Raw genomic sequence first — 57,671 nt, 5'->3', positions numbered from 1 at the left:
CATCCGCGCCGTCTGGGCGAAGCGGCTGGCTCTGTCGTCCGGAGGCGCCGAATGGCTGGATCGCCATTTCAGGCTTCACGCCGGCCTGCTTGGGCAGGTGGTGCCTGATGGATTACGGCAGGATCGGGCAATTCTCGACTACGTACTCGGCCGCCTGACGGCGGTCTTCGGCGGGCAGCCATTCGTCCCGGGCAGGGCGCGGATGGAGCGCCTCCTCTCATTTGCCGCCGGCGGAGCGCTGGGGCGGGTGACTACCGGCCGGGCGGTTTTCGATCTCAGGCGTGACGGGCTTTTTCTTACGCGCGAGAGCCGGGGGATCATGCCGCTGGTATTGCTGCCGGGGGAGGCGGGGGTGTGGGATGGGAGGTTCAAGGCTGTAAACGACTCGGGAACGACCGTGAAGGTGGAGGCGCAGGCGGCTCATTCCTCCCGCAGTCCTGTGCTCGTCACAGGAATCCAGTGCGCTCAAGTCCTTGGGCGCGGAAAAGTCCCCCGCGACCAGGTCATTCGCGGCGCGGACGTGCCGTGTCTGGATTCCTGTGACGAGCACGGGAATGAGGGAGGGTGGGCCCGGCATCTTCCCAAAGCCGCATGGAAACGTGCCGTAGCCTCCTCGCCCGCCATATCTTCGGAAGGAACCTTTTTATCTCCAGAATCGGCCGGAGCGATCGAACTGACGCCCTATTTCGCACCCTTCGACCGCTTTTTGACACGATTTGATTTCATCTTTGCCAACAGGCTTTCGGCGGTTTTCGCGATGGTGCCCTATGCGGGGCTGCCTTTAAGAAGTATTGACGGAAAAACCATCTGACATGGGGGATTGCCTTGGCAACAGCGCGGCGCAACCCTATGTAAGAATGAATAAGACGGTCGCCATGAGGCGGCTGTTCCAGTGCTGGGGAGTTCAATGAACCCTAACTTACGTAATTTCGCATTGTGGGCGATCATCGCGCTTCTGCTGATCGCCCTTTTCAGCATGTTTCAGACGGCGCCGGCGCAGACGGGCTCCCGCGATATCCCTTATTCGCAGTTCCTGCGTGAGGTTGATGCGGGCCGGGTGAAGGAGGTCGTGGTCACGGGCAATCGTGTCTCCGGCAGCTATGTTGAAAATGGCACCACCTTCCAGACCTATTCGCCTGTCATCGACGACAGCCTGCTTGATCGCCTGCAGCAGAAGAATGTGCTGGTTTCCGCCCGTCCCGAAACGGATGGTTCTTCGGGTTTTTTGAGCTATCTCGGCACGCTGTTGCCGATGCTTCTCATCCTCGGCGTCTGGCTGTTTTTCATGCGGCAGATGCAGGGCGGCTCCCGCGGCGCGATGGGTTTCGGCAAGTCCAAGGCCAAGCTCCTGACGGAAGCGCATGGCCGGGTGACCTTTGAAGATGTCGCCGGCGTCGACGAGGCCAAGCAGGATCTCGAGGAAATCGTCGAATTCCTGCGCGATCCGCAGAAGTTCCAGCGTCTCGGCGGCAAGATCCCGCGCGGCGTGCTGCTGGTCGGCCCTCCGGGCACCGGTAAGACGCTGCTTGCCCGCTCGGTTGCCGGCGAAGCCAACGTGCCCTTCTTCACCATTTCCGGTTCCGACTTCGTCGAAATGTTCGTCGGCGTCGGCGCCAGCCGCGTGCGCGACATGTTCGAGCAGGCGAAGAAGAATGCGCCCTGCATCATCTTCATCGACGAAATCGACGCCGTCGGCCGCCATCGCGGCGCCGGTCTGGGCGGCGGCAATGACGAACGCGAGCAGACGCTGAACCAACTGCTCGTGGAAATGGACGGCTTCGAAGCGAACGAAGGCGTAATCCTGATCGCCGCCACCAACCGCCCTGACGTTCTCGATCCGGCGCTGCTGCGTCCCGGCCGTTTCGACCGCCAGGTCGTGGTGCCGAACCCGGATATCGTCGGCCGTGAGCGCATCCTCAAGGTGCATGCCCGCAACGTTCCGCTGGCGCCGAATGTCGATCTCAAGGTTCTCGCCCGCGGCACGCCCGGTTTCTCCGGCGCCGATCTGATGAACCTCGTCAACGAAGCCGCCCTCATGGCCGCCCGCCGCAACAAGCGCGTCGTCACCATGCAGGAATTCGAGGACGCCAAGGACAAGATCATGATGGGCGCGGAGCGCCGTTCCTCGGCGATGACCGAGGCGGAGAAGAAGCTGACCGCCTATCACGAAGCCGGGCATGCCATCACCGCGCTTAACGTCGCTGTCGCCGACCCGCTGCACAAGGCGACGATCATCCCGCGCGGCCGTGCGCTCGGCATGGTCATGCAGCTCCCCGAAGGCGACCGCTACTCGATGAGCTACAAGTGGATGGTCTCGCGCCTCTGCATCATGATGGGCGGCCGCGTCGCCGAAGAACTCACCTTCGGCAAGGAGAACATCACATCGGGCGCGTCCTCAGACATCGAGCAGGCGACCAAGCTTGCCCGTGCCATGGTCACGCAATGGGGCTTCTCCGATCAACTCGGTCAGGTCGCCTACGGCGAAAACCAGCAGGAAGTCTTCCTCGGTCACTCAGTTTCGCAGTCGAAGAATGTTTCGGAAGCGACCGCGCAGAAGATCGACAATGAAGTGCGCCGCCTGATCGACGAAGCCTATACGCAGGCCCGCACGATCCTGACGGAAAAGCATGACGAATTCGTCGCCCTTGCCGAGGGCCTGCTCGAATACGAGACCTTGACCGGCGAGGAGATCAAGGCGCTGATCCGCGGCGAGAAGCCGTCCCGTGATCTCGGCGACGATTCGCCGCCAAGCCGTGGATCGGCCGTTCCGAAGGCCGGCGTGCGGCCTGCCACCAAGGGCGACGAGCCCGAAGGCGGCCTCGAACCGCAGCCGCATTGAACCGCGATACGATCTCGAAAAAGGCCGGATTTCCAATATCGGAGATCCGGCCTTTTTTATTGGTAACGGGATATAATCATTTTTCTCGCTAATTTACGTGCCGATTGCCGCATTTTGTGGCATTCCGCTGAAGAGAAGCAAGCATGAATCACGCTCCTGGACTGACGACAATCCACTGAAGCCGGATTTGCTTGGAACGATGCGCTGCCTTGAATGGCGCGCCAAAGCGCAGGAGTGCAGATGAAAAGACGCTATTTCGGTACGGACGGTATTCGCGGTCAATCCAACGTCTTCCCGATGACGCCCGATCTCGCCATGCGGGTCGGCATCGCTGCCGGCACCATCTTCCGCCGTGGCAACCACCGTCATCGCGTCGTGATCGGCAAGGATACCCGCCTTTCCGGCTATATGCTTGAGAATGCAATGGTGGCAGGTTTCACCGCTGCGGGTCTCGACGCCTTCATTCTCGGTCCGATCCCGACGCCTGCCGTCGCCATGCTGACGCGCTCGCTGCGCTGCGATATCGGCGTGATGATCTCCGCCTCGCACAATCCCTACGAAGACAACGGTATCAAGCTTTTCGGTCCCGACGGCTACAAGCTTTCGGATGACATCGAAGCCGAGATCGAGGATCTGCTCGAGAAGGACCTGAATGCGCAGCTCGCAAAATCCGACGACATCGGCCGGGCCAAGCGCGTCGACGGCGTGCATGACCGCTATATCGAACATGCCAAGCGCACGCTGCCGCGCGATGTGACGCTGCAGGGACTGAGGGTCGCGATCGATTGCGCCAATGGCGCTGCCTACAAGGTGGCGCCTGCCGTGCTCTGGGAGCTGGGCGCTGATGTCGTTACCATCGGCAACGAACCGAACGGCACCAACATCAATCTCAATTGCGGCTCAACCAGCCCCGTCGCATTGCAGAAGAAAGTCGATGAGGTGCGCGCCGACATCGGCATCGCGCTGGACGGCGACGCGGACCGCGTCATCATCGTCGACGAGAACGGTTCGATCGTCGACGGCGACCAGCTGATGGCCGTCATTGCCGAAAGCTGGGCAGAGAGCCAGCAACTGCGCGGCAACGGCATCGTTGCCACGGTGATGTCTAATCTCGGCCTCGAGCGCTTCCTCGACGGGCGCGGCATGGCGCTTGCCCGCACCAAGGTCGGCGACCGCTATGTCGTCGAGCATATGCGTCAGCACAATTACAATGTCGGCGGCGAACAATCGGGCCACATCGTGCTTTCGGATTACGGCACAACCGGCGACGGTCTCGTCGCAGCGCTGCAGATTCTCGCCGCGGTCAAGCGCACGGGTCGTACGGTCAGCGAGGTCTGCCGTCGTTTCGAGCCGGTCCCGCAGCTCCTTCGCAATGTCCGCATCAGCGGCGGCAAGCCGTTGGAGGATATCCAGGTGCAGAAGGCAATCGCCGACGCCGAGGCCGAACTCGCCAAGAACGGCCGCCTCGTTATCCGCCCCTCGGGCACGGAACCGTTGATCCGCGTCATGGCCGAGGGCGATGACCGCGCCCAGATCGAGCGCATCGTCAATGAGCTGATCGGCACGATCTCGAATGTCCGGACCGCTGCCTGACGCTGTGAAATCAGACAATCTAAAAAGCCGGCGCGGAAGCGCCGGCTTTTCGTTGCGCACTTGTGTGGCTATGTATCTCGCGCCCGAGTCATCTCCAGGCCGCGGTCGACCTTTCTGTTTCAAGCCATCGAGATGCTTGAAATCAAAGTAAATAAGCGTGGTTAAGCAGCTTTTAACGTTTCCATTTCATTATCCATGCAAAGCGTATCAGATTGGCAGCGACTGAGCTTGCCGCCGCAACGGGATTTTGGAGTGAAATCCATGAAAAGAAGCTTGTCCGGCATCTTTGCCGCATTGTTGATGGCGACAAATGCCTATTCCGCGGATTTCGCCCCAGCCGAACCTATCCCCGAGCAGCCGCCTGAGGTGACGGTGAGCGAAGCCACCGGCTGGTACCTGCGCGGCGACGTCGGCTATGCCTTCACCGATCTGCGCGGCGCGCGCTATTTCCAGGGCAGCAACGCGACCGAGGTTGATTTCGACGACGCCGACCTCGACGACGCGTGGACGATCGGTGGTGGTGTCGGTTATCAGATCAACAGCTATCTGCGCACCGATCTGACCTTCGACTATCTGACCCAGGCGGATTTCAGGGGCTCGACATCTGGACAGTGCGGCTTCCCGCTGGTGGATTGCACCTCGCGCGACCGCTCTTCGATGACCGCCTATACGCTGCTTGCCAACGCATATGTCGATCTCGGCACCTACGGCTATGTGACGCCGTATGTCGGCGCCGGTATCGGCGGTTCCTACGTGAAGTGGAGAAACCTGCGCAACGTCGCCTGCGCCGATGACGGCAGCTTCTGCGACGACCAAGTTACCCACGGCGGCAAGGGCAATTGGCGCTTCACCTACGCCCTCATGGCCGGCGCTTCGATCGACGTGACCTGCAACATCAAGGCCGATGTCGGCTACCGTTACCTGCATATCGACGGCGGCAACATGTTCGGCTACGCGGAAAACGGCGGCCCGGGTCGGGACAGGGGGCTCAGCGCCCACGAAGCTCGCGTCGGCGCCCGCTACCTCTTCGGCGGTTGCGCCCAGGCTAGCTACGAGCCGCCGCCGGAAATCCCGCTGCAACAACCGGTCTACAAGTAAGGCCGACAATCATTGCACCAAAAGTCGCCCTCGCTCCGGGCGGCTTTTTCATTTTCGCCGCCCCGCCTGCGTCAAAATATCTTCAGCTTGCGACACTTCGATCTTGACTATGACGCGCCCGATCCATACAGACGGCGGCGGGACACCCTTCCCCAACGAAGGGCTTTCTATCTGAGAGGATAGCATCATGGCGAAGACCGCAAAGCCGGACATCCGTCCGCACAATACCCATTTCTCTTCCGGCCCCTGCTCGAAGCGCCCCGGTTGGTCGCTCGAAGCTCTTTCCGACGCGGCTCTCGGCCGTTCGCACCGCGCGAAGGTCGGCAAGGCCAAGCTCAAGCAGGCCATCGACCTTACCCGTGAAATTCTCGAGGTGCCGGCGGATTACCGCATCGGCATCGTTCCAGCCTCCGACACCGGCGCCGTCGAAATGGCGCTCTGGTCGCTGCTCGGCGAACGCGGGGTCGACATGCTCGCCTGGGAAAGCTTCGGCGCCGGCTGGGTCACGGATGTCGTCAAGCAGCTGAAGCTCAAGGACGTGCGCAAGCTCGAAGCCGGTTACGGTGAGCTTCCCGATCTCTCCGCCGTCGATTTCGACCGGGACGTCGTCTTTACCTGGAACGGGACCACTTCGGGCGTGCGCGTGCCGAACGGCGACTTCATTCCCGCCGACCGCAAGGGCCTGACGATCTGCGACGCCACCTCGGCCGCTTTTGCGCAGGAACTCGATTTCGCCAAGCTCGATGTCGTCACCTTCTCATGGCAGAAGGTTTTGGGCGGCGAGGGCGCGCATGGGGTCATCATCCTCTCGCCGCGCGCCGTCGAGCGTCTCACCACCTACACGCCGGCCTGGCCGCTGCCGAAGATCTTCCGCATGACCTCGGGCGGCAAGCTGACCGAAGGCATCTTCCAGGGCGAGACGATCAACACGCCGTCTATGCTCTGCGTCGAAGACTATATCGACGCGCTTGTCTGGGCCAAGGAGCTCGGCGGTCTCAAGGCGCTGATCGCCCGCGCCGATGCCAATGCCAAGGTTATCCACGATTTCGTTGCGGCAAACGACTGGATCGCCAATCTCGCCGTCAAGGCGGACACGGCCTCCAACACCTCCGTCTGCCTGAAGATCGTCGACAAGGATATCGCGGCGCTTGACGGCAATGGCCAAGCGAATTTCGCCAAGGGCCTGGTCGGCCTCCTGGAAAAGGAAGGTGTCGCCTATGACATCGGCCATTACCGCGACGCCCCGTCGGGTCTGCGTATCTGGGCCGGCGCCACGATCGAGGCGTCCGACATGCAGAAGCTGATGCCTTGGCTTTCCTGGGCCTTCGAAACGCAGAAGGCGCAGCTCGCTTCGGCCGCCGCCTAACGTGATCGCATTCGGCTCCGCCTGACGGAGGAGCCGAATCAAAGAATTTGAGCATGATGTTGTCCGAAAACCGCTGATACTTTTCGGCATCATGCTCTGACATCTCTGATTCAATCATCGCTGAACACTTTTCAAGGAGGCCCTCATGGCACCTCGCGTTCTCGTATCCGACGAATTGTCGGAAACCGCTGTCCAGATCTTCCGCGACCGCGGCGTCGAAGTCGATTTCGAACCGCAGCTCGGTAAAGACAAGGACCGTCTGCTCGAAGTCATCGGCAAGTATGATGGTCTCGCCATCCGCTCTGCCACCAAGGTGACGGAAAAGATCATCGAAGGGGCGAAGAACCTCAAGGTTGTCGGCCGCGCCGGCATCGGTGTCGACAATGTCGATATTCCGGCCGCCTCGCGCCGCGGTATCATCGTGATGAACACGCCCTTCGGCAATTCCATCACCACAGCCGAACATGCGATCGCGCTGATGTTCGCCGTCGCCCGCCAGCTTCCGGCAGCCGATACCTCGACACAGGCCGGCAAGTGGGAGAAGTCCAAATTCATGGGCGTCGAGATCACCGGCAAGACGCTTGGCGTCATCGGCGCCGGCAATATCGGCTCGATCGTCTGCGCCCGCGCCATCGGCCTAAAGATGCATGTGGTCGCCTATGACCCGTTCCTTTCCAAGGAGCGCGCCGAGGAGATGGGCGTCACCAAGGTTGAGCTGGACGAGCTTTTCGCCCGCGCCGATTTCATCACGCTGCACGTGCCGATGACTGACAAGACACGCGGCATCCTCAACAAGGAAGCGCTCGCGAAGACCAAGCCCGGCGTGCGCATCATCAATTGCGCCCGAGGCGGCCTCGTCGATGAGGCGGCCCTTGCCGAAGCGATCAAGTCCGGTCATGTCGCCGGTGCCGCCTTCGACGTCTTCGAAGTCGAGCCCGCCAAGGAAAGCCCGCTCTTCGGTCTGCCGAACGTCGTCTGCACGCCGCATCTCGGCGCTTCGACGACCGAGGCGCAGGAAAACGTCGCGCTGCAGGTGGCCGAACAGATGTCGGACTATCTCGTCAAGGGCGCGGTCTCCAACGCCATCAACATGCCGTCGATCACAGCGGAAGAGGCGCCGATCCTGAAGCCGTTCATCCGTCTTGCCGACGTTCTCGGTGCCTTCGTCGGCCAGGTCACCGAGGAGCCGATCAAGGAAATCGAGATCCTCTATGACGGCATCACCGCCAACATGAATACGCGGGCGCTGACGAGCGCGGTTCTCGCCGGCCTGATCCGCCCGCAGGTCGCCGACGTCAACATGGTTTCGGCGCCAATCATGATCAAGGAAAAGGGCATCGTGCTCTCCGAGGTCAAGCGCGACAAGACTGGTGTCTTCGATGGGTATATCAAGCTGACGGTGAAGACCGAGAGCATGACGCGGTCGATTGCCGGCACGGTGTTCTCGGACGGCAAGCCACGCTTCATCCAGATCAAGGGCATCAACCTTGACGCCGATGTCGGTTCGCACATGATCTACATCACCAATACCGACGTTCCTGGCATGATTGGCTTCATCGGCACGACGCTCGGCACCGCCGGCGTCAACATCGCCAACTTCCAGCTCGGCCGCGACAAGCAAGGTGGCGACGCCATTGCGCTGCTCTACGTCGACGGCGAGGTGGATGATGGCGTCCTCACGCAGCTGACGGCGCACCAGGCGATCCGCCAGGCGAAGCTGCTGACCTTCAACATCGACTGAGTTTCCCTCCCAAGGAAATATCGAAGCCCGGCGCGGGGAACTGCGCCGGGTTTTATGCGTCGGGGACAGATTTTCAGTGAGGCAAGTGTTTCCGGCGGATGATCTTGCCGAAGCGGGCTTTATCGTCCTCGGCCTCCGTGCGGTGAAGGAAGGCGAGCCTGCTGCTGTCGAGGCCCTGGAAGAATTCGTCCCAGGAAATGTCCTCCTGTGTTTCCGGAGAGAAATCGACGCGGACAGTTTCGCCGTCGCTCGCGTTCTTGATGCGCGCGGGATGGCCGCCGCGCTCTTCGATCCAATGTTTGATTCTGCTGTACTCTGTCGTCGTGCCGAACCTGCCCATGAAACCCTCCTCAGCCATTCGATTGCGACATTGCTGCCGCTGCAACGCATGATCGAAGAAATCGTTCCACGGCGCGCCGATTATCTTAGTAAGATCGGATTAATCCCAGGGCGCAGAGGGACCTGATTGATGAACGAGCCTCGGCGGCCGACGGCAGGCAACAAAATAAGACCTATCGCGCGGGTGCTTGCGCATCGCCTTCGGCCGGCGTCGTGGCAAGCGGCGATTGCGAGTCGCCGGAGGCGACGGCTGCGGGCAGGGGTACGTGGCGCTTGCGCTCGCGGATTAGGGTCAGCAGGCCGGAGCAGATGATGAGCACAATGCCGAGGGCCATGGGCAGATCTACGTGATCGTTGAAGAAGAGATAGCCGAAGGCGATGGCCCAGATCATCTGGCTGTATTGCGGTGTCGCCACGAGCGTCGCCGGGGCGAGCCGCGCCGCTGTCATCAGCATCACATTTCCCACTGCACCCAGCAATCCGTAACCTGCGAGAAAGACCCATTGCTGCGGCGTCGGCACAACGACCTCGGAGAGCGTCAGAACGCCGCTGACGGTAAGCGTGCCGAGCAGGGAGGCGCCATAGAGCGACAGCCGTTTTTCGGCCGGGCCGAGCGCCCGCAGAATGACGATGGCGACGCCAGCAGCGATCGCGCCGATAGTTGCGGCCACATGTCCGACGGACAGCTCGCGGAAGCCGGGCCGGAGAACGACCAGCACACCGAGGAAGCCGACGATGACTGCCGCCCAGCGCTGCCAGCGGACATCCTCCCTCAGAAAAATGACAGAGAGAATGGTGACGACGGACGGCAGCAGGAACAGCAGGCAGAAGGCTTCGGCCATCGGCAGCTTTGTGAAGGCGATGATGGAGGCGATCGACCCGGCCGCGCCGGCGGCAAAGCGCGCCATCCAGAGCGGCCGATTGGTCGTCGCGAAGATGTCGAGCCATGAATCGCCCGGCCCCTTGATGAAGGGAAGGGCAGACATGCTGAGCACCGCGCCGATGAAGGCGACCTGGAAGGAAGGAATAGTGCCGTGCAAGGCTTTGATGGATGCATCGCTGAAAGCAAAGACGGCATAGCCGGCGAATGCGACAAGGACGCCGCGAAGCGTGGTTGAGGCGGCTGTCATGTATCCGAATCTTCTAAAGGTGGGCTATTTCATCTACGCGATGAAATGCGGGCGGACAAAGGCCGATTGCGAATAGCTGCAATGCGCATGCGCATATGGCCGCTGCAAATCGGCCGAAAGGCCGGTACTTGCGCGCGGGCGCAATAGTTTCTATATCCGTCGCCCATGAAAGCTGGCGGCCGATCCCGCCGAAATGCAGGAAATCCGCCACAATCCGAAGTCAGAACGGCGGATCGAAACAGCAGAATTGGCACCATCGTTGAACACACTGGATTTTGACAAGAAGCCGGAAGAGACCCGTGTCGTCGTCGCCATGTCGGGCGGCGTCGATTCATCCGTCGTTGCCGGCCTTCTCAAACAGCAGGGTTACGATGTGCTCGGCATCACGCTGCAGCTTTACGACCACGGGGCGGCCGTTCACCGCGCCGGTTCCTGCTGCGCGGGCCAGGATATCGACGATGCGCGCCGCGTCTGCGAGACGCTCGGCATTCCGCATTATGTGCTCGATTACGAAAAGCGCTTCCGCGAGACGGTGATCAATCCCTTCGCCGAAAGCTATGTGGCGGGTGAAACGCCGATCCCCTGCGTTTCCTGCAACCAGACCGTCAAGTTCGCCGATCTTCTGGCGACGGCCAAGGAGCTCGGCGCCGATGCGCTGGCGACCGGCCATTATATCCGCTCGCGGCCGAACCCGTCGGCTGAGAAGCCCGGCCGCCGCGCGCTTTTCCGCCCGGCCGACGCCGACCGCGACCAGAGTTATTTCCTCTTCGCCACGACGCAGGAGCAGATCGACTATCTCCGCTTTCCCTTGGGCGGCCTGCCAAAGGCCGAGACCCGCCGGCTGGCCGAGGAGATGGGCCTCGTCGTCGCCAAGAAGGCCGATAGCCAGGACATCTGCTTCGTGCCGCAGGGCAAATATTCCGACATCATCACCAAGCTGAAGCCGAATGCGGCGCTTGCCGGCGAGATCGTCCATCTCGACGGCCGCATATTGGGAAGCCATGAAGGCATCCTGCATTTCACCATCGGCCAGCGCCGCGGCATTGGCATCGCTACCGGCGAGCCGCTCTACGTCGTCTATCTCGACGCCCGCTCGCGCCGCGTTATCGTCGGCCCGAAGGAAGCGCTGGAAACGCACCGCGTTTATCTGCGCGACGTCAACTGGCTGGGCGATGTCACGCTCGCGGAGGCCGCTTCCGGCGAAGGCTTTGCCTGCTACGCCAAGGTCCGTTCGACGCGGGCACCGGCGCCTGCCGTGCTGCATGCCGACGCGACGGGCACCTATGTCGATCTGACGGTCGGTGAGGCTGGCATTGCGCCCGGCCAGGCCTGCGCGCTTTATTCCGCGCCCGGCGACGACGCCCGCGTCTTCGGCGGCGGTTTCATCGAACGCTCCGAACGCGAACCCTCGGCCGAAGCCTCGCTCAAGGCCTTGCTGACCGGCCCCGTCGCCGCTTGAACCCATCGGAAACGACGGGCGGCAAAGCTCAGCGTTTTTCTCCATCATGTGCTTGACACAAAGCCGAAGCGCACCTTATAAGCCGCTCATCCCACGAGCCCGCAGCGCTTCGCGAGCAGGTATCGTTTGACCAGTGGCGGAGTAGCTCAGTAGGTCAGAGCAGAGGAATCATAATCCTTGTGTCGGGGGTTCAAATCCCTCCTCCGCTACCATTCCCTCGTTGCAGAATATGCGATTGTGATGGCCCGATTTTTGGGCCGGTCCGGCGGCCGCGGCAGTAGTCGCTCGCAGCGCCAGACGTGGCGACGGGCGTAGAAAAAGCAGTTCAGCTCTCCGAATTTCCGCTGAAGCCAGGGCAGTCCTATCTGTACAGCGTCAGAAGCAATACAGGCATCTTCGTCGCCCAAAGATGGGAGGCGGCAGCGATAATAATAGCCCATACGGCCAGTGAGAACATGACCGCCGCTATCCTGATCCCGACTGATTGCATCATTTCCTCCATCCCAGCATGACCGTGCCCCTCCGCACGATTGAACGCTAGCAGGGCGCAGGTCGGTCAGCTATCGCAAGAAATTGCTACCACAGCCGCTGCGGTCCGCGCTCGGAAAGATGCAAAGTTTTCCGGTAGACGCTCTTCCCCATCCCTCAAACGATGAAATGGAAATTGTCGTATTGCGCGCCGAAGTAATCGGGTCCGCTGGTATCCGTGACGATCGGTTCGCTATCGAGCAGGAGGTAATCGATCTCACCATAGGCGCTGAGATCGATCAGCTGGGGATCGTCGATGCTGTCGGCGGTCACGGTCACGGTGGTGGAGAAGACGATGTTGTCGTTCAGCCGGCCTTCGATCGTCAGGACGTTGTCGTAATTCGACGTTCCGTTGGCGACTTCAAATTGCTCGATCTGGAAGGGGCCGCCATCGGCCGAGTAGATCGGTGTCCAGAAGACGCCGCCCGACAGGTAATGATTGCCATCGGCCTCCTCGTGCACGGTTGCGTCGTCGCCGTCTCGCCAGGCACCCCAATCGAAGCCCTTGTAGCCCGTCGGGAAGTCATGCTGACCGACATCCTCGAAACCAACGAAGACGTCGCCGCGCTCCGGAAGGTCGACGGCGATATCGAGCAAGCCGAAGTCGGTGGCGCCTTTGCCGTCTGAGATCTTGAAGTTGAACTGATCGACGAGTCGATCTCCCGGCCCGAGCGCCGCCACCTCAGGCTTGGAATGGTCCAGCGCATAGATGTAGGTGCCGTCGGAGCGGATGGTCAGCGTGCCGTATTTGCCTTCGATGATCGTCGTCGTCGCGGGATCATCCGCATCCGCCGGCTGCTTGATCCGCTGTCCATTGACGAAATTCAGTCGCAGCTGATCTCCGTCCGTATCGTAGGAATTCTCAAGAATGTCGCCGCTGATCGGATCGTTGATATCAAAAACAGGCAAGTATACGTCGCCTGCGAACGGCTTGTGATTTGCCATTTCTACCTCCCGCCTCATGTGTTGTCGGACTATGCAACTCTATCGAGTGCCTGGCAATGGAAAACGACCAATCTGCCGATCAACTCTACCCTCTGATTGCACAGATCCAGATGGGAGAAACTGAACTGTTCAAATGCGGAGATCGATTCCGACTATTTGCAAGCACAAGCGACAGATGGGATAATAATGGCGGGCTGCCGATGACACCCTCATGACGATATATTGCATTTATTGTTTCAGAGAGCGTCGCGAATTTGCAGCTGAACCGGACTTGATCGGCGGCGCCGATCGTTCTGCCGCTCATGTCAATGGAGGCCGCCGACGCCAAGCAGGCGCTCCACGGCCTCGTGATCTCGGGACAGAGTTTCCGGCGTTCCCGTCCAGGCCAGTCGCCCTCGTTCGAGAATGATGACGTGATCGGCGAAATCGAGCGCGCTCTGGATGCGCTGTTCGACAAGGAGGATGGTCATATCGCCTTTGTTGGCAAGATCGGCGAAGGCGGCCATCAGTTCCTCGCAAATGACAGGGGCGAGGCCCTCGAGCGGTTCGTCGAGCAACAGAACGGACGGGCGGCCGAGAATGGTTCGGGCCGTTGAAAGCATCTGCTGCTCGCCGCCGGAGAGCTGGTTGCCGAGGTTTCGGCGGCGTTCCTTCAGCCGCGGGAACATGCCATAGGCTTCCTCCAGCGCCGTCTTCGGCCGCGCCTTCAGGCCGACGAAAAGGTTTTCTTCCACCGTCAACGTCGGGAAGACGCAGCGCGTCTGCGGCACGTAGCCAAGCCCCTTATGAGCGCGCGTTGCGCTCGGTGCTGCGGTGATATCCGAGCCACCGAGGTGGATGCGGCCTTCATAGCGCCTGGTCTGCCCGGCCAGCGTTGCCAGAAGCGTGGTCTTGCCCATGCCGTTGCGGCCGAGCACGGCAAGCCGGGCGCCTGCCGGCACGGAGAAGGAAATACCTTCGAGCACCCGCGTCGGCCCGTATCCGGCCGATAGGTTTTCGACTTCAAGCGGCAGGGCTGGCATTGGCATAACTCCCGAGATAGGCCTCACGGACGCGCGCATCCCTGGTGACGTCTTCAGGTGGGCCATCGAAGATGATTGCTCCAGATGCAAGCACGATGACGCGTCTGGCAAATCGAAAGACGAGGTCCATGTCGTGCTCGATCATCAGGACGGCGAGATCGGCAGGCAGCTCGGCCAGCGCCTGCTCGATGCGGCCGGTATCACTCTGCGGCACGCCGGCTGCCGGCTCGTCGAGCAACAGAACTTTCGGCTTCAGTGCAAGCGCCACAGCGAGTTCCAGAAGCCGCTGCTGTCCATAGGCGATTTCGCTGACCTTGCGATTCATCAGCAAGCCCAATCCGAGTTTTCCGAGGAGATCATCGACTTCCGCCATGACATCTGGCATGCGAAGAAAGTTGCCAAACATGTTCCCAGTCTTTCCGTCCCGCTGAAGCACGGCAAGTCCCACATGTTCGGCCGGCGTCATATCCTGGAAAAGGCGGGTCACCTGAAAGGATCGCACAAGGCCGCGTTTGACCCTGCCCACCGCAGCGACCGCCGTTACCGTCTCGCCGGCGAGACGAACCTCGCCGGAATCGGGAGAGAGATTGCCGGTGACGAGGTTGACGAAGGTGGTCTTGCCGGCGCCGTTCGGGCCGATCAGCGCGACGCGGTCGCCGGGCGCCATCGCCAGCGAGACATCATTGGTGACGGCAAGCCCGCCGAAGGCTTTCCGGAGATTGAGGACTTCGAAGACAGGGGTCATGGGCGCTCTTCCCTGCGGCGGGCAATGAAGCTTGCGGCTGTTCCGTAAAGACCCTTGGGCGCAAAGAGCACGACGGCGATCAGCAACACGCCGACTATGGTGAGCCAGTGGAAGGGATTGGCGGCCGAGACGGTATCCTCGAAGAGCATGAAGACAGCGGTGCCGGAGAGCGCCCCGAAGAGGGAGCCGGCGCCGCCGAGCACGAGCATGACGAGGGCCTCGGCCGACTGGGTGAAGGACAGGCTGTCCAGGCCGACGACCTGCGTCGAGATCGCATTCAAAGCGCCGCCGACGCCCGCCACCGCGCCCGAGATCACGTACATTCTGATGAGAGCTGCCGTCGGCGAAGCGCCCATGGCGCGGATGCGCAGCGGGTCCTGCTTGATGGCGCGGCAGAGCATGCCGAAGGGCGAGCGCACCAGCAAGCGCAGCAGCACGAAGACAACAAGCAGCAGCGCCATTCCAAAGAAGAAGGCGGTATGACCATAGAGATCGAATTCGAATAGGCCGAAAACCGGGTCCGGCGCGATACCGGAAAGTCCATCGCTGCCGCCTGTCCATGAGGAGGCCTTGTTGGCGAATTCATGAAAGAGGTGGATCAAGGCAATCGAGAGCACGAGCTGCGGCAGGCCATGCGCGCGCAGGATGATCGCACCGCTGAGCAACCCGGCAAGCGCGCCTGCCACAATGCCTGCAAGCATCATCAGCAGCGGGTCGTTGATGCCGTAATGCGCCGACAGGATGCCGGCGGCATAGGCTCCGGAGCCGAACAGGGCGGCATGGCCGAGTGTCGCGACGCCGCAATAACCCGTCACCAGATCGAGCGACAGGACGAGCAGCGCGATCGTGATCAACCGCGTCAGAAGCGCGAGATTATCGGGGAAGGCGAAATAACCGACGGCGGCAATGGCGGCAATCACCGTTATGCCCGCGAGATCGTGGCTGAGGAAAGCGCGCCGGTGCTGGAGACGTTCGTTTTCGTTGTTGATCACAAGCGCCATCCTATTTTGCCCTTCCGGCGAGGCCGCGCGGGAAAATGCAGATGACGGCGATCACGGCGAGATAAAAGAAGAATTCACCGAATTCCGGCATCAGGTAGCGTCCCGTAGTATCGATTGCGCCGAGCAGCAGGCAGGCGATCAGCGCGCCGGGAATGGAACCGGCGCCGCCGACGGAGACGACGACCAGGAAGGTCACCATGTAGCGCAGCGCGTAATAGGGTTCGACCGGCAGGAGTTCGGCGCCGACGACGCCGCCGAAGGCGGCAAGCCCAACGGCAACGGCGAAACTCACCGCATAGATGATCTCGGTGCGCACGCCGAGGGCCGCAGCCATCGCCGAATCGTCGACAGAAGCGCGCAGCTTGACCCCGAAGCTAGTTCGCTCGATCGCGAACCAGAGGGCGAGCGCAACGGCGAGACCGCAGAAGATGACGAAAAGCCGGTGAACGGGAATGGTACGGAAGCCGAGATCGGCCGATCCCTGCAGGGCGCCGGCAAGCGGTATGGTCTTCAGTGTCGGTCCCATCACGTAGTTCGCGATGCCGATGACGCAGAAGGTGATGCCGATCGTCATCAGCACCTGGGTCAGCTCCGGGGCGCCGTAGATCCGGCGGTAGAGAAAGCGCTCGAGCGGGACTGCGATGATGATTGTGGCGACCACGGCGGCGATGATTGCCACCGCATAACCGAGGCCGAGGTCGCGGGCGGCATAGGAGGCGATATAACCTCCGATCATGGCGAACGCGCCATGCGCCAAGTTGACGACACGCATCAGCCCCATGGTGACGGAAAGGCCGATCGAGATCACAAAGAGCACCATGCCATAGGCAAGCGCGTCGACGGCTATGCTGAAGACTGTCTGCATGGAACTACCTGCTTGAATGCGACGGACCTGGGATATCAAGCCCCCCGCACGTTCTGACGCTCGATGTTACTTGGTCGCTGCAAGGCCCGGGTCGCCCTGCTTCTCGAACGTCTGGATCTCCTTGTTGATGTAGGTCCCGTCATCGGCTTTGGCGACTTCGCGCAGATAGATGTTCTGGGTGATGTGCCGGCTTTCCGGATCGATCGAAACCGGGCCGCGCGGGCTCGTCCAGGCAAGGCCCTTGACCGCGTCGACAGCCTTCTCGGCATCCTGCTTGCCGCCCGTCGCCTCGATCATTTTGTAGATGACATACATGCCGTCATAGGCGCTGACTGAGGGGAAGGAGAGTTCGGTCTTGTTGCCGATCGCCTTGGCTGCAGCTTCGACAAAAGCCTTATTCTCGGGAGAGTCATGCGACACCGCATAGTGGAAGGTCGTCTGGATGCCGAGGGCAGCATCACCGAGGGCCGGCAGGTCGGATTCCTGCGTCAGATCACCCGGCGCGAAGAACTTGATGCCGGCGGCTTTCAAGCCGTTCTCATTATAGGCCTTGACGAAGCCAAGTGTCGTCGGGCCCGATGGCAGGAAGGCGAAGACGCCCTCAGCGCCGGAATCCTTGATGCGCTGCATGATCGGGCTGAAGTCGTTGGTCGCAAGCGGCATGCGGATCGCCTCGACCACCTGGCCGCCGGCCTTTTCGAAGCCGGCCTTGAAGGCATTCTCGGCGTCGATGCCCGGGCCGTAGTCGCTGACGACTGAAATCACCTTCTTGACGCCGCCGTCGAAGGCAACCTTGGCGATCGGCGTCGAGGTCTGCCATGTTGTAAACGAAGTGCGCACGACGAGCGGGCTCTTGGTCACGATCGCCGAGGTCGCAGCGTTCATGACGACCATCGGCACGTTGCCCTGCTTCAGGATCGGCGTCACTGCCATGGCGTCGGGGGTGAAATAGAAGCCCGTGAGATACTGGACCTTTTCCTTGACGATCAGTTCCTGCGCCAGCGCCTTGGATTGGGCCGGATCGGCCTGCGGCACGTCGCGGTAGACGACCTCGACCGTGTCGCTGCCGACCTTGTTGCCATTGACTGCCATATAGGCGTCAATGCCGGCCTTGAAGTTCTTGCCCTGGAGCGCGAACGGGCCGGAGAACGGCCCGATGACGCCGACCTTGATGGTGTCGGCATAGGCGCTGGTGCCTATGGCGATTGCCGCAACGGCGGCCAGAAGCAGTTTCTTCATTCTCTCTCTCCCTTGTTGGCGCACTCCCGGCGCCGTATTTGCTAGCGCAAATTCGCGTTAGCTTGTCATGCGAAATGGTGATGTAAAATGAAATAAATGCGGTAATCCATCACCATGAGATTATGATTTGACGCCAACCGCGCATCAGAATGGCAATCCCACATAGTTTTCCGCGAGCACCGTGGAGGCCGCACGGGAATGTGTGAGATAATCGAGCTCAGCCTCCTGGATCTTCTGGTCGAAATCGCCGGTATCGGGAAACCGGTGCATTATCGTCGTCATCCACCAGGAAAACCTGACAGCTTTCCATACGCGGGCGAGTGCCGTCTGCGAATAGGCGTCGATGCCGCTGTCGGAGCCTTCGCGGTAGTGTTCGAGGAGCCCGCTGAAGAGATAATGGACGTCGCTCGCTGCAAGGTTCAACCCCTTCGCGCCGGTCGGAGGCACGATATGGGCGGCGTCGCCGACAAGGAAGAGCCGGCCGAAACGCATGGGCTCGGCGACGAAGGAGCGCAGGGGAGCGATCGATTTCTCGAAGGATGGGGCGGTCGTCAATGCCTCCGCGTGATGGACCGGCAGACGCCGTCTCAACTCGTCCCAGAAGCGATTGTCGCTCCAGTCTTCGAGCTTCGCGTCAAGCGGGCACTGAACGTAGTAGCGGCTGCGTGTGGCCGAACGCATCGAACAGAGCGCAAAGCCCCTCGGATGATTGGCGTAGATCAGTTCACGGCTGACAGGCGCCACATCGGCCAGCAGGCCCAGCCAGCCGAAGGGGTAGATCTTCTCGAAGCTTCGGATCGCCCGTTCGGGAATGGCCTTGCGGCTTGCGCCGTGAAAGCCGTCGCAGCCGGCAATGAAATCGCAATCTATGCGCTTGGTAACGCCGTCCCTTTCATAGGTCACAAAGGGAGATTGACTGTCGAAATCCCAGGGCGCGACATCGGCGACATCGTAGAGCGATTGGGCGCCGCTTGTTTCTCGCCGCTCCATGAGGTCGCGCGTTACCTCGGTCTGCCCATAGACGGTGACGCGTCGGCCGCCGGTCAGGCCGTAGAGGTCGATGCGATGGTCGCGTCCGTCGAAGGCAAGAGAGAAGCCGTCATGCGGCAGGCCTTCGGCGTGCAGCCTTGCTCCAGCTTTGGCCTCGTCCAGCAGCCGGACGGTGCCTTCCTCCAGCACGCCGGCGCGGACCCGGCCGAGGATGTAGTCCTTGCTCACGCGGTCGAGGATGACATTATCGATTCCCGCTTCGGTCAAAAGCTGGCCGAGAAGCAGGCCAGATGGACCTGAACCGATGATGGCGACCCGGGTTCGCAAATGTGTCCTCCCTCGCTTTTTGCGTTTTGCCAGATTCTGCCGCGCCATCAATGCGCCAGCAATGGACATTCCCGCCTAAAAATTGCACTTATCGAACATTAGCGCGGGAGGGAGCCGATGCGCAGGCCTATACCGACCTACGAGCTCTATGGAGAAAATACCGGGCGAACGCCGGAATTCTGGTTGCATTGCGAAACAATCCGCTCCCGCAGCAGCCTGCACCAGTGGGAAATTCGCCTACACCGCCACGAGAACTTCTTTCAGATATTATACATCGAAGCGGGTTCGGGCAATGCGATCTTCGGCGCCAGGAGCCATGGCATCCGTCCGCCCGCCGTCATCACGGTTCCCCCTGGCTTCAATCACGGCTTTCGCTTCTCACGTGATATCGATGGCCTCGTCATCACAATACTGGGATCCCATCTTAGCCATCCGCCCGGCGAGCGAAGCCATCTCGGCGAGTGGCTGGCGATGCCGCATCTGACGCCGCTCGATTCCAATAATACCGAGGCTGCCTATGTCATGCAGACGCTGAGGCGGCTTGGTGATGAATTCGAAAACCGCCGCAGTGGCCGCAACGAGGTGCTGGCCGCCTATGTTGGGCTGGCGTTGCGGCTGACGGCGCGGATTTCCCGTGAGGGAAATGCGCAGGAGTTTCCGTCAAACGAGAACGAGCGGCGGATGGAGATGCTGAACGAGCTCATTCAGCAGCATTTCCGATCGCACAAGCCTGCTTCGTTCTATGCCAAAGAACTGGGGGTTTCATCGACGCATCTCACCCGGATCGCCCGGTCGATGACGGGAAATACCCCACATCAGCTGATCGCCGGCAAACTGATCGAAGAGGCGAAGCGCCAGCTGATCTTTACGATCGGCAGCGTTCAGGAGATCGGATTTCGCCTCGGCTTTGCCGATCCGGCCTATTTCTCGCGCTTCTTCCTGAAATATGCGGGAGAAACGCCAAGGGTCTGGCGGATGAGCGAAAAAGCTCGGCTTGAACGGGCATAGGTTTTGGCGGTCGGCCATCCCACATCGCGCGTCAGCCGTAGATTTCTCATGCCGCAGGCCACGTCCAGTTCCGTACCTCCGGCATGTCCTCGCCATGCTCCCTGACATAGTCGTGATGCTCCGCGAGCTTGCCGTGAAAAGCGGCGAGAGCATCCGCCGCTTTTTTCTTCAGTCCCGGTACGCGCTCGATGGCTTCGATGGCGAGATGGAAGCGGTCGAGTTGGTTGAGCACCGTCATGTCGAAGGGTGTGGTCGTCGTGCCTTCCTCGATGAAACCGCGGACGTGGATGTTCTGGTGGTTGGTGCGCTTATATGTCAGGCGGTGAATGAGATAGGGATAGCCGTGATAGGCGAAAATGACAGGCTTGTCCGACGTGAAGATCGCATCGAAGTCCGCGTCGGAAAGGCCGTGCGGATGTTCGTCGCTGGCTTGCAACGCCAACAGGTCGACGACGTTGACGGTACGGATCTTCAGTGCCGGAACGGCCTTGCGCAGCAGGTCCACGGCGGCAAGCGTCTCCATGGTCGGGACATCACCGGCGCAGGCCATGACGAGATCGGGCGAGATCGTGTCTTCCTCGTTGCTCGCCCAGCGCCAGACGCCGATTCCGGCCTCGCAATGTTTCACCGCTTCGTCCATCGACAGCCATTGCGGCTCCGGCTGCTTGCCGGCGACGATGACGTTGACGCGGTTATAGGTGCGCAGGCAATGGTCGCCGACCCAGAGCAGGGTATTGGCATCCGGTGGCAGGTAGATGCGGACGATATCCGCCTTCTTGTTGGCGACGAGGTCGACGAAGCCGGGATCCTGATGGCTGAATCCGTTATGGTCCTGGCGCCAGACATGCGAGGTCAGCAAATAGTTCAGCGATGAAATCGGCCTGCGCCATTCGAGCTCGCGGGTGACCTTCAGCCATTTGGCGTGCTGGTTGAACATGGAATCGACGATGTGGATGAAGGCCTCGTAGCAGGAGAAGAGGCCGTGCCGGCCGGTCAGCAGGTAGCCCTCCAGCCAGCCCTGGCAGAGATGTTCGGAGAGCACCTCCATGACGCGTCCGTCCCGGGAGAGTTTGACATCGTAGGGTTCGATGTCCTCCATCCAGACACGGTCGGTGGCTTCGAAGACGCTGCCGAGGCGGTTCGATTCCGTTTCGTCCGGGCCGAAGATACGGAAATTGGCGGCCTCCGCGTTGAGCTTTATCGTGTCGCGCAGGTAATGGCCGAGAATCTCGGTCGACTGTGCCGCGACGCTGCCGCGCCTGCCGATCTCGACCGCATAATCCCAAATATCGGGCACGGCCAATTCCTTGCGCAGCAAGCCCCCATTGGCATGCGGATTGGCGCCCATACGGCGTTCGCCGAAGGGGGCAAGCGCGCGCAGTTCCGGTTTCAGCCGGCCGTCGGCGCCGAACAGGTCTTCGGGATCATAGCCGCGCATCCAGTCCTCAAGGATCTTGCGGTGACCGTCATCCCCGCGGCAGTTGGAGACCGGCACCTGATGGGCGCGCCAGAAGCCTTCCACCTTCTTGCCGTCGACTTCCTTCGGGCCTGTCCAGCCCTTGGGGCTGCGCAGCACGATCATCGGCCAGCGCGGGAAGTCGTCCGCAGGCTGGCCGCTGCGGGCTTGATCCTGGATCTCGCGTATGCGGTCGAAGACCAGATCGAGGGTCGCGGCCATCTTCTGATGCATGTCGCGCGGCTCATGGCCCTCGACGAAGAACGGCTCGTGGCCATAGCCTTCGAAGAGGTGCCTGATGTCGTCATCGTTCGCGCGGCCGAGAATCGTCGGGTTGGCGATCTTGTAGCCGTTCAGGTGCAGGATCGGCAGCACGGCGCCGTCGCGGGCGGGGTTCAGGAACTTGTTGGAATGCCAGCTCGCGGCGAGCGGCCCGGTCTCGGCCTCGCCATCGCCAACGACGCAGGCGACAATAAGATCGGGATTGTCGAAGGCGGCGCCATAGGCATGGACGAGGGCGTAGCCGAGTTCGCCGCCTTCGTGGATCGATCCCGGCGTTTCCGGCGCCGCGTGGCTCGGGATGCCGCCGGGGAAGGAGAATTGCCGGAAGAGCTTGCGCATGCCTTCGGCATCCTCTGAGATATCGGGATAGATCTCGCTGTAGGTGCCTTCGAGATAGGTATTGGCGACCATGCCCGGTCCGCCATGGCCGGGGCCGCACATATAGATCATATCGAGGTCGCGGGCGCGGATGAGCCGGTTGAGATGCGCATAGATGAAGTTGAGGCCGGGTGTCGTGCCCCAGTGACCTAGCAGGCGGGGTTTGATGTGTTCGGCTTTCAGCGGCTCGCGCAGCAGCGGATTGGCCAGAAGGTAGATCTGGCCGATTGAGAGATAGTTGGCCGCTCGCCAGTAGCGGTCGATCAGGGTGAGTTCGGTATCGCTCAGGGCGGCGGTCGAGACATGCTTTTCCATGTGGCTTCTCCCGTTCGAAAACGCGTTCAACGTTTATTCTAGCTGCCGGCGTCAGCGCGCCATTGATCTGGATCAGCGGGCGCGAAGAACGGACAGCGCCTCATCGGCGATCACCTGTTCTTCGTCCGTGGCAACGACATGGGCGGCCATGCGGCTTTCCCCGGTGCTGATCGTGAAACTATTCGCGGTGTTGGCCTTTTCGTCGAGCGTCAAGCCAAGCCAGGTTAGTCGTTTCGCCACTCCGGCCCGGATCTCCGGCTGATGCTCCCCGACGCCGGCGGTGAAGACGACGGCGTCGAGGCCGCCGAGTGAAACAGCCATGCGGCCGATTTCGCCGGCAATGCGCAGCGTGAAGAGATCGATCGCCTGACGCGCCTCCGGCCGGCCGTCCTGCAACAGATCGCGCGTGTCGGCGCTGATGCCGGAAACGCCGAGCAGTCCGGAGTGGTGATAGAGCAGATCCTCGATCTCCCCGAAGGACAGCTCCTTTTCGCCGGCCAGATGCAGGATGACGCCGGGATCGAGCCAGCCCGGGCGCGTCGCCATCGGGATGCCGTCGAGTGTCGAAAAGCCCATGCTGCAATCGCGGCTGACGCCCTGATCCAGCGCACAGAGGCTGGCGCCGCTGCCGAGATGGGCAACCACCACCATTGCCGCTTGCGGCAACCTGCGACGGAGTTCACCGGCGATGAATTTATAGGAAAGGCCGTGGAAGCCGTAACGCTTGATGCCCTCCTCATGCAGCGCGCGGGGAATGGCGAATCGGCGGACGAGATCGTCCTGCGTGGAGTGGAAGGCCGTGTCAAAAGAGGCGGTCTGGGCAAGATGCGGCTTCAAATGCCGGAGGGCGCGGACGAAGCGCAGCGCTTGCGGCTGGTGCAGGGGCGCAAGTGGGGTCAGCGCGTCGATGGCGTCGATCGCATCGTCATCGAGAGCGGCCGGTCCGATGAAGCGGCTGCCGCCATGGACGACGCGGTGCCCGGCGGCGCGCACGGCGGCAATGTCGAAATGATCGGCGAGAAGCGCGAAGGTCTCGTCGATGACATCATGCAGGTCTTCCGACACCTCAGATTTCAACGGCGCCTCGAACCTCTGTGGTCCTTCCGTCAGATTGAGTGAAAGCGGCTCGGCGCGGAAGTCGATCATCCCCTTGCCGATACGCCGCGCTTCGGTTCCCTCGATCGTAAAGATACCGATCTTCACGGTCGAAGAGCCGGCGTTGAAGGTCAGGAGGAGGTCGGTGGATGGCATATCTTCAGAGACTCCGCGCAGTCGTACGATGGCCGAACTTAGTGCCGAAACTCCGGCTGGAAAGGCACCAATCGGCGGTCACCTCGCTTGGGCCCACCGCCACGCCTGCCGGCCCCGACCACGCACGTGATGTCATCAGGCATTGGCGGGACAATGATGGGAAGCTCCGGCGTGCAATGGCCGACGCCGTGCGCAACATGCTGACGGTGGCTGGCGCCGACCGGAACGCAAAAACTTGGGACAATTCAGCTGAAGGCAGGGTCAGGCCGTGGACGCCAGATTGGCGTTGCGATCACGGATGAAGATGCTCGCCTCGGCGGCGGGCATCGCCTTGCCGAAAAGATAACCCTGGCCGACGTCGCAGCCGAGCTCCAGCAGGAAGGCAAGCTGGCCATGCTCCTCGATACCTTCCGCAGTCGTCTTGATATTGAGGCTTCTCCCGAGGCCGAGCATGGCGCGGACGATCTTTTCCTGGCGTTCGTCGTCGCGATAGGTGGCGATGAAGCTTTTGTCGATCTTGATCTTGTCGAAGCGGTAGCGGGCGAGCTGGGCGAGGCTCGAATAGCCGGTGCCGAAATCGTCGAGGGCGATCTGGATGCCGGCCGCATGCAGCTCTTCGAGAATGACGGCGGCGATAGCGGGATCCTGGATCAGCGCGTTTTCGGTAATCTCGACTTCCAGGCGTTGCGGCGGCAGCCGACTCGCCGAAAGGACCTTGAGGATGCGGGACGTCAGCAGCCTGTCTTCCATCTGCACCGGCGAGACGTTGAAGGACAACGTGATATGCGCTGGCCAGGTGAGCGCATCGCTGCATGCCTGAGCAAGGAGATCCTCGAACAAGGCCGTAACCATGCCGGTTTCCTCGGCGATGTCGATGAATACAGGCGGCGGGATATTGACGCCATCCTCGCCGACCCAGCGGGCGAGGGCTTCGAAGCCGCAGAGCTGGCCGGTCTTGAGATCGATCAGCGGCTGGTAGAAAGGTTTGATCGCCTTGTTGGCGATTGCCGCGCGCAGTCTAGCTTCCAGGGAGGCGCGCTCCGTTACCTTGTCCTGCATCGAAGTTTCGAAGACCAGATAATGGTTGGGGCCGCGTGATTTGGCTTCATACATGGCGAGATCGGCACGATGGGCGGCGTCTTCCAGCGGTTCGCTGCCCTCAACCCAGCGATCGTAACCGACGCTCGCGCCGACTTCGACGGCAGAGCCATCGATATGAATCGGCCGGGTGACGGCCTGGATCAGCAGCTTGGCGAAACGCTCCTCGCGTTGCGACGTCAGGGCGAAGGCGACGATGATGAATTCGTCGCCGCCGAAACGGTAGACGCAATCGGCATTGCCGAGCGCGCAGATGCGTCTGGCGACTTCGATCAATAGCACGTCGCCGCCCTTGTGGCCGACGAGATCATTGACTTTCTTGAAGCCGTCGAGGTCGACGGAGAAGATGGTGACGTTGCGGTCCCATTCCTCGATTTCGGCCTCGTCGCTTCTGATCGGCCGCGAAAGAATTTTGCGCTCGAAGGCGTAGCGGTTCGGCAGCTTGGTCAGATGGTCGTGAGTTGCCGTCCAGTCCGCCTTTGCCTGGGCGGCGACGCGCAGTTCCATTTCCTTGCGCAGATCGGCAATACGCAGCACCGAATAGATGAAGCTCATGGCGCCGGCGATGCCGAGCCCCAGAACGAGTTTGTCGGCGCCGTACGCGCTGAAACCGGTCATGAAAGAGACCAGGCCGTCGTCGAACTGCAGCAGCGCACCGAGCAGCCACAGGGTTATCCCCAAGCAGACGATCGACATGCATTGCCTTCCGGCCCTGCTCTGGAAAAACACCGGCATTACGCCTTCTCCATCTCCACCCGCGCCGAGATACCACAAAAATCTGAAATGTTCGTTGAAACCGGAAGGCGAATTATCAGAGGGGCAGTTGCGGCTGCCGGCAGACGCATAGCATTGCCGTTCAATCACAATCGCTACTGTAGCGGTTTCGCCGGCCCCGTCCATGAGGAGGATATTGGCTGCAAATGGTTAGGGCTGAAGAGGGCAAAAGAAGAACGAAGGCGAGCGAGCTGACGCATCGCTCGCCTCTTCTCGTGCATCAGGCGGTGACGATCAGCAGCGGAACGCTGACGATGATACCGGCCAGAACGATGAACGTGGCGACGCGCATCAACCGCAGGCGCCGCGTACGCTCTCCACTCCAATCATATGTCATTCTTCCATCTCCTTGGGACAAGGAAGTAGTCCCCGCAATACCGGGTTCAACAGGGATGACGCGATTTGCTTGTGCAAGGCTGGATAAAATAAGGATTCTCTAATGCTGGAAGCGCAGAGACCAGCGGCTCCCGTTGTTGGTCATGCGAAGGATGGCGAGTGGCTCGACGTCGGTCAGCCAGAAGGAGGAGGGCGGCGCCTGAAGCACATGTGCGACTGCAGCCCTGATGACCGCCGCGTGGCTGATGGCGATCACGTGACCGCCATGGGCGGCCTGGGTCTCCATCCAGCCAGCGACGCGCTTTCGCAGATCAACAAGGCTCTCGCCGCCGTGCGGGGCCACCTCCGGCTCGGCCATCCAGGCCAGAAGGTTTTCCGGCTCCGCCGCCTCGATCGCCTCGATCGACCCGCCAGCCCAGCGGCCGTAGTCGCAGTCTCGAAGCGACGGTTCTATCCGCGCTTCGAGACAGAGGGCATCGGCCGTCTGGCGGGCGCGCAAGGCGGGGCTCGTGACAATATGATCGGCGCGGGGCAGAGCCGCGATCCTGCCGGCCTCCTGCGCCGCCCTGCCTTCCAGCGGTTCGTCGAGCGGGAACAGGGCCTTGCGGCTCGCCGTCGTCGCGCCGTGGCAGATCCAGGTGAGGCGCGTGTTCACGGTCGTTCCGATCTCCGAGGATGGGTGGGGACGGCCTTGGCCGGCTTCGTGAAGTTTCGTTGACAGTCTCTTCCGCGTGCAGATATAAACGTGCTGTTGCGGGTTTGGAAGCCGGTGGAAATCCGGCGCGGTCGCGCCACTGTGACCAGCGTGTCGAAAGCTCTTCGCGCTGGAAGTCAGACCCTGCCGCACAACACTCTTTCGACTGAACGCGTCATTCCGGAGGAATACATGTCTGATACCACTTTCGCGCCCGTCGCGGCGCCCGCTCCGATCCCGGTCGGCGAGATCCTGCCCTGGGCGATCTTCGGCGGCCTGCTGATGCTCATCGTCCTTTATTTCGTCGGCACAGAGGAAGGCGCGATGGCGCTGTTCAACGGCATGTATGTGCACGAATTCGTGCATGACGGCCGCCATCTCCTCGGCTTTCCCTGCCACTAAGGGAATACTGACATGGTTGGAAACCTTCTGCTTCGCGGGATGCTCGCGGGCATGATTGCTGGCATCCTCGTTTTCGCTTTCGCCCACACCTTCGGCGAGCCGCAGGTCGATGCGGCGATCGCCTTCGAGGAGGCGAGCGCCCAGGCGGCCGGTGAAGCTGCCGAGCCTGAAATCGTCAGCCGCGCCACGCAGGCCGGTCTCGGCCTTTTCACCGGCGTCATGGCCTACAGCATTGCCGTCGGCGGGCTCTTTTCGCTCGCCTTCGCTTTCGTGCACGGCCGCCTCAGCAGCCTTTCGCCACGCGGCACCTCGGCCGTCATCGCCATCGCCGCCTTCGTGGCGATCGTGCTCGTTCCTGCAGTCAAGTATCCGGCTACCCCGCCGGCGGTCGGCAATCCCGATACGATCGGCGTCAGGACCGAGCTGTTCTTCCTGATGATCGTCGTTTCGCTCGCCTCGCTGATTGCGGCGGTCGCGCTTTCGCGTCGCCTTGCCGAGCGTTTCGGCCTGTGGAACGGCGCGATTGTCGCCGGCATCGCCTATCTCGTCTTCATCGGCGCGGTTCTCTATCTGTTGCCGCCTATCAACGAGGTGCCGGAGAATTTCTCGGCGGTGGTGCTTTGGCGTTTCCGCACCACCTCGCTCGGCATGCACGCGATCCTTTGGGCGACGCTCGGCCTTGTTTTTGGCATGCTGGCGGAACGGCGTCTTGCTGCCAAAGGCGGTCTACGGCCGGCGTTCCGGTGATGCAACGTAGCGGGCTTGGCGTTCTCAGTCTTGGGGCAAGCCTGCTTCTATTCGCCGGCAACGCCTGCGCGCATGGTCTAAGCGCAGGCGGCAGCCATGCCGGTATCGATATCCCGGAAATTTCCCATGGCGAGATGGCGGTGATTTCAGATTATCGCAGCGGGATCATCGATCTTGCGTCGCGCGCGGTCGATACGAACGAGCCGTTCCGGCGCGTCCTCAACTATGCGGAGATCCAGTATTCCTACTGTCTCTGGGGCAGGGTGCCAGGCAGCGTGGCGGATGAGGAAAGCCCGTTCAACGAATGCGCCCATGCCTATCTCGCAGCGACGAAAGCCGTGCTGATGGCGATGCGGGAGATGCCGCGGGAGGCGGATGGAGCCAACGAGCTTATTTCGGCCGTCGACGTCGACATGGTGCGGCGCGGGCTTGCGCTCGTCACCTGCCAGTTCAGCGGCGAAGCTTTCAATACGGCCGATATCATCAAGCCGCGCTGGAGCAGGATACCGCTTCATTTCGCCAGTATGGCGTCGCTGACGGGGCTTGCGACTTTGTTTTGCCTTGCGGTTTTTGCCCTTCGGCGCTTCCTGCGGCCGAGGGCTCAGTCGTCGGAATAGCGCTGCTCGCGCCAGGGATCGCCATACATGTGGTAGCCGTTCTTTTCCCAGAAGCCGGCTTCGTCTGCGGCCAGCAACTCGATCCGGCGCAGCCATTTGGCGCTTTTCCAGAAATAGAGATGCGGCACGACGAGGCGCATCGGCCCGCCATGATCCGGCGTCAGCGGCAGGCCCTCCCATGAAGTCGCCAGGATTGCGTCCTCGGCGGCGAAATCGGCCAGCGGCAGATTGGTGGTATAGCCGTCATAACTCGTCAGCATGACGTACGCTGCTTCCGGCTTCGGCATGGCGCGGTCGAGCAGATCGCGCGTCGATACGCCCATCCAATTGTTATCGTAGCGCGACCAGGTGGTGACGCAGTGGATATCGCTCACCCCAGCGCTCTGCTCGATCGCCTGGAAATCGGCCCAGGTAAGGGTGAGAGGCGTTTCGATGAGACCGCGCACCTCGAGCCGCCAGCTCTCGGTGGAAATGACGGGCTGCTGGCCGAGATCGAGCACCGGCCAGTTCTTGACGAGGTGCTGGCCGGGCGGCAGGCGCTCGGTGTCGGGACGGCTGATGCGGCCGGTCAGGAACTTGCCTTCGGCCGCCCAGCGGCGCTTGGAACTGGTGAGCTTGCTGTCGGCGGGCGTCTGGTCGTCGCTCATGAGGGATCTCCTTGCGGTGCAGCAATAGGACATCCGCCCCTGCCGAGTGTCAAGTTTCGGCGAGCCCTTGGAAATCCTCGCTTGCCTCATTAAACTGAGCCGTCAGGCATGCCTTGCTGGGGAGTGGAGGCGGAAAGGGAGGAGCCGGATCTGTCGTCGAGATATCGTTCGATAGCGGCGCTCATGTTGGTGCCGCTCGTCATTTTCGCCTTCTTCACCTACGGAAGCGCGATTGCGACGCGCGCCTATATGCAGGAGGCCTCCGCGCAGGCGGGAACGGCGCTGCGCCTTGCGGTTTCGGCGCTCAGCGGCCATCTCAGCCGCTATGAGGCGCTGCCGGCGCTGATCGCCGATCACGACGATATCAAGGAACTGGTCAGCGCGCCCGACGACATGGCGTTACGCGATGCGGCCAATCTCTATCTCAAGGAGATCAATGGGCTTTTGAAATCCTCCGACATCTATGTGGTGAAGCCGGATGGGGAGACGATCGCCGCGAGCAATTACGATGGACCGGGAAGCTTCGTCGGCCAGAATTTCAACTACCGGCCCTATTTCCAGGACGCGATCGAAGGTCGGCAGGCCCGGTTTTACGCTCTCGGCACCACGTCGCTGAAGCGCGGCTACTATTTTTCGGCGCCGATCAGGGTCGGCGCGGATATTCGCGGCGTCATTGTCTTCAAGGTCGATATCGACATGATCGAATCTTCCTGGAGCGGCGGGGAATACAAGATCTTCGTCTCCGATCCGGAGGGCATCATCTTCATGTCCGGCAGCCCGGAATGGCTCTACGGCGCGATCCTGCCGCTGACGGCCGACCGCATCGCTCGCACGGAAGCGTCGCGGCGCTATGCCAATGCGAGACTGACAGCCCTGCCGGTTACGCGTCATCGCTTCGAGCCGCATGATCTGATGACGCTCGCGGGCGACCGGGGCGCAAGCGAGTATCTCGTGCTGTCGCATTACATGCCGGCTGAGGACTGGACAGTGAATGTGCTGATGGAGACGAGTTCCATCCGCGCCCAGGCGCGCACCGCACTTGTCGCGGTCTTTCTCATTCTTTGCATCGCCGGGCTTGCTGTGGCCGTCATTCGCCAGCGGCGGGCGCGGCTTGCCGAGCGCATGCAGATGCAGGCCGAGGCGCGTAATGAGCTGGAGCGGCGGGTGGACGAGCGCACGGCCGATCTTGCCCGAGTCAACAGCCGCATCGAGGAGGAGATCGCCGAGCGGCGATTGACGGAGCAGCAGCTTCGCCAGACGCAGGCCGATCTCATCCAGGCTGGCAAACTCGCCGGCCTCGGTCAGATGTCGGCTGCCCTTTCGCATGAGTTCAACCAGCCGCTCGCCGCCGCCAAGACCTATACGGACAGCGCCTCCGTGCTGATCGATCGCGGCCGGACGGAGGAGGCGCGCGACAATATAAGGCGGATTGGCGGGCTGATCGACCGCATGGCCTCGATCAGCCGGCATCTGCGCAACTTCGCTCGCAAACCGAACGAGAAGCTCGGGCCGGTTTCTCTCGACGATGCGATGCGCGATACGCTGGAGATCATCGCCTGGCGGCTGAAGGCGGCGGATGCCGAGCTTCGGCTCGATCTCGGCGCATCGCCGCCGGTCGTGCGCGCCGGTTCGGTACGGCTGCAGCAGGTGCTGGTAAATGTGATCTCCAATGCCGCTGACGCGGTGGAAGGGCTGGATGACAGGCGCATCGAGGTCTCGGCCTTTGAGGCGACCGGCAAGGTGGTGCTGACGGTGCGCGACCATGGACCGGGCGTCCCGGCGGCGATCGCGGAGCGCATCTTCGATCCCTTCTTCACGACCAAAGGCGTGGGCAAGGGGCTCGGTCTTGGGCTTTCTATCTCCTACAACATCGTCAAGGATTTCGGCGGCAGCCTGACTGCGGGCAATCATCCCGAAGGGGGCGCGGTGTTCCGCATCGAGCTGCAGTCGGCAGCAGGGCTGATGCCGGAGGCGGCGGAATGAACGATGCCAAGATCCTGCTTGTTGACGACGAGGAGGAACTGCGCCGCTCGACGGCGCAGGCGCTGGAGCTATCCGGCTTCAGCGTCGAGACATTTTCGAACGGTGACCATGTGCTGGAGCTGATTGGCTACAGCTTTCCCGGCGTCGTCGTCAGCGACATCCGCATGCCAGGCATGGACGGCATGAGCCTGATGCAGAAGATCCGCGAGATCGATCAGGAGGTGCCGGTTATTCTCGTCACCGGCCATGGTGATGTGCAGCTTGCGGTGAAGGCGATGCGCGAAGGCGCCTATGATTTCATCGAGAAGCCGTTCACGCCGGAAATGCTCGCCGGCGTCATCCGCCGGGCGATGGAGCGGCGCGGCCTGGTGCTCGAAAACCGGCTGCTGAAGGCGGTCGCCGGCAAACGCGACGATATCGAGGCGCGGCTGCCGGGGCGCACGCAGGTGATGGTGGATCTGCGCTACAGGATCCGTGCGATCGGCGCCAGCGACGCCGATACGCTCATCGTCGGCGATACCGGGGCGGGCAAGGAGGTGGTGGCCCGCGCGCTCCACGATATCAGCGCCCGGGCAAGCCGGCCGTTCATTGCCATCAACTGCGCCGCGTTGCCGGCAAACCTGATCGAGAGCGAGCTTTTCGGCCATGAGCCCGGCGCTTTTCCCGGCGCCGTCAGGCCGCGCTACGGAAAGTTCGAACATGGGCGCGGCGGCACCATCCTGCTCGACGAGATCGGCTCCATGCCGTTCGATCTGCAGGCGAAGTTCCTGCGGGTGCTGCAGGAGCGGGTGATCTCCAGGCTCGGATCGAACGAGATCGTGCCGCTCGACGTGCGCTTCATCGCGACGAGCAAGGTGGATCTGGAGGCCGAGGTAGCCGCTGGCCGCTTTCGCGCCGATCTTTTCTACCGACTGAACGTCGCGACGCTGCACGTGCCGTCGCTGTCGCAACGCCGGGCGGACGTTCCGCTGCTCTTCCTGCAGCTGGTGCGGGAAGCGGCAGCCCGCTACGGCCGTGACGAAGTGGCGGTGCCGCCGGAGGTGATCTCCGACATTGCCCAGCGCGACTGGCCCGGCAATGTGCGGGAACTCAGGAACGCCGCCGATCGTCTGGTCCTCGGCCTCGACAACGGCGGACGGCAGGCTGAGGAGGCGACCGGGCTTGCGGAACGGGTCGCCGAATTCGAGCGAGGGGTGATTGCCAGCGCCCTCGTGGCGCATGGCGGCAGCCTCAAGCCGGTCTATGAGTCGCTCGGCATTTCCCGCAAGACCCTTTACGAAAAGATGCAGAAATACGGGCTGGACAAGCGGATGATGATCATCGACAGCTAGGCTGCTTGGCTGGCTGCGCAATTCTTCGGGCCGCGATGGGTGGATTTCCACCCATCGCAGCAGCCGTTTGTTTCCAAATCGACCCATGCTGCATCGCACTGTCGCATAATTGTCTTGCGAAAGCGGCGGCAATGATTGCAGCTCGATTTTTTCCGGCGGCAAATAGGTGATCCGAACCGGCGCGGAGGATGTGTCGGCGGGCTTGCTTGTTTCATCAGGGAGGAAACGATGAAAATACTGAAGGCCATGCTCGGCCTGACCGCGGCTGCCGCGGTCTCTCTTCTCGCCGGCGTCGCTTCGGCGCAGACCTATCCCGAACGGACCATCACCATGGTCGTGCCCTTCGCGGCCGGCGGCCCGACCGATACGGTTGCACGCCTTGTCGCTGAATCCATGTCGAAGGATCTCGGCCAGCAGATCGTCGTTGAAAATGTCGGCGGTGCCGGCGGCACGCTCGGCGCCGGCCGCGTGGCGAACGCCGATCCCGATGGTTACACCATCCTTTTGCACCATATCGGCATGGCGACCAGCGCCACGCTCTATCGCAAGCTCGCCTACGACACACTCGGCGCCTTCGACTATGTCGGCCTCGTCACCGAGGTGCCGATGACGATCGTCGCGCGCAAGGACTTCGAGGCGACCGACCTCAAGGGACTGATCGACTACGTCAAGGCCAACAAGGATAAGGTGACGGTCGCCAACGCCGGCATCGGTGCGGCCTCGCATCTCTGCGGCATGATGTTCATGAGCGCCATCCAGACGCCACTCACGACCGTTCCCTACAAGGGAACCGGCCCTGCAATGACCGATCTGCTCGGCGGCCAGGTCGATATCATGTGCGACCAGACCACCAACACGACGAAGCAGATCACCGGCGGCACGATCAAGGCCTATGCCGTGACCTCGCCGAAGCGTCTTGACGTGCTGAAGGACGTTCCGACGGCTGTCGAAGCCGGCCTGGCCGGCTTCGAAGTCGGTATCTGGCATGGCATCTACACGCCGAAGGGCACGCCGGCCGAGGTCAACGAGCGCTTGTCGAAGTCGCTGCAGGTGGCGCTGAAGGATCCGAATGTCGGCGCCCGTTTCGCCGAGCTCGGCACCGCGCCGTCTTCCGACGGCGATGCAACGCCTGCTGCTTTGAAAGCCAAGCTCGAAACCGAGATCGCCCGCTGGAAGCCGGTGATCGAGGCTGCCGGCGAATACGCCGACTGATGATCAAATCCTCGTTCGACGTGCCGGACGAGCTTCTCACCCTAATCTCTCCCCACGCGCGGGGGACGGGATTTGCCACGAGCAACGGCGGCCGAGGTGGGAGGTTTGCGGTGTGTCCCCTTCTCCCCGTTTAAGGGGAGAAGGTGCCGAGAGGCGGATGAGGGGCTAGCTCCTTTGTGACGGCGTCACGTGAACCATCTCCAACTCCAGGAGACACCATGAAGTCCATCAGTTTCGATACCACCAATGCGATCTGCGGCGCGCTTTTCGTCGCGACCGGCGCTTTCTTTGCCTTCCAGTCACTGGGGCTCGATCTCGGCACGGCGTTGCGCATGGGCCCCGGCTATTTCCCGTTCATCCTTGCCTGCGCGCTGATACTTCTCGGCGCGATCATCTTCATTCAGGCGCTGCGAGTGGAGGGGGAGCCGGTCGATCCCTTCGCCTGGCGCGGCATGCTCTTCATCCTGCCGGCTCCCGTCTTCTTCGGGCTGACGGTGCGGGGGCTCGGATTTGCGCCGGCGCTGTTCTTCACTGCCTTCATCGCCTGCTTTGCATCGCGCAAAATGAACGTGGTGTATGCGGTCATCCTCTCGCTGCTGCTGACGATCTTTTCGGTCGCCGTCTTCAGCTATGGGCTCGGGCTGCCGTTCGAGCGTTTCGGCCCCTGGGTCCGGTTCTAGGAGGCGATGGTGGATCTCTTCAGCAATCTCGCGCTCGGCTTCGCCACAGCGGCGACAATCGACAATCTTCTCTTCTGCCTGATCGGCGTGCTGCTCGGCACGCTGATCGGCGTGCTGCCCGGCATCGGCGCCACCGCGACGATCGCCATGCTCCTGCCGATCACCTTCCAGCTTGAGCCGGTTTCTTCACTCATCATGCTCGCCGGCATTTATTACGGCGCGCAGTATGGCGGCTCGACGACAGCGATCCTCATCAACATGCCGGGCGAGTCCTCGTCCGCCGTCACCGCGATCGACGGCTATCAGATGGCGCGCAGGGGCAGGGCGGGGGCGGCGCTCGCGATCGCGGCTCTCGGCTCGTTCTTCGCCGGTACGGTCTCAACCTTCCTCGTGGCGATCTTCGCCCCGCCGCTCACCGACATCGCGCTGCAATTCGGTGCGGCCGAGTATTTCTCGCTCATGATCGTCGGTCTCGTTTCCTCGATCGCGCTGGCGCATGGTTCGGTCGTCAAGGCGCTGGCGATGGTGGCGCTCGGGCTGCTGCTCGGCCTCGTCGGCACCGACATCTATACCGGCACGCCGCGCTTCACGCTCGGCATCCGTGAATATGCTGACGGGCTTAATTTCGTGGCACTCGCCGTCGGCGTCTTCGGGGTGGCGGAAATCCTGCGCAATCTCGAGGGCGAGTCGACACGCACGGTGCTGATGGCCAAGGTATCCGGTCTCCTGCCCTCGCGCCAGGAATTCAAGCAGATGATCGCTCCCGTCATTCGCGGCACGGCGATCGGTTCGGCGCTCGGCATCCTGCCGGGCGGCGGCGCGATCCTTGCTTCCTTCGCCTCCTATACGGTGGAAAAACGCCTGTCGAAGACGCCGCAGGAATTCGGCCAGGGCGCGGTCGCCGGCGTCGCAGGGCCGGAATCGGCCAATAATGCCGGCGCGCAGACCTCGTTCATTCCGCTGCTGACGCTCGGCATTCCGGCCAATCCCGTCATGGCGCTGATGATCGGCGCGATGATCATCCAGGGCATCGTGCCGGGCCCGAATGTCGCCACCGAGCAGCCGGCGCTGTTCTGGGGGATCATCGCCTCGATGTGGATCGGCAATCTGCTGCTGGTCATCCTCAACCTGCCGCTGATCGGGCTGTGGGTGAAGCTGCTGACTGTGCCCTATTACGTGCTCTTCCCCATCATCATGGCCTTCTGCTCAATCGGGGTCTACAGCGTCAATTCGAACGTATACGACCTCTATGCCGTCGCCTTCTTTGGCCTCATCGGCTACGTGCTGGCAAAACTCCGCTGCGAGCCGGCGCCGCTGCTGCTCGGCTTCGTGCTCGGCCCGCTGCTGGAAGAGAATCTGCGGCGGGCGATGATCCTGTCGCGCGGCGACGCCACCACCTTCGTCACGCGGCCGATCAGCGCGACGCTTCTGGCAATTGCGGTCGCCGTGCTGATCGTCGTCTTCCTGCCGAGCGTCAGGAAGAAGCGCGAGGAAGTGTTCGTCGAAGAAGCGTAGAGGTTGAACTCGCGAGCTGTTTGATGAACAAGGAATGATCTGACGCGGGCGCCGTTCGGGCGCCCGTTTCGCATGAAGGGATATTAAGGCCCATGAGCATTCCCGCCCGGATCAAGGACGATCTGCCATTCCTCATCGCCTTGCGCCGCGATCTGCACGCCAACCCGGAACTCGGTTTCGAGGAGGAGCGCACCGCCGGGATCGTCGCCAGGCTTCTCGAGGAGGCCGGCATCACAGTGCATCGCGGACTTGCCGGCACCGGCGTCGTCGGCACGCTGCAGGTCGGCAATGGCGCGCGCAGGATCGGGCTGAGGGCGGATATGGATGCGCTCGCGATGCCTGAAATGGCGGAGCGGCCCTATAGATCGACCGTTCCGGGAAAGATGCATGCCTGCGGGCATGACGGCCATACGGCGATGCTGGTTGGCGCCGCGCGGCATCTGGCGGCCACGCGGGATTTTTCCGGCACGGTGCATTTCATCTTTCAGCCGGCCGAAGAGGGCCGCGGCGGAGCAAAGCGGATGGTCGAGGAAGGGTTCTACCAGCTCTTTCCCTGCGATGCCGTTTATGGCCTGCACAATATGCCGGGGTTGTCGGTTGACGAGATCGCGGTGGTCGAAGGGCCGCAGCTTGCCTCCTCCGACAGCTGGCGCATCACCTTTCGCGGCGTCGGCACGCACGGCGCCAAACCGCATCTCGGCCGGGATCCGATCACGGCGGCCGGAACGTTCCTGACGTCGCTGCAGACGATCGTCGGACGCGTGGTCGATCCGCTGCAGCCGGCCGTCGTCAGCGCCTGTTTCCTCCAGGCGGGCGATGCGAAGGCGCTGAACGTCATTCCTGATATCGTGGAGATCGGCGGGACCGCGCGGGCCTATTCGCCTGAAGTGCGAGATCAGCTGGAAACCGAGATCGGTCGATTGGCCAGCGGAACGGCCGCCATGTACGGCATATCAGCCGACTATCGTTTCGAGCGGCGCATTCCGCCTGTCGTCAATGACGCGGATGCGACGTCGCGGGCGCTTGCAGCGGCCAGTTCGGTGTTCGGCGAGAAGGTGCGGACTAGCTTTCCGCCGTCGACGGCCGGTGATGACTTCGCTTTCTTCGCCGAGAATGCGCCGGGCTGTTATGTCTGGCTGGGCAACGGGCCGGCGGTGGATGGCGCGCTGCACCACAACACGGCTTATGATTTTAATGATGAGGCGCTCGGATACGGGACGGCTTACTGGGTGGCGTTGGTGGAGCGGGAGTTGAAGGTTTAGCTCGCGTTTGCGCCCCCGGGGCTGCACGGCACGTCCTCTCGTTTACGGTCCGTGCGTCACAACTTACAAAACCTCAAGCACTGGGCTTTCCAGCACCTTCCCTGTCACCACATCAGCAATCCCCAGATCCGTCTGGTGCGGGCCGGCATTGCAGGCGAGGGTTGCGCCGAAGCAGGCCTTGAAGACGCGATAGGGCGGTTTCCAGTCGACGATCTTGTCCATGGCCTTGCGGATTTCGGCGAAGGCCGAGGCTGTGTCCTTCAGCGATGCGTCGGTGACTAGGCCAGACAGCGGCAGCGGCAGGATCGCCTCGATCCGGCCATCCATGGCGACCGCCATGCCGCCGCCGGCCGCTATGACGGCGTTGGCGGCGAGCGCCATGTCGCCTGCATTGCCGCCGAAGACGGTGAGGTTGTGGCTGTCATGCGAGACGGTGGTGCAGAAGGCGCCGCGCCATTCGCCCCAACCGGTGAGGAAGCCGATGCGCGGGGCCCTGACAGCCTTGCCGTGGCGATGGGCGACGGCGATCATGGCGCTGCCTGCCGGCGGCACGACGAAGCCGTCCTGGACCTCCGTTTCGGCTTCGCCCCATTGCGTAAAACGCGGGCGGTCGATGGTGGCGACGCGGACGCGCGTCCCCTTCGCAGGAATGCGGAAATCGTTGTCGGTCAGCGGCGGCAGCTTCACGGAATTGATGAGCGGCGCGGGATCGAGCGGCTTTGCGGCCGCTTCCATATTGCCGTTGCGGGCGGTGATGCGGCCGCCCGATATGACGAGGCGCGCGTGGAATTCCGTCAGGTCCTCGAAGAGAACGAGATCGGCGCGGCGGCCGGCGGCGATGAGGCCGAGATCGGAGCGCTTCAGCCGTTGTGCGGCATTGAAAGTCGCGGCGCGCAGCGCCCATTCCGGCTTCATGCCGTAACGCACCAGGCGTCTGATCACATCGTCGAGACCGCCGCTTTGGTAGAGCTCATCGGGAAAGACGTCGTCGGTGCAGAGGGTGACGGTTGGGGGCAGATGGCCGAGGCCGTTCAGCACCTCGACGAATTCCTGCAGCAGATGGTCGTGCGAGCCGCGCAGTTCGATCGTCAGGCCGGCGGAAAGCTTAGCGAGGAGATCAGCGCCGGAGGTGAGCTCATGGTCGGAGGTGACGCCCGCTGCCATGAAGGCGTTGAGGTCAGCGCCTTCGAGGCCACGGGCATGGCCGCAGATGAGCTTGCCGGAGGCAAGGCCTGAGTTGACGATGGCGCTCATGCGCGGATCGCCGTCAATGACGCCGCGCATGTTCATGACTTCGGCAACGCCGTCGATAGCCGGAGAACGCAGCATCTCGGCGATGACGGCGGCATCGAAATCGGCGCCGGCAAGTTCCAGGTCCGGTGCTGAGGGCACGCAGGACGGGGCGAGCAGGATCATGCGCAGCGGCAGGACGCGGGCCGCCTCGATTGCCCAGCGCACGCCGTCGATCCCATGGACATTGCCGAATTCATGCGGATCCCAGACGACCGTGGTGACACCGCGCGGCAGCACCGCGCTTGCATATTCCGCAGGCGTCACCATCGAGCTTTCGACATGCATGTGCGTGTCGATGAGGCCCGGCGTCAGGATGCCGCCTGCCGCATCGACGATCTCGACGGCATCCGCGCGGCTCGTCGGCACATGAACGCTGGCGATCAGCGCGCCGACGAGGCCGATGTCAGCCTCCCGGATCAGGCCCGTCACCGCATCGAGCAGGCGGCCGCCGGTAATCAGCATATCGAAGGGAGCATCGCCGCGGGCGGCGGCGACGGCGCGGGCGCGCAAGGCAGGATCGTTGAGATCGAAAGGTTCCTGACGAGGAATGGCGTTCATCTGCGGGCCTCGTTGATGAGGGCGGTGAGAATGATGTTACGCGCCTTGTCGGCATCGATATCGGCGGCGAATTGCGCGTTGAACGTCGAATGGGTGGCGCGGGTCTCGACGACGGTGCGGCCACGGGTGTAGGCGCCTTGCAGTTCGACGTCGATACGCGCAGGGCGGAAGCCGACGATGTCGGGAGCGACGAAGGCGACGGCGGCGCAGGGATCGTAGATCGCCATGCCGGGACGGCCGCGGCTGGTGCCGATACCTATATAACCGGCGAACATGTCGGCGATAAGTTCGGCATTGGCGCCGCCGGCATTGCGCACCGGCTCGGCATCCTCGGGTCTTGCCAGCACCTTGCGGCAGAGATCTAGATCGACCATGCGCAGCGGCAGGCCATGGGCGATGACGATTGCCAGCGCCTCGGGATCGGCAAGCGCGTTGAATTCGGCGGAGGCCGTATGATTGCCTGACGTGATGCCCCCGCCCATCCAGACGAGGTCGGTGATGCCGGCGGCAAGATCGGGGCGGGCAAGCGCCACTGCGGCAACATTGGTGAGGGGGCCGAGCGCCAGAATGCGGTGTGGCCCGTTGCCTTCGAGCCAGCGGCAGAGCGCGGTGAAGGCATCGCTCTCGGCAAGGGCAGGGGCTTCCGGCAGGCTCTTGCCTGGTGTCGGGATGCCAGTTTCGCCGAGGATCGCCTGGGCGGTTTCGAGCCTGCCGAGAACGGGCGCAGCACGGCCGGTATGGATGGGAAAGGGCCAGCCGAAGGCGCTGGCGGCCCCGGCGGCATTCGCCCGCACCTGCGGCAGCCGCGTATTGCCGAAAACCAGCGAGACGCCGTCGATCGCATATTCCGACTGCGCCACCACCAGAATGGCGGCTATGTCGTCGAAGCCCATATCGCTATCGATCCACACACCCATCATGTCACCCGAAGCGTTGGAGATTGGCTGCGCCGGCGAGCGGCAGGTCGAAGGCGAGCGCGCTGCCGATCGCATGCGGCGGCAGGCTTGCGTCGATCTCGGCCTTGATCGGCCCAAGCGGCGTATCGAGGAGATATTCACGCGTATTGCCGGCGAAAGACGTGCCGCGCACCGTACCCCGGAAGGGGCCGGAGCCGAGGGGCACTGCCCGCGGACGCCAGGCCAGCCCTGCCGCAGCTTGTGGCGCCGGGCCTGAAAGAGCCACGGGACCATTCGGCGTCGCGAGCTTCCCTCCCGACAGCGCGAAGACGTTCTCGAACCCGACGAAAGCGGCGACGAAGGAGGAGACGGGGTTGTTATAGATATCTTCCGGCGTACCGATCTGCTCGATGCCGCCGTTCAGCATCACGACGATGCGGTCGGCGAGCGCCAAGGCCTCCACCTGGTCGTGGGTGACGAAGATCATGGTCACGCCGGTCTCCTTCTGCACACGCTGCAATTCCGCGCGCATTTCGAGGCGAAGGCGGGCATCGAGGTTTGAGAGCGGTTCGTCGAGCAGCAGGACCTTCGGCTCCATTACCATGGATCGGGCGAGCGCCACGCGCTGCTGCTGGCCGCCGGAGAGTTCTGCGGGCTTGCGGCCGGCGAAAGTGGTGAGGCCGACGGATTTCAGGCCGGCGCCGACGCGGGCATCTAGGTCTGCGCCGGAGATGCCCTTGAGGCGCAGGCCGAAGGCGACGTTTTCATAGACCGTCAGATGCGGGAAGAGCGCATAGGACTGGAAGACGAGGCCGACGGCGCGTTTGTTGGCGGAGAAGCGGGTGATATCGGCGCCATCGAGGCCGATACGGCCGGAGGCGGGCGTCAGCAGACCGGCAATGGCGCGCATGGTCGTCGTCTTGCCGCAGCCGGAGGGCCCGAGGAGCGCGACGAGTTCGCCCTTGCCGATCGCGAGGTCGAGATTTTTCACCGCGACCGTATCGCCATAGGTGAGCGTCAGCTTGTCGAGTTGAAGGTAGGCATCAGACATAACGCGAGAATCCCAGGAAGCGTTCGGCGAGGAAGACGATGCCGATCGAGAGGAAGGCGAGAAGGGCGGAGAGCGCCGCGATGGATGGGTCGTAGGTGGTTTCCATGTAACCCAGCATGTCGATCGGCAGTGTCCTTACGCCCGGGCCGGACAGGAAGAGCGAGACCGGCACCTGATTGAAGCTGGTGACGAAGCCGAGGATGAAGGCGGCGAGAATGCCGCCGCGGATATTCGGCATCACCACGCGGAAGAAGGCGCCGAGTCTGGAGGAACCGAGCAGGACGGCAGCTTCCTCGATATCCGCGCGCAGATTGTCGAGGCTCGCCGAGACGACGCGCACCGCGTAGGGCAGCACGAGGGCCGCATGGGCGAAGAAGAGCGCAAGCGCGATGTTGAAGCCGAAAGGTACGACGAGATAACGCAGCAGCGCCAGGCCGACGATGATGCCGGGGACGATGATCGGCAGCGAGACGATGGTGCGGACGGTCTCTGCTGCGGGTAGCCGGTAGCGCGACAGGGCGTAGGCGGCGGGGATGCCGAGGATGAGGGCTGCCAGGGTTCCGAAAACGGCGAGGAACATCGACATGGCGAAGCTGTCGCGGAAGCTTTCGATGGTGAAGACCTTCATCACCCAGCGTAGCGACAGGCCTTGCGGCGGAAACGCCAGTGTATCGCCTGCCGAGAGCGAGGCGGCGATGATGATCAGAAACGGGCCGATCAGGAAGACAAGCAGCAGAAAGAGCACGACGGGCGAAAAGAGACGGATGCTCATCTGCGGCTCCTCGCCGTCGCAAGGCGTTTCAGCAAAATGTTGGCGGCAAAGCTCATGACGATCAGGATGAAGGCGATGACGCTCGCCGAGACGAAATCATTGGCGACGGACACCTGCTGATACATCAGAGTTTCGAGCATCAGTACCTTGGAACCGCCGAGGATGGCCGGCGTGATGTAGGCGGTGAGCGAGCCGGTGAAGACAAGCGTGCCGCCGATGACGAGGCCCTCGCGCGTGAGCGGGAGGACGACCTTCCAAAAGACCTGGACCCAGTTGGCGCCGAGCACGCGGGCAGCCGCGATCGCATCCCTCGGCATGTTTTCGAGCGCGCTGATCAATGACAGGATCATCAGCGGCAGGAAGAGCTGCAGGAGGCCGATGAAGACGGCGGTCTCGGTGAAGAGCAGGCGCAGCGGTTCGGCGCTGAAGCCGAGGCCCGTAATCGCCTGATTGACGATGCCGGTTCGGCCCAGAATGACGATCCATGCATAGGTGCGCGCCACTGGCGAGATCATCAGCGGGAGGGTGACGAGCCCGATCATGCGGCCTTTGCCCTTCGGCGGCAGGTTGACGATGGCAAAGGCTGCGGCGTAGCCGATCACGGCCGAGACGGCGGTGACTTCGAGGCCGAGTCGGAAGGAGCGCAGGAAAACCGTGCGGTTTAGCGTCTCGGAAAAGAAGCCTGTATAGGCCGACAGCGTCCAGGCGCCGCCGGCGCGAAAACCCTCCGACAGCAGGATTGCGACGGGCAGCAGGAAAACCACCGTCGCAAAGACGGCTGCCGGCAGGGCAAGCGCCAGGGCTTCCGCGCGATTCTGGAACATGAGGCGCCTTTCCAGGAGAGGAGGGGCGGCCCCGGCGGGAGGCGCCGGAACCGGTTCATGCGGGCTTTACTGGCCGACTTTCTCGTTCCAGGTCTTCAGCCAGCCGGCGCGGTTGTCGAGCGCGATGGCGGAAGGGATCAGTTTGAGGCTCTTGGCCGTTTCTTCGCCGTAAGTGAGATTGCCGGCGGCAGCTTCGGAAAGCTTGACCTCTCTGTTTGCAGGGCTGTCGATCAGCTTTTCGGCGAGCTTGGTCTGGATCTCGGTCGAGAGCCAGAAATCCATGAACTGCATGGCGAGATCCTGGTTCTTCGAACCCTTGGTCAGCACCAGAACGTTCATGCCGCCGGTCTGGCCTTCTTTCGGCGTTGCCCAGGCGATGGGAACGTCGAGCTTGGTGAAGCCCGCCCAGGAGAAACGGCCGATGGGGGCTGCCCAGATTTCCTCCTGCTGCATCAGCTGCACGAGCTGCGAGGACTTTTCATAGAAGGTGACGATGTCGTCCTTCTTCTCGCCTAGCGCTTCGATCGGGCCTTGCAGATCGGGCGTATCCTTGCCGAGCGCCAGGCCCAGCATGTAGAGCGCCGGCGGGCCCTGATTGGTGGTGACGTTGGGGAAAGCGACATGGTCGACATATTCCGGCTTCAGGAGATCGGCCCAGGACTCGATCTTCATCTTGTCGGAGCGATATGCAATCGAGGTGGCATAGAAGGTATAGCCGACGCTCATGCCGTCGCCGTTCGGGTCCTTGGCGGCGTTATAGAGCTTGGAGAAATTGGTAAGCTTCGCGGTATCGATTTTATCGATCAGGCCGGCGCGCGATGCGGCGAGCGCATCCGCCATCGAAACGGCGGCGAGATCGACGACGGGATTGGCCTTGTTCGCCTCCATCTTGGCCAGCCTCTCGACGCTGTTCCCGGTCTCGACCACCAGCTTGCAGCCGCATTGAGCTTCGAAAGGATCGTAGACCAGCGTCTTGAAGTCGTCCTGCGCGAAGGCATAGACCGAAATGGTCAGCGTCCGTTCGGCTGCGGAGGCGGCAAACGGCGATAGGGCAGCAAGCGCCATCGACGCAAAAAGAGCTTTTCTCATCTACATGTTCTCCATCTCTGAGGTTTTTAGCGCCCGGCTCACAGGCCCGGATGATTGGCGGACGACCAGCTGCATCGCGACGCGTTCGACCTCCGCGGTAACGAGCACGCCCTCCCGGGCGCGGCTTTTTCTGATGGTTTCGGCCAGCGCCGACACGGCAATTCCGGCAATCCTGTCCATGTCCATCCTCACCGTCGTCAGCGACGGCGTGACAACAGGCGACCAGATGAGATCGTCGAAGCCGGTGACGCTGACATCGGCGGGAACGTTGATGCCGGCCTGCTGCAGCTCCGTCAGCGCGCGCAGGGCCTGGAGATCGGAAAGAGCCGCGAAAGCCGTGAAACCCTGCCGGACTTTCTCGGCGAGGCCGAGCCGACAGCCACTGCCGCCACCTTGCTCGATCTTCTCGATCCACAGTGTTTCGGAATGCATGGTCGGATGCATACCGGCCCGGATGCCGTCGGCGCGGTCGTTCTGGACGCTGGATTCCTGATTGTTGCCGATGATCAGGATGCGCTGGTGGCCGAGACCGGCGAGATGGACGGCGATTTCGCGGCCGCCCTGCCAGTGATCGGCGGAAACGGTATTGCCAGGCGTCGACGGGGTGTCGATGACGGCGACCGGGCAGGCTGCGGAGGAAATGCGGGTGGCGCGGCGGGGAATGATGACCATTCCGTCGACGCCGCGTTCGACCAGACGATTGATCGCCTCGCTCTGAGCGGCGGCATCGCCGCGGGAATCGGCGATCAGTACGCCGTAACCTGCGGCGGAGGCCGCAAATTCGATCGCCTGCGCGATCTTCGGGAACAGAGGGTTGGCGATATCCGGCAGCACGAGGCCGAGAACGCCGCTGCGGCCGGTCCTGAGCGCCCGGCCGGCCTGGCTCGGGACATAGCCGAGCTCGGCGGCATGTTCGCGGATTCTTTCGACCAACTGGCCGGAGACCCGGCCTTTGCCGGAAAGCGCATTGGAAACGGTCGCGATGGAGACGCCGAGCGAGGTCGCTATCCTGCTGAGATTAGGTCCCGGGCGTGGTGAAGCCATGAATCTAGGGAACTCTGATTAATCGTTTAATCAAACCTATAGCAGCTCTTTTGGCTTGTCGAATCCAAATTCGTCTCAGATGCGATTATCCGCGAATTCGTCAGGCATGAAAAAACCCCGCGAGGCAATCGCGGGGTTTCGTATTTTCAGAAAGGAAATGCCGATCAGCTCTTGGCCTTCACTGCCACAGTCTTCACCGGGGCAGTGGTCTTGCCGCCGGGCGCGTAGCCGCCGCCGACCGCGATGTTCAGCGAGACATAGTCCTTTGCCATCTGCTGGACGGCCTGGGCAAGGCTTGCCTGGGCAAGTGAAACCTGGCGTTGTGCGTCCAGGACGTCGAGCAGCGAAGAGGCGCCGTCCTTATAGGACGCGGTCGACAGTTCGAGCGTTTCCTGCGTGGTCTTCACTTGGGCCTGAAGGGCTGCGACCGTGCGGGCGTCACGCCGGACAGCGGCGAGTGCGTTCTCGACCTGCTCGACCGCGCTCAGCACCGTCGATTTCCAGTTAAGATAGGCGGTGGCAGCATTGGACTCCGCCGACTTGACGTTGGCGCGCAGACGGCCACCGTCCAAGATCGGCAGGTTGAGAGACGGACCGAAGGACCAGCCGGTCAAGCCGCCATGGATGCCGCGCTGGTTGATGTAGGACGGCGAGATTGAGCCGCTGAGCGAGATGCTCGGATAAAGCTGCGCTTCGGCAACACCGATATTGGCCGTTGCGGCGGCGAGATCACGCTCGGCAACGCGAATGTCGGGCCGGTTGCGGATCAGGTCCGCTGGGATGCCAGAGTTGATGCCGCCACGGAATACCGGCTGACCGCGGCCCTTCAGCAGTTCGTCGACGAGGGCGGAGGCCGGCAGGCCGAGCAGCGTGGCGATGTGATGGGCCGATATGCGGATATTGGTTTCGAGGCCGGGAATTTCGGCGAGCGTCGACTGCACGAGGCCTTCGGCCTGAACCACGTCGAGGCGCGAGGCGGCGCCGGCTTCAAGCTGGAACTTGGTCAGCTCGTAGGTTTCCTGACGAGATTTCAGGTTGGCCCTCGAAAGCGCCAGGCGCTGCTGATAATAGCGAACGTCAATATAGCTCGAGACGAGATCCTGCACGAGGGTCAGCTTGGCGACATCGGCGGATGCGTATGCGGAATCGAGCGAAGCGAGCGCGCTTTCGGTGCTGCGCTTGTAAAGGCCGAAGAGATCAAGCAGCCAGCTCAGCTGGACGTCGCCGGCACTGGTGTTGCGCGTGTCGAACTGTGTGCGCAGTTCGCCCCTCTGGCCGCTGATCGTGTGCGACGCGCCGACGTTGAGGTTCGGCAGGCCGCCCGCGCCGGCGGCGGTGACGTTTGCGGAAGCCGCATTGATGCGTTCGATCGCCTGCTGAACCGTGAGGTTCTGGTCGAGGCCGGCCTGGACATAACCATTCAGTTTGGGGTCGTTGAAAGCGGTCCACCAGGCTGCGGTAGCAACGTCACCAACACTCTTGGTTCCGCCCTCTCCGAATTTGGCGGGCAGCGGCATTTCAGGAGGAGCATGATCCGGGCCTACGACGCAGCCCGACAATAATAACAATAATGCCGGTGTGGCAAAACGAAGAGATACCATTCATTTCTTCCTGTACTCGAGCAAGTCAATTCTTGTCCGAAGCTTCATGCTTCACTATCGCCGCCGCGCCTCGTCCTACCACAAACACACACACCGAAGCAGTCGGGCGCAATGTAGCAATCGGAACAGCATTATCACAGTGCATTTATATCACACTGATGCCGCATTTTTGCCGCGTGTGGCAAAGATGCGTCGTATAACCACGAAAAAGGACGGCACGAAGAAGATCCCAAGCATCGTCGCCGCCAGCATGCCCCCAAGAACGCCGATGCCGATGGCGTTCTGCGCCGCCGAGCCAGCGCCTGTCGCGATCGCCAGAGGCACGACGCCGAGGATAAAGGCAAGCGATGTCATGATGATCGGCCGCAGGCGTAGCCGCGCTGCCTCCAGCGTCGCTTCGAAAAGCCCCATGCCAGTTTCCATGCGATCCTTGGCGAATTCGACGATCAGGATCGCGTTCTTCGCCGCCAAGCCGATCGTGGTGAGCAAGCCGACCTTGAAATAGACATCGTTCGCCTGGCCGAAGAGCGTTGCCGCCGCCAGAGCACCGAGAACACCGACAGGCACTGCCATGATCACCGAGAAGGGAATGGACCAGCTTTCGTAAAGCGCCGCCAGGCAAAGGAAGACGACGAGAACCGAGATCGCGTAAAGCATCGGCGCTTGCGAGCCGGAAAGGCGCTCCTGGTAGGAGATGCCCTGCCAGGCGACCGTGTAACCGCCGCCGAGTTGCTCGGTCAGCGCTTCCATTTCGTTCATGGCATCGCCGGAGGACACGCCGGGTGCGGCGGCACCATCGAGCGGAATGGCGCTGACGGCGTTGAAGCGGGCAAGCGAAGGCGCGCCCTTGACCCACTCAGTGCGGGTAAAGGCGGAGAAGGGCACCATTTCTCCGTCATTGTTGCGGGCATACCAATGATCGAGATCGTCCGGCTGCATGCGGAACGGCGCGTCGCCCTGCACATAGACGGGTTTGATTTCGCCGTTCAGGGTGAAGTCGTTGACGTCGCGACCGGTGAAGATGATCGACAGCATCGAGTTCACCGAGGCGATATCTACGCCCATCGCGCCGATCTTTTCCTGGTCGAGCACGATGCGCATCTGCGGCTCGACTTCCTTGTTGCTGCTGCGCAGCGCCACGACCTTACCCGAGCTATTGCCCATCTGGATCAGCCGTTTGGAGGCGGCTGTCAGAGCGTCGTTGCCGTGCCCGCCGGTATCGACGAGATTCATGGAAAAGCCGCTGGATACGCCGAGGCCCTGGATTGCCGGCGGCAAGAGCGCGAAGACCTGCGCCTCGCGCATCGCAAAGAAGCTGCGAAGCGCCCGGTTGACAACCGACTGGGCGCTCAAATTTGGATCGGTTCGCTGTGAGAAATCCTTGAGTTTGGTGAAGACGATGGCGCTGTTCTGTCCGGAGCCGCTGAAGCCGAAGCCCAAGGCGCCGAAGACCGACTCGACGGCGTCCTTCTCATTCTCACGATAGTAGTTTTCGACCTTCTCGACGACCGCTTGGGTCTGCTGCGTGGTCGAGCCCGGCGGCGTGGTGACGATGGTCAGCAGCACGCCCTGGTCTTCCTGCGGCAGGAACGAGCTAGGCAGGCGGGTGAAGAGGTAGGCACAGCCGGCGCCGACGAGAAGGAAAACCAGCATGACGCGGATCGGCCGCTTCAGGAGATAGCCGATGGTCCTGACATAGCCGTTGGTGGAACGCGTGAAGTTGCGGTTGAACCAGTCGCCGACGCCGTGTTTTCTGTGTTCGCTGACTGGCTTCAGCATCGTGGCGCAGAGCGCCGGCGTCAGCACGATGGCGACGAGCGCCGATAGCAGCATGGCCGAGACGATGGTGATCGAGAACTGGCGATAGATGATGCCGGTCGAACCACCGAAAAAGGCCATCGGGATGAAGACGGCGGTCAGCACGAGCGCAATGCCGACGATGGCGCCGGTGATTTCGCCCATCGATTTTTCCGTCGCTTCGAGCGGCGAAAGCTTCTCTTCGGACATGATGCGCTCGACGTTTTCGACGACAACGATCGCGTCGTCGACGAGAAGACCGATCGCCAGCACCATGGCGAACATCGTCAGCGTATTGATCGAATAGTCGGTGGCTGCCAGCACTCCGAAAGTGCCGAGCAGCACCACGGGAACGGCAATGGTCGGGATCAGCGTGGCGCGAAGGTTCTGCAGGAAGACGAGCAGCACCACGAAGACGAGCACGATCGCCTCGATCAGCGTATGCACGACCTTTTCGATCGACAGTTCTACGAAGGGCGTCGTGTCGTAGGGATAGGTGATCTTCACGCCTTCCGGCAGAGTGCGGCCGATAACATCGAGTGCGGAGCGCACGCGTGCGGCGGTATCGATCGCGTTGGCGCCGATTGCGAGGTTGACGGCGAATCCGGTCGAGGGCTGGCCGTTGTAGCGCGAACTGCCGCCGTAGCTTTCCTGACCGATCTCGATGCGCGAGACGTCGCTCAGACGCACCGTCGCGCCGTCCTTTTCGACCTTCAGGATAATGTGCTCGAAATCGGAGACGGTGGTCAGCTGGCTTTGCGCGGTGATGGTGACGTTGAGCTGCTGACCGGGGATCGTCGGCTGGGCGCCGAGCGATCCGACGGAGACCTGGGTGTTCTGCGCCTGGATCGCTGCCGTGACATCGCTCGGCGTCAGCTGGTATTTCAGGAGCTTGAAAGGATCGAGCCAGACGCGCATGGCGTATCCGGAACCGAAGACGTTGATGCTGCCGACGCCTTCCAGGCGCTGGATCTGATCCTCGATGGAGGTCGACATGATGTTGCCGAGATCGACCGAATTGCGCTTGCCGTCGGTTGAAACGAGCGAGCCGACGAGAAGGATGCTCGAGGTCGAGCGAGTCACGCTGATGCCGGCGTCGATGACATCGCCTGGAAGCTGCGACTGAACCAGCTGCAGCTTGTTCTGCACCTGGACCTGGGCGATATCAGGATCGATGCTGGTTCCGAAAGTAAGCTGGATGCTGGCCGACCCGGTCGATGACGTCGAGGTCATGTAGGTGAGGTCGTCGAGACCGGTCATGCCGTCCTCGATGATCGTCGTCACCGATTTCTCGACGGTCTCGGCGCTGGCGCCGCGATAGGTGGCGTTGATGCGCACCGTCGTGGGGGCGATGTCGGGATATTGCGAAATCGACAGGGTGAAGATCGCCAGCAGGCCGGCGAGCATGATGGTGATCGCAATGACCCAGGCGAAAATCGGACGTCGGATGAAAAACTTGGCCATCGGTTGTTCCTGTACGGCTGAGACAGTGACGATGCGGGCTCGAAGCGATTTATTTCGCTGCGGGCTTCTCAGCGTCACCGGCCGCGCGCTGCTCGGCAGGCACGACCACGCCGTTGTCGTTGACCTTCATCGGGACCGGCTTCACCGGCATGCCTGCGGTTACCGACTGCAGGCCGGTGACGATCAGCTGATCGCCGTCCTTGATGCCTTCGGTCACCAGCCAGGAATTGTTGGAGGGCGAGCTGTTCTCGAAGGCGCGCGTTTCGACTTTGCCGTCGGTGGAAACGAACTGCGCCGTCAGGCGGCCGTTGGCGTCACGGCTCGTTGCCAGCTGCGGCAGCGCATAACCGGTTTCGGCGCCGAGCTCGACTGTGGCGCGGACATACATGCCGGGCAGGAGGATGCGGTCGGGATTGGGAAAGAGCACACGGATGATGAACGTGCCTGTGGTCTCGCTGACCACCTGCTTCGACATGTCGAGCTTGCCCTGCTGGTTATATTCCTTGCCGTCTTCGAGGATCAGGTGGAAGGCGACGTTCTCTGCGCCCCTGATATCGCCGGCGGCCATCGCATCGCGCAGCCTCAGCAGGTTGGTGCTCGATTCCGTCAGCGAGATATAAATCGGATCGAGCTGGCGGATCGTCGTCAGCGCCGTCGTCTGGTTGGCCGAGACGACGTTGCCGGTATTGTAGGCGGTCTGGTCGATGACGCCGTCGAAGGGCGCGACGATCTTCGTATGGTCGAGGTCGATCTGTGCGGCGGAAAGGGCTGCCTTTGCCGACTCGACCTCGGCCTTCGCCTGGAGAAGCGTCGTCCTGGCTGTCTCGTATTCGATCTGTGTGGCGCCGCTGCCGACGAGTCGCTGATAGCGTTCGAGATTGCTTTCAGCGCTTGGCACGCTCGCCTCGGCCTTGGAGATCGCTGCCTTGGCCTGCTCGACGGCGGCGATGTAGGGCGCATCCTCGATCTGATAGAGAAGATCGCCCTTCTTGATCTCGCCGCCTTCCTTAAAGGCGATCTCGCGGATGATGCCGCTTACCTGCGGCCTGATATCGGCCGTCTGGTAGGCTTCGGCGCGGCCGGGAAGGATCGTCGTGATTGGGAAACTTGCCTTCGTCAGCGCGACCACGCCGACGGGGGTCGCCTGCTGTGCGGCGCCCGCGCCGGCATTGCCCGCGGGCTTGCTGGCATTGTCGCTGCAGGCGCCAAGCAATGCGCCGGCCAACAGGGCCGAGGAGATGAGGACGGCACGCCGAATCATTCTGAATTCCCTCATGCGGGTGGCAATCGCCGTTCGATCCACGGGCTCGGCCGAGCTGAGCGCAGGCTTATACAAGCATCAGGATTGGTGCGGCTTCGAATGCCTTAATCCGAGTCTAACAAAAGCTTTACGAAGTGACGTATGTTACCGATCGTCACTTAGCAAGCGCTTTTTTGCAGTGCGGCATCGACGAAGCAGACGATATCTTCCGCGCGGTGCACCAGCGTTTCCTTATCCTCGCGTGCAATCAGGATCGGGTGCAGTACGCAGGCCAAAACGTCTGCGACGGTGCGTGCTGCACTTTCGGAATTGTGACAATGATAACGCCCTTCCGTCATGCCCTCGCGGATAATCTCGCCAAGTTTCTCCTCGATCCGGGCGCGATAGCGCTTGCCGGCCTCGAGCTTTGCCTCGATCGTCGAAAGCACCATTTCGAAAATGTAGGGGTTTGTCTGGATGTCCTGCAGATGGCTTTCCAGCAGGCGCAGGACGAAGCGGAGCAACTGCTCTTTCGGGGGCAGCTTCTCGTCGAAGGCGGCGAAGCGATCGGTGGCATTGTCGAGATGGCGTCCGGCGATTGCATCGACCAGCGCTACCTTGGAACGGAAATGCTTGAAGACGTTGGCGGGAGACATATTGAGCGCGCCGGCGATGTCGGCGATCGACACCGCGACGAAGCCGCGCTGGCGAAACAGCATCTCCGCCATAGAGAGGATATCCTCCCGCGTTTCCTCGGCCTTGCGCCTCGGCCTTCTTGCCATCTATCCCTCGCCGGGCGGCGCCCGGTATTCCCTTTTTGCGAATGCTAGCGCTATTGAGCGAAAACTGCCAAGCCGATAACGGGCCCGGCGGCTTTCGTATGTCGTCTTTTCAAGGGAAGTAAGGAGCGAGGTTGCTGCGGACACGGGCAAGCGGCGTCTCGCCGCTGTCGTCGGGAACGAAGCGTTCGCCTGTGATCGCTTCGTAGGCCCTGATGTAGACGGCCGAGGTCTGCTCGATCAGTTCGACGGGAATTTCGGGGATTTCGTCCTTATAGGGGTCGCATCGCTCCGCCACCCAGGCCCGGACGAAATCCTTGTCGAAACTTTCCGGCCGCTTTCCGGCGGCAAAGCTTGACGGATAGCTTTCGGCCAGCCAGTAGCGGCTGCTGTCGGGCGTATGAATCTCGTCGGCGAGAATGATGTTGCCGTCATTGTCGGTGCCGAATTCATATTTGGTGTCGACGAGGATCAGGCCACGTTTGGCCGCCATCTCCTGCCCGCGAGCGAAGAGAGCGAGCGCGTATGCCGACAAGATTTCCCACTGCTGGCTTGTCAGAAGGCCGCGCGTGACGATTTCGGCAGGCGTCAGCGGCTCGTCATGGCCGCCGTCGAATTCCTTGCTGGTCGGGGTGATCACGGGTTCCGGCAGGATCTGATTGTCGCGCATGCCGTTCGGCAGACGCATGCCGTACATCTCGCGCTCACCCTTCTTATAGAGCGTCAGAATCGAGGTGCCGGTGGTGCCGGCGAGATAACCGCGCACGACGATCTCGACAGGCAGGATGTCGAGCCGCTTGCCGATCACCACATTCGGATCGGGATAGTCGAGCACGTGGTTCGGGCAAATGTCCTTCGTCGCCTCGAACCAGTAGCGCGCCGTCTGCGTCAGCACCTGGCCCTTGTACGGAATGCAAGTGAGAATGCGGTCAAAAGCGCTCAGTCGATCAGTGCTGATGATGATGCGGCGTCCGTCCGGAAGGTCGTAGTTTTCGCGCACCTTGCCGCGATAATAGTTCGGCAGTTTCGGGAAATGGGCTTCGGAGAGGATTCGCACGGCGCTCGACTGTCCTTGTGATTGGCTGAAGGCTTCCTGCTCTAGTTTCATTACCGGCGAAGTCAAGCCGAGCCGAAGTATCGCATCACAACCAGAACAGGGCCAGCAGAAACAGAGCGAGGCCGTAACTTGCGACGACAAGCGGCCAGCCGGCGCGCAGGAAGTCGCTGAAGCGGTAGCCGCCGATGCCCATTGCCAGCGTATTGTTGTGATGGCCGAAGGGCGTCAGAAAATCGAGCGAGGCGCCGACGGCTACTGCGATCAGATAGGCGTCCGGTGCGTGCCGCCCGATCCTTGCAAATTCGAGTGCGATCGGAGCCAGCACGATGGCGACCGTCGCGTTGTTGACGAACGGCGTCAGCGTCATCGCGAGGAAGAGGATGAGTGCAATGCCGGCAAGCGGATGGCCAATCGGTACGACGAGGCTCAGCCAGCCAGCGATTGCTTCGGCCGCGCCGGTGCCTGCCACCGCCTGACCGATCGGAATCATCGCCGCGAGCATGATGATGATAGGCCAGTTGAGGTCGGCCAGCGCCTGGCGGATGTTGAGATGATTGAGCAGGGCGAGGACGAGCACGACACCGGCAAAGGCGACCTCCGGCGGGAGGCCAGCCGCCGACGCAGCGACGCCGCAGGCAAACAGCGCGAAGGGCCGCCAGGAGAGGGGGGCCGGTTCGGCTGGGCCTGTCGGAGCAAGCGGCAGGCACTCGCTTTCCTCCAGCGCTTCGGCAATCGCCGTACGTGGCCCCTCCAGCGTCAATATATCGCCGATCGACAGCTGCAGATCGAGGAAACGGCCTTCGATGCGCGGGGTACGCATGGAAAGAGCACTGACTGCGATGCCGCGGTGGTGAAAGACTTCGAGCGAGCGGACGCGCGAGCCTACCAGCGTGCTTTCGGGCATTACGACGGTTTCGACCCGGGTAAAATCTGGCGGCAGACCATCCAGATGGCCATCGGCCATCAGGGCCTGCGTGGCGGCGAGGCCGGCAAAGACGCCATCGGGGCCTTCGGCAAGCAGCACGTCGCCAGCATTGATCAACGATTGGTCGAGCGGGCCAAAGACGAAATTGCCGCCACGGATCAGCGCGTGCGGCTTAATGCCAAAGCGGGTCAGGCACTCGGATAGGCGTGTGCCGATCAGTGGCGAAGCATCCGGGACGCGACGTTCGACGACGATGCGGCGTGTGCCCTGGGCTGGCGGTGCCGGGACTGCGTCAGGTTCCGGAAACAGGTGTCGGACTCGAATGGCGATGAGCAGGATGCCAAGGATTGCGACCGGCAGCCCGACATAGCTAAAATCAAAGAAACGAAAGCCCGCACCGGACGCCTTGGCAAGCGCATCGCTGACAAGCAGGTTGGCCGGCGTTCCGATCAGCGAGACGAGGCCGCCGAGCAGGGCGGCAAACGAGACGGGCATGACGAGCTGACGGCGGGGGATTGAGAGCGCCACGCCGAGCCGCAGCGCCACCGGCAGCGTGATCGCAAATGCGCCGATATTGTTCATGAAGATGGAAAGAAAGCCGGCAAGCGAGGAAGCCGCCGATATGACCTTGAAGTTCGACGGTCTTGCGGCCGCGACACGCGCGGCGAGGTTGTCGAAGAGCCTGGCGCGTGCCAGGACCTGGACGATCAGCAGGACTTCGATGACGGTGATGACGACGGGACTGGCGAAGCCCGCAAAGATTTGATCGGCTGGATAAAGTCCGAGCGCATAGCCGGCGAGCAGGCCGGCAATCGCAATTACTTCGATGCGTATGCGTTCGAGAGAGAAGAGAACGAGCATCGCCAGCAGAAGGATCAGCAGGGATGCTTGCTCGAATGACATGGGCGGATCCAGTGTTTCATCGATGTAGGCATGTCGCCGTACCGGAACCGCTGTATGTTTCCGGGGAACAGGCCATGGGCGGACTGTAGTCGTTCCTCATCTGCTGTACAGAGGCGTCAGCCGGCAAAGACTGAACAATCCTCATGTCTTCGGTCGGACGGGAGCCTGCCAGCCGCCCGCTGCATTTCGCTCCAGCACGGGCGTTTCGAAAACACCGACGATGCGCGCGATCCATTGCGGTCCGGCGGCTGCGATGCTTTCGCGCCAGCGCTCCGATTGCAGCATGGCCGCGCCGATGACGGCCGGCTCGACGCCGCAGGCAGTCAGCAGGTTAAGAGCCGAGACGATCGATGCGCCGCTGGAAATGACGTCGTCAATCAGGGCGACACGCCGCCCGGTCAGCAGCGGCAGCATGCGCGGATCGATATAGAGGCGCTTGTCCTGTGTCGGCGTGGTGATCGAGGACAGGGTAACGGAGAGGTCCTCGCGATACCAGAACTTGCGGGAGGTGCCGAGCGGGATGTAACGGCGGTGGCCGAGCTTCTGCGCAACGGCGGCGGCAAGGGTCAGGCCGAGCGTCGGCAGGCCGGCGACGACATCGACGCGCACGGGCCGGATCTTTTCGGCGAGACTTTCGGCAAGCGCGTCGAGTACGGCGAAACTCGCCTGGTTGACAATAAGCGAGGCGAGGGCATGTTCGCCATCCGCCAATACGCGTATCGGCAGGCGAAGCTGGCGGCCGTCATTTAACGCGGCGACGTAGCAGGAGGTGAACTCCTGAGCGTCGGGAAAGGCACCGGGCGGGTGGATCTCCTGCCAGAAGTCGTGCGGCGCCATCTCCGTGATATCGGTCAACGTCTCGCCCTTTCCATGCCGGCTCTCCGGCGCAGCGCCTGCAATTCTGCCTCAGTCAACGCACGGACGGCGCCTTTTGGGAGTTCGCCGAGTTGGAGCCCGCCGATGGCGACCCGCACGAGGCGCAGGCATTCGGCGCCGAGGGCCTCCAGCATGCGACGGATCTGGCGATTGCGGCCCTCATCGAGCTCGACCTCGATCCATGAGTTCCTGTCGCCCTGGCGCAGGCGTCGCGCGGCTATTGCCGTCAGCAACTCGCCGTCATGTCGGATGCCGGATGTCATAACGGCGATTTCCTCGTCGTCCATGAGCCGGTCGATCTGGACATGATAGGTTTTGGTCACATGGGTGATCGGATCGAGCAGGATCTGGGCGAATTCGGTGTCATTGGTGAAAAGCAGCAGGCCTTCGCTGGCCTTGTCGAGCCGGCCGACCGGAGAAAGGTGCGGGATGTCGAAATCCTTGAGGCAATCAAATACCGTCGGCCTGCCTTCGGGATCATGGCGGGTGGTGACGAGCCCGCGCGGCTTGTTGAGCATCAGATAGATTTTGGTCTCGGCGGCGATGACCAGTCCGTCGACACTGATCCTCGCCGTCGAAAGATCGACCCATGCGGAAGCATCGCTGACGGTGCGGCCGTCGACGGCGACGCGGCTTTCGGCAATCAGCCGTTCGGCTTGGGTGCGGGAGCAATAGCCGAGCTTGGAAAGAGCGCGCGGAAGAGTGACCCGCTTGCCTGCCGCTTCGGCGACAGATTTTAACCGCTCGCGCGTCTTATGCGATGGGCGCCGGTCCCTCATCTGCCATTCCTGTCCTGCGTCGATGCCGCTTCTTGGCATGAACGGTACGATGATGCCAGCATGACAACTTAAAAACGGCAGGGATGATGGGGCGGCGAAGGGACGTCAGCGCTTCGAATAAAGCGCCGTCTGGGCGAAAAACAGGTCGCGCCGCCTCAGCGGCAGGCCATGAAGCCGGCGAGCTCCTTGCGGCTGACGACGATGCCGGCAGCGGCTTTCACTGGGTCGGGATGGGTATAGGACAGGCTAGGCATTTCCGGCAGCTCGAGCGCCTGACGCATATTCATGATGCCGACCGCGTAACGGCCGTTGACGCCGTCGACGCTGACTTCAATGATGCAATTGGCCCTCTTGTTTTCCATTGTCGTCCTCCCTTTCGTTTTTATGTTCCATCCCTTGCATTAAAAATTGGTTTTTCTGAGACATAAGCATTTACGCACCCTGCCAAAAACGGATCGGCGGGTGCGTAAAATGCCGGCTCTTTTGGGGACTGAGCGCTCAGCGCCACCAATGGCGAGGCTGGGGCTGCGAACTGCCGGAAAGCAGATAGCCAAAAAGGAAGCCAATGGCCCCGGCAAGCACCAGTGCAGTGGTCGTTGCGGCGGCGTGCTCGCGGGCGGCGCCGGCTGCCGCTGCTCCCTCGGCCCGGATTTGAGCCACCGCATTCTTGGCGCGAGGCAGGGCTTCATCGTAAACCTTGCCGGCGCGGCCGCGTACTTCGTAATAGGCCTCGGCGCCCTGGGCGGAAATCATCTTCTGCAGGCGAGAGACTTCCTGCTGGAGTGCAGCGATGTCCTTGCTGACGGATGCTCTGATATCATCGGTGTTGGCAGCCATGTCGGTCTCCTTCCTTCAATGGGAGGGACAACACCTCAGACGGTGATAGGTTCCGAAACTGCAGCTGCTGATTTGTGACGGAAATTTAAAACCCGCCGAACGAGCGATGTTTTAATTATCCGTCAACCATGAATTCGCTCATGGCGCTGTTTTCTCGTGATCTTTTCCCAGTTGCGAGCGGGATTTCGATAAATTTTTGACCGACTGATAAAGGAATTTTCGAAAAATTGTCACGAAAACGCCGCCTGTGGATAAGGAACGCGAAGAAAATAGCAGCTGAATCAACGCGTTACAAAAATGTCAAAAAACTTTTGTTTGGTGTGTTGACTTGGAAAAGGGGGTGGGATTATAAGCCCACTCACTGAACGAGGGCGGCGGCGCTGCTGGCGACGAAGTCTCTCGCTCTTAAGAAACTCAAGCGGATTGGCGGATTGCTGGTTTGTTGCTTCGGGCTTAGGTTTGGAGCGGGTTTTGGTGACGGCATGTGTCGTCGGTTATTTGACAATTGAAGATTGGAAGAAAGAGAAACGTGGGCGGCGGAGCTTGCGGGATCTGAGAGATTGGATCCTTTGAAAGAGACTTTGGCGGTCACGTTTATCAAGAGAAGTTACACTGGTTTTCGGAGATTGAGTTTCGGCTTAGTTTCCTGGAAGACAGGTGTGAAGTTCTCG

At 62.0% G+C, this 57,671-nt stretch carries 48 protein-coding genes, 1 tRNA gene and 1 riboswitch (1 of these 50 running past the window's edge); of the genes, 18 read left to right on the top strand and 31 right to left on the bottom strand.

From position 1 onward, the window contains the following. The 6 genes from tilS to serA form a co-directional block, all read left to right on the top strand. On the top strand, positions 1 to 811 hold the 3' portion of the coding sequence (gene tilS, locus GA0061105_RS16315) for a tRNA lysidine(34) synthetase TilS (RefSeq protein WP_064694428.1). Its footprint begins 647 nt before the window's first position; the window shows 811 of its 1,458 coding nt (coding positions 648-1,458); its start codon lies beyond the left edge, outside the window; it ends in the stop codon at positions 809 to 811. A 96-nt stretch (positions 812 to 907) separates the two neighbouring features. Then, entirely contained in the window at positions 908 to 2,839 is a 1,932-nt protein-coding gene (gene ftsH, locus GA0061105_RS16310) for an ATP-dependent zinc metalloprotease FtsH (RefSeq protein ID WP_064694429.1), read from the top strand. Positions 2,840 to 3,079: 240 nt separating this feature from the next. Continuing rightward, positions 3,080 to 4,432 (top strand): phosphoglucosamine mutase, encoded by a 1,353-nt coding sequence (glmM, locus tag GA0061105_RS16305; protein ID WP_092751525.1) that lies wholly within the window; start codon positions 3,080 to 3,082, stop codon positions 4,430 to 4,432. Between the two features lie 261 nt (positions 4,433 to 4,693). Beyond that, positions 4,694 to 5,530: an outer membrane protein gene (locus GA0061105_RS16300; protein ID WP_092751523.1), complete on the top strand. Its 837-nt coding sequence runs from the start codon at positions 4,694 to 4,696 to the stop codon at positions 5,528 to 5,530. 187 nt (positions 5,531 to 5,717) lie between these two features. Further along, positions 5,718 to 6,896: a phosphoserine transaminase gene (locus tag GA0061105_RS16295; protein WP_092751521.1), complete on the top strand. Its 1,179-nt coding sequence runs from the start codon at positions 5,718 to 5,720 to the stop codon at positions 6,894 to 6,896. 145 nt (positions 6,897 to 7,041) lie between these two features. Beyond that, complete coding sequence (serA, locus tag GA0061105_RS16290) at positions 7,042 to 8,637, top strand: phosphoglycerate dehydrogenase (RefSeq protein ID WP_092751519.1); 1,596 nt, start codon at positions 7,042 to 7,044, stop codon at positions 8,635 to 8,637. A gap of 73 nt (positions 8,638 to 8,710) precedes the next feature. Here the strand turns inward: serA and GA0061105_RS16285 are convergent, their stop codons facing one another. Both GA0061105_RS16285 and GA0061105_RS16280 read right to left on the bottom strand, forming a co-directional pair. Next, the gene (locus tag GA0061105_RS16285) at positions 8,711 to 8,977 is read right to left on the bottom strand and encodes a hypothetical protein (RefSeq protein WP_092751517.1); all 267 of its coding nucleotides are present in this window, start codon (positions 8,975 to 8,977) and stop codon (positions 8,711 to 8,713) included. A 172-nt stretch (positions 8,978 to 9,149) separates the two neighbouring features. Beyond that, the gene (locus GA0061105_RS16280; RefSeq protein ID WP_092751515.1) at positions 9,150 to 10,106 is read right to left on the bottom strand and encodes a DMT family transporter; all 957 of its coding nucleotides are present in this window, start codon (positions 10,104 to 10,106) and stop codon (positions 9,150 to 9,152) included. Positions 10,107 to 10,365: 259 nt separating this feature from the next. On the opposite strand from GA0061105_RS16280, the gene mnmA reads away from it, so the two are divergent. Next, a complete protein-coding gene (mnmA, locus tag GA0061105_RS16275) occupies positions 10,366 to 11,565 on the top strand; it encodes a tRNA 2-thiouridine(34) synthase MnmA (protein ID WP_064694490.1) in 1,200 nt (399 codons plus the stop codon). A gap of 135 nt (positions 11,566 to 11,700) precedes the next feature. Next, a tRNA-Met gene (locus GA0061105_RS16270) sits at positions 11,701 to 11,777 on the top strand. Positions 11,778 to 12,210: 433 nt separating this feature from the next. Here the strand turns inward: GA0061105_RS16270 and GA0061105_RS16265 are convergent. From GA0061105_RS16265 to pobA, 7 genes are all read right to left on the bottom strand, one after another. After that, a complete protein-coding gene (locus GA0061105_RS16265) occupies positions 12,211 to 13,038 on the bottom strand; it encodes a VCBS domain-containing protein (protein ID WP_064694436.1) in 828 nt (275 codons plus the stop codon). Between the two features lie 305 nt (positions 13,039 to 13,343). Further along, complete coding sequence (locus GA0061105_RS16260) at positions 13,344 to 14,060, bottom strand: ABC transporter ATP-binding protein (protein ID WP_092751513.1); 717 nt, start codon at positions 14,058 to 14,060, stop codon at positions 13,344 to 13,346. Beyond that, positions 14,041 to 14,805: an ABC transporter ATP-binding protein gene (locus GA0061105_RS16255; protein WP_092751511.1), complete on the bottom strand. Its 765-nt coding sequence runs from the start codon at positions 14,803 to 14,805 to the stop codon at positions 14,041 to 14,043. The genes GA0061105_RS16260 and GA0061105_RS16255 overlap by 20 nt, the downstream gene beginning before the upstream one ends. Then, on the bottom strand, positions 14,802 to 15,806 hold the full coding sequence (locus tag GA0061105_RS16250; protein WP_092751509.1) for a branched-chain amino acid ABC transporter permease: 1,005 nt from the start codon (positions 15,804 to 15,806) through the stop codon (positions 14,802 to 14,804). Before GA0061105_RS16250 ends, GA0061105_RS16255 begins: the two co-directional genes overlap by 4 nt. 1 nt (position 15,807) lies before the next feature. Then, complete coding sequence (locus tag GA0061105_RS16245) at positions 15,808 to 16,671, bottom strand: branched-chain amino acid ABC transporter permease (protein ID WP_092751507.1); 864 nt, start codon at positions 16,669 to 16,671, stop codon at positions 15,808 to 15,810. 66 nt (positions 16,672 to 16,737) lie between these two features. After that, positions 16,738 to 17,910, bottom strand: a complete 1,173-nt coding sequence (locus GA0061105_RS16240) for an ABC transporter substrate-binding protein (RefSeq protein WP_092751505.1) — start codon at positions 17,908 to 17,910, stop codon at positions 16,738 to 16,740. Between the two features lie 144 nt (positions 17,911 to 18,054). Continuing rightward, a complete protein-coding gene (gene pobA, locus GA0061105_RS16235) occupies positions 18,055 to 19,227 on the bottom strand; it encodes a 4-hydroxybenzoate 3-monooxygenase (protein WP_092751503.1) in 1,173 nt (390 codons plus the stop codon). A gap of 117 nt (positions 19,228 to 19,344) precedes the next feature. On the opposite strand from pobA, the gene GA0061105_RS16230 reads away from it, so the two are divergent. Beyond that, positions 19,345 to 20,235 (top strand): helix-turn-helix domain-containing protein, encoded by an 891-nt coding sequence (locus tag GA0061105_RS16230; protein ID WP_092751501.1) that lies wholly within the window; start codon positions 19,345 to 19,347, stop codon positions 20,233 to 20,235. A gap of 46 nt (positions 20,236 to 20,281) precedes the next feature. On the opposite strand, the gene GA0061105_RS16225 is transcribed toward GA0061105_RS16230, so the two are convergent. The 4 genes from GA0061105_RS16225 to GA0061105_RS16210 form a co-directional block, all read right to left on the bottom strand. Continuing rightward, entirely contained in the window at positions 20,282 to 22,666 is a 2,385-nt protein-coding gene (locus tag GA0061105_RS16225; RefSeq protein ID WP_092751499.1) for a phosphoketolase family protein, read from the bottom strand. A 72-nt stretch (positions 22,667 to 22,738) separates the two neighbouring features. Beyond that, complete coding sequence (locus GA0061105_RS16220; RefSeq protein ID WP_092751497.1) at positions 22,739 to 23,917, bottom strand: acetate/propionate family kinase; 1,179 nt, start codon at positions 23,915 to 23,917, stop codon at positions 22,739 to 22,741. 261 nt (positions 23,918 to 24,178) lie between these two features. Further along, entirely contained in the window at positions 24,179 to 25,750 is a 1,572-nt protein-coding gene (locus GA0061105_RS16215; protein WP_092751495.1) for a putative bifunctional diguanylate cyclase/phosphodiesterase, read from the bottom strand. Positions 25,751 to 26,225: 475 nt separating this feature from the next. Further along, entirely contained in the window at positions 26,226 to 26,780 is a 555-nt protein-coding gene (locus GA0061105_RS16210) for a histidine phosphatase family protein (protein ID WP_064694446.1), read from the bottom strand. A gap of 76 nt (positions 26,781 to 26,856) precedes the next feature. Beyond that, a riboswitch (adenosylcobalamin (AdoCbl) riboswitch) is annotated at positions 26,857 to 27,013 on the top strand. Between GA0061105_RS16210 and GA0061105_RS16205 the strand changes: the two genes are divergently transcribed. The 3 genes from GA0061105_RS16205 (at position 27,012) to GA0061105_RS16195 (ending at position 28,585) form a co-directional block, all read left to right on the top strand. Continuing rightward, complete coding sequence (locus tag GA0061105_RS16205) at positions 27,012 to 27,221, top strand: CbtB domain-containing protein (RefSeq protein ID WP_011426664.1); 210 nt, start codon at positions 27,012 to 27,014, stop codon at positions 27,219 to 27,221. It overlaps the preceding riboswitch by 2 nt. Positions 27,222 to 27,233: 12 nt before the next feature. Further along, positions 27,234 to 27,968 (top strand): CbtA family protein, encoded by a 735-nt coding sequence (locus tag GA0061105_RS16200; RefSeq protein ID WP_092751493.1) that lies wholly within the window; start codon positions 27,234 to 27,236, stop codon positions 27,966 to 27,968. Continuing rightward, positions 27,968 to 28,585: a hypothetical protein gene (locus GA0061105_RS16195; protein ID WP_092751491.1), complete on the top strand. Its 618-nt coding sequence runs from the start codon at positions 27,968 to 27,970 to the stop codon at positions 28,583 to 28,585. The genes GA0061105_RS16200 and GA0061105_RS16195 overlap by 1 nt, the downstream gene beginning before the upstream one ends. Here GA0061105_RS16195 and GA0061105_RS16190 read toward each other — a convergent pair. Beyond that, the gene (locus GA0061105_RS16190) at positions 28,570 to 29,232 is read right to left on the bottom strand and encodes a sulfite oxidase-like oxidoreductase (protein WP_064694449.1); all 663 of its coding nucleotides are present in this window, start codon (positions 29,230 to 29,232) and stop codon (positions 28,570 to 28,572) included. The genes GA0061105_RS16195 and GA0061105_RS16190 overlap by 16 nt on opposite strands. A 108-nt stretch (positions 29,233 to 29,340) precedes the next feature. Between GA0061105_RS16190 and GA0061105_RS16185 the strand changes: the two genes are divergently transcribed. The 6 genes from GA0061105_RS16185 to GA0061105_RS16160 all read left to right on the top strand — a co-directional run bounded on the left by GA0061105_RS16185 (position 29,341) and on the right by GA0061105_RS16160 (position 37,215). Further along, a complete protein-coding gene (locus tag GA0061105_RS16185) occupies positions 29,341 to 31,215 on the top strand; it encodes a sensor histidine kinase (RefSeq protein ID WP_280949927.1) in 1,875 nt (624 codons plus the stop codon). Continuing rightward, entirely contained in the window at positions 31,212 to 32,546 is a 1,335-nt protein-coding gene (locus GA0061105_RS16180) for a sigma-54-dependent transcriptional regulator (protein WP_064694451.1), read from the top strand. The genes GA0061105_RS16185 and GA0061105_RS16180 overlap by 4 nt, the downstream gene beginning before the upstream one ends. 228 nt (positions 32,547 to 32,774) lie before the next feature. Then, positions 32,775 to 33,758: a tripartite tricarboxylate transporter substrate-binding protein gene (locus tag GA0061105_RS16175; RefSeq protein ID WP_092751486.1), complete on the top strand. Its 984-nt coding sequence runs from the start codon at positions 32,775 to 32,777 to the stop codon at positions 33,756 to 33,758. 218 nt (positions 33,759 to 33,976) lie between these two features. Then, complete coding sequence (locus tag GA0061105_RS16170; protein ID WP_064694453.1) at positions 33,977 to 34,438, top strand: tripartite tricarboxylate transporter TctB family protein; 462 nt, start codon at positions 33,977 to 33,979, stop codon at positions 34,436 to 34,438. A 9-nt stretch (positions 34,439 to 34,447) separates the two neighbouring features. Beyond that, positions 34,448 to 35,953, top strand: coding sequence for a tripartite tricarboxylate transporter permease (locus GA0061105_RS16165; RefSeq protein ID WP_064694491.1), 1,506 nt, complete (start codon positions 34,448 to 34,450; stop codon positions 35,951 to 35,953). Between the two features lie 92 nt (positions 35,954 to 36,045). Beyond that, on the top strand, positions 36,046 to 37,215 hold the full coding sequence (locus GA0061105_RS16160) for a M20 aminoacylase family protein (RefSeq protein ID WP_092751484.1): 1,170 nt from the start codon (positions 36,046 to 36,048) through the stop codon (positions 37,213 to 37,215). 63 nt (positions 37,216 to 37,278) lie between these two features. Here the strand turns inward: GA0061105_RS16160 and GA0061105_RS16155 are convergent, their stop codons facing one another. From GA0061105_RS16155 to GA0061105_RS16075, 17 genes are all read right to left on the bottom strand, one after another. Further along, the gene (locus GA0061105_RS16155; RefSeq protein ID WP_092751482.1) at positions 37,279 to 39,066 is read right to left on the bottom strand and encodes an adenine deaminase; all 1,788 of its coding nucleotides are present in this window, start codon (positions 39,064 to 39,066) and stop codon (positions 37,279 to 37,281) included. Further along, the gene (locus GA0061105_RS16150) at positions 39,063 to 39,983 is read right to left on the bottom strand and encodes a nucleoside hydrolase (protein ID WP_092751834.1); all 921 of its coding nucleotides are present in this window, start codon (positions 39,981 to 39,983) and stop codon (positions 39,063 to 39,065) included. The genes GA0061105_RS16155 and GA0061105_RS16150 overlap by 4 nt, the downstream gene beginning before the upstream one ends. A gap of 4 nt (positions 39,984 to 39,987) precedes the next feature. After that, on the bottom strand, positions 39,988 to 41,013 hold the full coding sequence (locus tag GA0061105_RS16145; RefSeq protein ID WP_092751480.1) for an ABC transporter ATP-binding protein: 1,026 nt from the start codon (positions 41,011 to 41,013) through the stop codon (positions 39,988 to 39,990). Beyond that, entirely contained in the window at positions 41,006 to 41,785 is a 780-nt protein-coding gene (locus GA0061105_RS16140) for an ABC transporter permease (RefSeq protein WP_092751478.1), read from the bottom strand. Before GA0061105_RS16140 ends, GA0061105_RS16145 begins: the two co-directional genes overlap by 8 nt. After that, complete coding sequence (locus GA0061105_RS16135; RefSeq protein ID WP_064694458.1) at positions 41,782 to 42,609, bottom strand: ABC transporter permease; 828 nt, start codon at positions 42,607 to 42,609, stop codon at positions 41,782 to 41,784. The genes GA0061105_RS16140 and GA0061105_RS16135 overlap by 4 nt, the downstream gene beginning before the upstream one ends. Positions 42,610 to 42,675: 66 nt before the next feature. Then, a complete protein-coding gene (locus tag GA0061105_RS16130; RefSeq protein WP_092751476.1) occupies positions 42,676 to 43,698 on the bottom strand; it encodes an ABC transporter substrate-binding protein in 1,023 nt (340 codons plus the stop codon). Next, positions 43,699 to 44,742, bottom strand: a complete 1,044-nt coding sequence (locus tag GA0061105_RS16125; RefSeq protein ID WP_092751474.1) for a LacI family DNA-binding transcriptional regulator — start codon at positions 44,740 to 44,742, stop codon at positions 43,699 to 43,701. It lies immediately after the preceding gene. A 164-nt stretch (positions 44,743 to 44,906) separates the two neighbouring features. Then, on the bottom strand, positions 44,907 to 46,343 hold the full coding sequence (locus GA0061105_RS16120) for an efflux transporter outer membrane subunit (RefSeq protein ID WP_092751472.1): 1,437 nt from the start codon (positions 46,341 to 46,343) through the stop codon (positions 44,907 to 44,909). A gap of 150 nt (positions 46,344 to 46,493) precedes the next feature. Next, positions 46,494 to 49,604: an efflux RND transporter permease subunit gene (locus GA0061105_RS16115; protein WP_092751470.1), complete on the bottom strand. Its 3,111-nt coding sequence runs from the start codon at positions 49,602 to 49,604 to the stop codon at positions 46,494 to 46,496. A gap of 49 nt (positions 49,605 to 49,653) precedes the next feature. Next, positions 49,654 to 50,865 carry an efflux RND transporter periplasmic adaptor subunit gene (locus GA0061105_RS16110; protein WP_064694493.1) on the bottom strand — a complete coding sequence of 404 codons (1,212 nt, stop codon included), beginning with the start codon at positions 50,863 to 50,865 and terminating at the stop codon, positions 49,654 to 49,656. Positions 50,866 to 51,023: 158 nt separating this feature from the next. After that, positions 51,024 to 51,626 (bottom strand): TetR family transcriptional regulator, encoded by a 603-nt coding sequence (locus tag GA0061105_RS16105; protein WP_092751468.1) that lies wholly within the window; start codon positions 51,624 to 51,626, stop codon positions 51,024 to 51,026. A gap of 109 nt (positions 51,627 to 51,735) precedes the next feature. Beyond that, positions 51,736 to 52,680, bottom strand: coding sequence for a phosphoribosylaminoimidazolesuccinocarboxamide synthase (locus GA0061105_RS16100; RefSeq protein WP_092751832.1), 945 nt, complete (start codon positions 52,678 to 52,680; stop codon positions 51,736 to 51,738). Between the two features lie 85 nt (positions 52,681 to 52,765). After that, a complete protein-coding gene (locus tag GA0061105_RS16095; RefSeq protein ID WP_064694465.1) occupies positions 52,766 to 54,508 on the bottom strand; it encodes an SLC13 family permease in 1,743 nt (580 codons plus the stop codon). Positions 54,509 to 54,649: 141 nt separating this feature from the next. Continuing rightward, complete coding sequence (locus GA0061105_RS16090; protein WP_092751830.1) at positions 54,650 to 55,345, bottom strand: phosphoribosyltransferase; 696 nt, start codon at positions 55,343 to 55,345, stop codon at positions 54,650 to 54,652. Between the two features lie 14 nt (positions 55,346 to 55,359). After that, positions 55,360 to 56,163: a pseudouridine synthase gene (locus GA0061105_RS16085; protein ID WP_064694466.1), complete on the bottom strand. Its 804-nt coding sequence runs from the start codon at positions 56,161 to 56,163 to the stop codon at positions 55,360 to 55,362. A gap of 155 nt (positions 56,164 to 56,318) precedes the next feature. Next, positions 56,319 to 56,525: a hypothetical protein gene (locus GA0061105_RS16080; protein WP_009987986.1), complete on the bottom strand. Its 207-nt coding sequence runs from the start codon at positions 56,523 to 56,525 to the stop codon at positions 56,319 to 56,321. A 136-nt stretch (positions 56,526 to 56,661) separates the two neighbouring features. Continuing rightward, positions 56,662 to 57,000: a hypothetical protein gene (locus GA0061105_RS16075; RefSeq protein WP_064694467.1), complete on the bottom strand. Its 339-nt coding sequence runs from the start codon at positions 56,998 to 57,000 to the stop codon at positions 56,662 to 56,664. Positions 57,001 to 57,671 lie beyond the last annotated feature (671 nt).

It is taken from the genome of Rhizobium aethiopicum (assembly GCF_900094625.1).
Classification (GTDB): Bacteria; Pseudomonadota; Alphaproteobacteria; order Rhizobiales; family Rhizobiaceae; genus Rhizobium; species Rhizobium aethiopicum.
This window is presented reverse-complemented; position numbering and strand designations above follow the sequence as displayed.

Coding starts and splice junctions, on each gene's coding strand:
- GA0061105_RS16285 (WP_092751517.1), bottom strand. CDS start 8,977: ATGGGCAGGTTCGGCACGACGACAGAGTACAGCAGAATCAAACATTGG.
- GA0061105_RS16300 (WP_092751523.1), top strand. CDS start 4,694: ATGAAAAGAAGCTTGTCCGGCATCTTTGCCGCATTGTTGATGGCGACA.
- GA0061105_RS16295 (WP_092751521.1), top strand. CDS start 5,718: ATGGCGAAGACCGCAAAGCCGGACATCCGTCCGCACAATACCCATTTC.
- GA0061105_RS16225 (WP_092751499.1), bottom strand. CDS start 22,666: ATGGAAAAGCATGTCTCGACCGCCGCCCTGAGCGATACCGAACTCACC.
- GA0061105_RS16220 (WP_092751497.1), bottom strand. CDS start 23,917: ATGCCATCCACCGACCTCCTCCTGACCTTCAACGCCGGCTCTTCGACC.
- GA0061105_RS16160 (WP_092751484.1), top strand. CDS start 36,046: ATGAGCATTCCCGCCCGGATCAAGGACGATCTGCCATTCCTCATCGCC.
- GA0061105_RS16120 (WP_092751472.1), bottom strand. CDS start 46,343: ATGGTATCTCTTCGTTTTGCCACACCGGCATTATTGTTATTATTGTCG.
- GA0061105_RS16150 (WP_092751834.1), bottom strand. CDS start 39,983: ATGGGTGTGTGGATCGATAGCGATATGGGCTTCGACGACATAGCCGCC.
- GA0061105_RS16155 (WP_092751482.1), bottom strand. CDS start 39,066: ATGAACGCCATTCCTCGTCAGGAACCTTTCGATCTCAACGATCCTGCC.
- GA0061105_RS16250 (WP_092751509.1), bottom strand. CDS start 15,806: ATGGCGCTTGTGATCAACAACGAAAACGAACGTCTCCAGCACCGGCGC.
- GA0061105_RS16170 (WP_064694453.1), top strand. CDS start 33,977: ATGAAGTCCATCAGTTTCGATACCACCAATGCGATCTGCGGCGCGCTT.
- GA0061105_RS16080 (WP_009987986.1), bottom strand. CDS start 56,525: ATGGAAAACAAGAGGGCCAATTGCATCATTGAAGTCAGCGTCGACGGC.
- GA0061105_RS16110 (WP_064694493.1), bottom strand. CDS start 50,865: ATGATTCGGCGTGCCGTCCTCATCTCCTCGGCCCTGTTGGCCGGCGCA.
- ftsH (WP_064694429.1), top strand. CDS start 908: ATGAACCCTAACTTACGTAATTTCGCATTGTGGGCGATCATCGCGCTT.
- GA0061105_RS16075 (WP_064694467.1), bottom strand. CDS start 57,000: ATGGCTGCCAACACCGATGATATCAGAGCATCCGTCAGCAAGGACATC.
- GA0061105_RS16090 (WP_092751830.1), bottom strand. CDS start 55,345: ATGGCGCCGCACGACTTCTGGCAGGAGATCCACCCGCCCGGTGCCTTT.
- serA (WP_092751519.1), top strand. CDS start 7,042: ATGGCACCTCGCGTTCTCGTATCCGACGAATTGTCGGAAACCGCTGTC.
- GA0061105_RS16255 (WP_092751511.1), bottom strand. CDS start 14,805: ATGACCCCTGTCTTCGAAGTCCTCAATCTCCGGAAAGCCTTCGGCGGG.
- GA0061105_RS16175 (WP_092751486.1), top strand. CDS start 32,775: ATGAAAATACTGAAGGCCATGCTCGGCCTGACCGCGGCTGCCGCGGTC.
- GA0061105_RS16230 (WP_092751501.1), top strand. CDS start 19,345: ATGCGCAGGCCTATACCGACCTACGAGCTCTATGGAGAAAATACCGGG.
- GA0061105_RS16260 (WP_092751513.1), bottom strand. CDS start 14,060: ATGCCAGCCCTGCCGCTTGAAGTCGAAAACCTATCGGCCGGATACGGG.
- GA0061105_RS16115 (WP_092751470.1), bottom strand. CDS start 49,604: ATGGCCAAGTTTTTCATCCGACGTCCGATTTTCGCCTGGGTCATTGCG.
- GA0061105_RS16130 (WP_092751476.1), bottom strand. CDS start 43,698: ATGAGAAAAGCTCTTTTTGCGTCGATGGCGCTTGCTGCCCTATCGCCG.
- GA0061105_RS16105 (WP_092751468.1), bottom strand. CDS start 51,626: ATGGCAAGAAGGCCGAGGCGCAAGGCCGAGGAAACGCGGGAGGATATC.
- GA0061105_RS16245 (WP_092751507.1), bottom strand. CDS start 16,671: ATGCAGACAGTCTTCAGCATAGCCGTCGACGCGCTTGCCTATGGCATG.
- GA0061105_RS16280 (WP_092751515.1), bottom strand. CDS start 10,106: ATGACAGCCGCCTCAACCACGCTTCGCGGCGTCCTTGTCGCATTCGCC.
- GA0061105_RS16200 (WP_092751493.1), top strand. CDS start 27,234: ATGGTTGGAAACCTTCTGCTTCGCGGGATGCTCGCGGGCATGATTGCT.
- GA0061105_RS16265 (WP_064694436.1), bottom strand. CDS start 13,038: ATGGCAAATCACAAGCCGTTCGCAGGCGACGTATACTTGCCTGTTTTT.
- GA0061105_RS16190 (WP_064694449.1), bottom strand. CDS start 29,232: ATGAGCGACGACCAGACGCCCGCCGACAGCAAGCTCACCAGTTCCAAG.
- GA0061105_RS16095 (WP_064694465.1), bottom strand. CDS start 54,508: ATGTCATTCGAGCAAGCATCCCTGCTGATCCTTCTGCTGGCGATGCTC.
- GA0061105_RS16145 (WP_092751480.1), bottom strand. CDS start 41,013: ATGTCTGATGCCTACCTTCAACTCGACAAGCTGACGCTCACCTATGGC.
- GA0061105_RS16085 (WP_064694466.1), bottom strand. CDS start 56,163: ATGAGGGACCGGCGCCCATCGCATAAGACGCGCGAGCGGTTAAAATCT.
- GA0061105_RS16205 (WP_011426664.1), top strand. CDS start 27,012: ATGTCTGATACCACTTTCGCGCCCGTCGCGGCGCCCGCTCCGATCCCG.
- GA0061105_RS16195 (WP_092751491.1), top strand. CDS start 27,968: ATGCAACGTAGCGGGCTTGGCGTTCTCAGTCTTGGGGCAAGCCTGCTT.
- GA0061105_RS16180 (WP_064694451.1), top strand. CDS start 31,212: ATGAACGATGCCAAGATCCTGCTTGTTGACGACGAGGAGGAACTGCGC.
- GA0061105_RS16240 (WP_092751505.1), bottom strand. CDS start 17,910: ATGAAGAAACTGCTTCTGGCCGCCGTTGCGGCAATCGCCATAGGCACC.
- glmM (WP_092751525.1), top strand. CDS start 3,080: ATGAAAAGACGCTATTTCGGTACGGACGGTATTCGCGGTCAATCCAAC.
- GA0061105_RS16185 (WP_280949927.1), top strand. CDS start 29,341: ATGCCTTGCTGGGGAGTGGAGGCGGAAAGGGAGGAGCCGGATCTGTCG.
- GA0061105_RS16140 (WP_092751478.1), bottom strand. CDS start 41,785: ATGAGCATCCGTCTCTTTTCGCCCGTCGTGCTCTTTCTGCTGCTTGTC.
- GA0061105_RS16135 (WP_064694458.1), bottom strand. CDS start 42,609: ATGTTCCAGAATCGCGCGGAAGCCCTGGCGCTTGCCCTGCCGGCAGCC.
- GA0061105_RS16125 (WP_092751474.1), bottom strand. CDS start 44,742: ATGGCTTCACCACGCCCGGGACCTAATCTCAGCAGGATAGCGACCTCG.
- GA0061105_RS16215 (WP_092751495.1), bottom strand. CDS start 25,750: ATGCCGGTGTTTTTCCAGAGCAGGGCCGGAAGGCAATGCATGTCGATC.